Origin of the sequence: Derxia lacustris (assembly GCF_002105195.1) — a bacterium.
Classification (GTDB): domain Bacteria; phylum Pseudomonadota; class Gammaproteobacteria; order Burkholderiales; family Burkholderiaceae_E; genus Derxia; species Derxia lacustris.
Genome location: NZ_MUHU01000002.1, coordinates 626,138 through 683,808 on the forward strand (window position 1 = coordinate 626,138; position 57,671 = coordinate 683,808).

The following is a 57,671-nucleotide window of genomic DNA, read 5'->3' on the forward strand; positions in this document are numbered from 1 at the left end:
GACTGCTATTGAGAGTAAGGTAAGATTGGCTTAACGGGCAGTAGTCAGTATTTTCCAAGGTGTCTGAAAAGGATTGGTGTGATGAAGAGTCATTTGGTTTGCGATAGACGACTTCGGTTGCGTACAAAGGAAGGTGAGGAGTTGCAGGGTTTCTCGGTACGAATTCCGTCTCAGTCAGTTGTCGAGGCTTTCGAGGCTCGACATCTTGCAAAAATTGAGCACCCCGAGAATGATGGGTTTGTTACGGGGGAGTTGGAGTTAAGGCAGTTGCTCGAAAGCTACGAGGCCCAAATCCAGTCTTTGCCTGGTAATTCGCAGCCTGTGGGAGTATTAGAGTCGTACGAAGATTTGCCGATTCCTGTATTGCGAGGTATAGGTGCGGGAACGCTGACGTTGCTTGAAAATGCGTCGACTCTGGGAATTTTAAAATCGCTCAATTTGCCACGGGACGTCCGGGTTGGTGTGTTGAGGGTGCTTGTCGAGTAAACAATGCGCATCAGCCTAGTAATTGTCACTGGGCTGATTGCTTGCTAAATTGACTTTTCAGGCTGACTTTTCCAGGCGTCCAAAAAGGTCGTGTACGCCTTGCAAATTTCTAGCTTCTCTGGGTGGGTCTGAGCCCAAGCGAAAAATTCTTTTTCCCAACGTATTAGCCAATACGTTGGGTTTGTCATTGTTTGGTCAATGACCCAGAGCCTTACGGTTCCAAAGAGGTCTGCTAGCCCTCCGCTTTCCGTTCCAGCGTAGGGAGGCACAGTGCCATCAGGCTTGGTCCAGATACGGTCTTTGATAGGCGAGGTTTTGATAAAGCGATGGTAGTCGCTCGCCAAGTTATCAAACGCAGCTTGAGTTTCTTGAAGCATTGTCATGCAGGCAGTCTTTTAGGGGGAAAGTCTGTGTAGCTGCCAGTTTTATCTCATTGTATGAACCTGCAATCGAGTCGTGCTACATATGCGGTGCGTATTGGTTTGCAGCTTTCTATAAGTTATTCAGCAGAGGTTTTGAGGGTTATATAGCTAAAATTTGCCACTTGCAGATTTGTAACTTTCGCTCAGTGAAGGCGTTAGCTTGGGCGCCTTCGGCCGGTATCAACTGCTTGGTTGGGTCTGGTGATAGTGGGAAGTCCACTATCCTTGATGCGATAGACCTTTGCTTGGAGGGCGCGGAGCAACTCATTTTTTGGGGATGCCGATTTTCATAATCTAGATGTCACCAAGCCAATCGTTATATCCGTGACTCTCAGCGATTTGCCAGGCGCGTTATTGAATCTGGATAGTTATGGCGATTTTTTGCGTGGCCTTGACGTGGCGAGTGGCAAAGTTGAAGACGAGCCCAGACATGAAATCGCAACTGTCTTGACGTTTCAACTGGCCGTTGAAGGTGACCTTGAGCCGGTGTGGAGCCTTTTTCCGAGCGAGCTAAATGTGCTGGCATCAAACGTGGTTTGGCATGGAAAGACCGCACTGCTTTGGCACCAGCCCGCACTGGCAATTACGCAAATGGCAATTTGTCTGGGCGCTTTGGAAAGCTAAGAACGGTAAGACGTTGGACGAACTGAAACGTCAGGTACAGCCTTGGTTTTTCAAATGCATCCCTCAAAATTATTAAGGGACAAAGAAACGTGGCGAGCTTGGATAAACGCTTTGCACTGATTGCCAATAACGGCGACGTGCTATTTCCGTACGTCAAACACCAGAGAGAGACCGGAAGAACAGGGTTCGCCCTCACTATTGCTGGAAATCAAGACCGCAATGGTGGCGGGGACTATACCCATGACATAACGAAAGTCATCCGACAGGTCGTTTTTGACGGGTACGCGGTGCGGGCAAAAACCCAGGGAAAAGCAAACCGTGAGCGGGATGGCTCACTGGGATTGGGTAAGGACGCGGTGCACAAATTTTATGTCGCACCAGAGTTCGAGTATCTGGTAAAGGGCTCGAAGTATGAGCGCGTTAGTAAACTGCCAGTGCAAAGGAAGGAAAGTGCGTCCTTTGAGTCATCCAAAACGGGTCCCTCAAGTGCGCCAGCTTCACTTGACCCGCTTTCTGAAATCGTCAAACTGACACCTGACGACTATCGGGAGGGTTTGAAGGCAAATTCCGGAAAAATTTCGCAACGCCAGCGTCTGATGCTTGCGGCCCATTACGCCGCGCCAAACCGGTCGCTGTCGATGAGGCAACTCGCATTGACTGCTACGTTCGATGGCCTCGCCTCTGCCAGTATTGAATATAGCCAATTAGGGCGTTTCATTGCCGATGATATTGGGATAGGGAGTCCCGGTAGTTGGATTCAGTTTCTTGCGGAAATGGTGTCGGCAAGTGCCACAAATGCTGAGCTCAGATGGGTAATGCGTGAGCCTTTGGCTGAAGCGCTAGAACAACTTGGTTGGGTCGAACCTTCACCTTATGGATTCGAAGCTAATGCAGCCTTAGCCGAGCTCGGCGCGGAGCCTGGCTTTCAGGAATTGCCGGAGACCACACGGCTTGCTCTTGTTAACGCCCGCATCGGGCAAGGGGGTTTTCGCCGTCGCATGCTGGAAATTTGGGGTGGACGCTGTGCAGTTACCGGATGCGCCTTGCCAGAAGTCTTAGTCGCCTCACATGCGAAGTCTTGGAGGCACAGTTCCACCGAGGAACGTCTCGACGAATTCAATGGACTTCCACTTGTTGCGACACTTGACCGACTGTTTGACCGTGGCCTTATCGGTTTCGCAGATGACGGGGCTCTCGTGAAAATCGAAAAAGTCGAATGGGCAACTCTCGCAGAGTTGGGTATTACACCGTCCGCTAAGCTTCGAACGGTACATGCTCGCCACATTCCATACTTGCAGCATCATCGAGACGAACACGGGCTGCAGAGGGCTCTGGCCTAGATGAGCTGTCTATACCAAACCTACAAATTCCTGCAAATTTCAATCTCCGAGATATCTGCTGTCCATGCCAAGCGGGTTTTTTGACGACGAAGCCGGACTGACAGAATCAGTTTGAAAAAGCAAGGAAACGCTTGATGTCTAAGAAGCGAAAAAGAAAGTCGGGCAATTCCCCGGCAAGGGGCAACACGCCGGCGGCGAGTTCGGTGAAAGCTCAGGTTGCCGAGGTGGTTCTCTTGCGGCTGACAGAGCTGGAGGATGCGGTGGGCGAGCACTGCGACAGGAAGGAATGGACAGAAATCCTGGCGCTCAGTCGACTGCCGCTGACGGCCATTCACGAAGACGACAGGGAGGAAGCGCAAACCTTTCTATTGCAGCTGCGGATGTACGGACTATGGCCGTCCTCGGCCCCCTGGTTCAGCCTTGCGAAGGACGTGCAGGCGGAATGCCGAGAAGTTCTCCAGCAGCTGGCCGACCGAGTTGAGGTATTGCACACGCTGCCCTGCGAATTCGAGCGCTATCTGGATAGTCTGGGCTCGTCGGTCAAGGAGCGCGCCGAGGTGTTTCAGCGGCTTGTTCGCGCTTGTCAGGACACCCCCACCACCGCCTGGCTGCGACGTCTGCGCAGTACCGGGCTGGTGTTGCTAATGCGCTGTGAAGTTGACGACCCCGAACTGGCAGAACAAGCCACGCAGGCATTGGCGGGTCTTCCCAATGTGCTGGAAGTGCTAGGGCAGACGTATTCCATCGCCGAAAGCAAGGGGACGCTCGATGATGAGGGACGCATTCTCCTGCGGGTACTTCGTCTCGAGCTCGACATGAAAATGGCCGATGTCTGGGACTACGGAGAAATCACCCAGGCGGTTCGCAGCCTGCCGGCCCCAAGCGAAGACGCCGCAAAGGCCCTGATGCAGCAGCCGGACGACTGGGGGGACCCGCGCTTGACTCCGAACGCGTGGGCCTTCATGTGGGAAGTTGGGTATGTCTCCCGTGCCGCCTATCCTGACCTGTTGCAACGGTATCCGGACCGCTTTGCCTGCGATGCCTGTGAAGGTGTGCGGCAGCTGCTGAGTGCACTCGTCGCGGCGCCGAGCAAGGTGGACGGCCATTTCCTGTGCGCGATGCAGCACTTGACCCGGTTTGCCCGGGGCGCCTACCACCGGTTTGGTGAAAGCATGTGGGTGACACTGGGGCAAGGTCAGGCGGAGCTTTTCATCGACAGCCCGAGTCTTCCCGCGCTGGAGGTCTCCACTGTGCTGCTACGGCTGTACGAAGGGGCGCCAGCTGACTTTCCACGGCACGCCGAACTCGCCGAGTTTTACCGCGTCATGGCGTTGGTGCTGGCCTACGAGACGGGGGAGGATTCGGACAAGGAGGCCGTGTTGACGCCGGAGCTCGCCTGGCTTTGTGAGCACAGTCTGGCGTTCCAGTTTCTGGCAGCGTCTGTTCTTGGGGGCACCGGATTGCGACTGCGGTTGTTCGTCGAGGGGTTGCACCGGGTAGTTGAAGCCGGGGTATCGATGCCCCATGACGGTTTCTTCATCGACGAGCCCGCCAGCGTGAAACTGAGCGAGCCCTTGGCCCTGCAGATAGTGAAGGCGCTGGAGGGACTGGCCCAGGTTCGAGACCGGATGGACACCGAGTGCCGGGAAAGATGGCTAACGACCGTAAGCGCCATCTTTCAAGTCCTTTGCGCAGTCAACTCCAAGGTGTGTGCGGCGCTGCTGCCGATTGCGCGAGCCTTCAAGGAGGACCTGCTCGAGAAAGACGAGGCGTTCCGGATGGCCTATCTGGAGCAGGTTGCGGGTGACCCCACGGCGGCGCTACGTTTCTACCTCACCTATCTTGAGCAAGTCGAAAAGCCGACCGAAGGGACGACCAGGAACCTCAAGCTGCTCTGGGCCCCGCCCGTCGACCTGGCCCCGGTCAAGCAGTTCGTAGACATCCTGCAGGAGGCGGCGAGGACCTCCAAGCACTCTGCGATTGTCAAGCAGCTTCTTGCGGATGTGAAACGGCCGCTGGCTGAGCTGACGCAGCAGGACCAGTTCGAGAGGACGGCTGTCAATCGCTGGCCTTCGCTCTCGGCCCCCGCGCGCAAGCTTCTTGGCGTGTTGGCGACTGTTCAGGGCTACAGCAGCATGAAGGAGCTCGGCTCGTATGCGGGCATGGACGTTGAATGGGTTCAACGCCACCACGCCAAGCTGCTCGAGCTTGGCATGCTGTTCAAGGAAGGCGGGACGTACCGGCTCAACCCGCACATCCTTCCCTTGCTGGAGCGCGAGTCACAGCACGCAGTCATTGGCAGGATTGTTCGGGCCAACGGCACCAGTGCGGTCAAGCAGGTGTTCAACAGCCAACGCGAGTTTTGCATCTACCAGATACTGGTCCAGCTGTGCCCGAACCACTTGGTATTTCCGAACTGCTCGCTGCAAAGCGTGATGAGCTTCGACCGGATGAAGGAACTGGTGGCGGAGGACGACTTCGGCTACTACCTGAGGGCGAGCGTGGACATCGTCGTGGTGTCGTCGACCACCTATCTGCCGATGCTGGCCATCGAGGTGGATTCGGTCTGGCATGACACGGAACGCCAGCAACGCAAGGATGAACAGAAGGACCGGCTTTTCGCGACGGCGGGCATCCCGTTCCTGAGACTGAGGCCTGTGGGCAGTCCGTCCGAGAACACCATTCGCGCTCAGGTGGCCGAGCACGTCGACGAGCTGGTACGCAGCCTTCGGGAAGACATGCCTGGCTACGACCAGGCACGCGGCCTGCTCGAGGACTTGGCGAGTGTGCGGACTTGACCGCCTGAAACTCGGAGGTGAGGGCTGAATCCGAGGAAAATGGGGTCGCGTTTGTGCGGCCCTTTCCATCTCATGACTCAGTTTCGACCCAGGCTCGCGCCGTCCGCTTCTATTCGATGACGACGTAGAACGGGTCCGATTGCCCCACCAACTTGGTGTCCCGCTTGCGAATCAAGAATGCCTCCACAAAGTGCACGCCACGGTAGGACAGGGACTCCGACCGGCTGAAGTGGTCATCCGAGGGATAGAAGTCCCCTCGCAACGCATCAGCTTGCGCCGCCATTTTGTCGGTATTCGTCACTCGCCATCGCACCATGTAGTCATCCGTGAAGGTGGCCCCCACATTGTTCGTCGCCGAGAACCTGAGCCAGTAGTCGGCCATCAGCGGTTCTGCGGACCGCACCGAACGGATGGTTTGCCCGTATCGTCCCGTTCGAAGTTCTGCCGTCACCTTCACCGTGAATTGTTCCTGCGCCCTGCGCCAAACCGGGCGGTGCACATGGGGCAGCTTGCGTAATTTTGCGGGCACCGCTGAGGCGCCGAGGGCCTTCACCTTCTCGACCAAGTCGGGGAAATGGCCGCCGACCACCAAGGCGCCACTGCCCGCTGACTCGCTGACTGCTTCTGCGGCCCGCTTGGCTTCGCTGGACCCGAAGTTCTCGCCGAAAACGCGTTGCCACTTGCCAATGCTTTCGTCCCGGTCCTCTTCTGCAAACGCGTCATCAATCCAGCCCCGATACAGATTCACCTTGTCCCGGAAGTTGCCGTATTGGGGCTGGGTCCAGCCGCACGCCTGGTCTTCTCGGGGCAATTTTGGATTCGGAACTGTCGGCACGTAAGGCCATGCCTGAAGCCAGTCGTCCAGGCGACCCACCAGCGTCTTGAGCGTCGTGGGGAGGTCAGCAAACTGCACACTGCTTGTTCTTGACCCACTCGGTGTAGGCCAGCGGCGCCGAGCCTCGAACTGGTTCGTGACGCGGTTGCACACCTCGAACTGGCCCTCGTGCTGTCGGTTGACGACACAGGGAGCGATATCGATTTTTCGCTCGCCAGCGTATTCAATCGTGGCGCAGTGGGAGAAGTGGCAGACCTTGTCTTCGTAGACCGGAAGATTTCCCAGCTTGGTCGGCGGCAAATCTAGCTGACTCAGCCCCACTGCAAGTGGGGTCAACCTCACATGTTCGCAAGGCAAGCCACCGCCCGCAGCTGGTTCCAACGTCACCGGCCGAATTCCACCGTCTGGTGTTCCTAGTTTTGTTCGCGTTCGGCCAGGCCGCAGTCGACGGGCTTGCCGCGGGTGCCGGTTGAGGCTGGCCGACTGGTCCTGGAGCCGGCAGGCGAAACCTTGACGCACTGCTGGCCGCAATGACGCCAGAGAACCAGCATGGATTGGCGCCTAATGGGCCGGCAGCGGGGGCTGAAGTTTGGTGACGCAAGCTCATTGCCCCAACCGTGGGGATATTGTCTGGCTGCGCTTCACGCCCCAGGCGGGGCACGAGCAAGCGGGCCGGCGCCCTGCGTTCGTACGCTCACCGGCGGCATACAACGAGAAGAGTGGTTTGATGCTGTGCTGCCCGGTCACCGACCAAGTGAAGGGCTACCCCTTCGAAGTGCCGGTCACGCCCTCAAGCGGCACGGTCACCGGGGTGGCTCTCGCAGACCAGATGCGATGTCTCGACTGGCGCACTCGCAATGCCTCGAAATTCGCTTTGGTCCCGACGCAAGGTGTGCTTGCCGCGCGCGAAAATGAAGCTGCTTCTCCCCTGAGCGGTAGCGAAGAACGGGGGCAGCGGAGCAGCTTCGGAGCTGCCGCCCGGGTCCTAAAACTGCTCCGCTGGGGAACAACGCTACATGGAAGCATTGGCGCTTGGATTCATCTCGTCTGAAGAAAGTCAGTTCACGAGTATTTGTCAATATTGAATTTTCAGTTCACGAGTATTTGTCAAAAACGCCTTGAGACCCCCAATTTGGAGCTCCGCTGAGGGCTTTGGGTCATTTGGCTGCCGGAGAGTCTTTGAAAGTTCATCCTCTACGTCGTGACGTTTGCTGCAGCTACGTAATAAAAAAACCATTAAAAACAATGAATTAGCGTTTAGTTCACGACTTATTTGTCAATTTATTGGAGGTCGGCACACCTCTCAGTACACGAGTATTTGTCAAAAAATCTGCAGTTCACGAGTATTTGTCACAGTTCACGACTTATTTGGCTCTCTCCACGGCGACCGCGACTGGACGCTGTTCTCGCGCGTGGGCATTTCGCACCTGCTGGCGATCAGCGGGCTGCACATCACGATGCTGGCGGCGCTGGCCGGCTGGGTCGCCGCGCAGGGCTGGCGCCGGCTCGCGCCCCGGCTGCCCCGGCTGGCCGAGAACCTGGGCCGGCGCGGCTTTGCGGCCTGGGTCGGGCTGGCGGTGGCGGCCGGCTATGTGCTGATCGCCGGCTTTGCGGTGCCGGCCCAGCGCACGCTGTGGATGCTGGCGACGATCGCCGTCGGCCTGTCCTGCGGGCTGCGGCCCGATCCGTGGAAGGTGCTGGCGGCGGCGCTGGTGGCGGTGCTGGCCTGGGATCCGTGGGCGGTGCGCGCGGCCGGGTTCTGGCTCAGCTTCGTGGCGGTCGGCGTGCTGATGTTTGCCGGCATGGCCGAGGCGGCGGGCGGGCAGGGCGGCGCGGTGCCTGCGGCGGGCGATGTCGCCGACGATGCGCATGGCAAGCGCGCCGGCGGGCTGGCCGCGCTTGCGGTGCGCGCCTGGCCCGTGCTGCGCGGCGCCACCCGCGCCCAGCTCGCGGTCACGGTCGCGCTCACGCCGCTCACGCTCTATTTCTTCCAGGCGGCGCCGGTGGTCGGGCCGGTTGCCAATGCCATCGCGATTCCGGTCGTCAGCTATGCGGTTGCGCCGCTCGCGCTGCTCGGCGGGCTGACCGGGCTGGCGGCGCCGCTGCATCTGGCGCATGCGCTGTTTGCCTGGCTGGCCGGGCTGCTTGCGCTGCTGGCCGCGCCCGGCTGGGCCAGCGCCGAGCTGCCCGCGCCCGCCGCCTGGGCCGCCGCGCTGGCCACGCTGGGCCTGGGCTGGTGCGCCCTGCCGCGCGGCCTGCCGGCGCGCGCCGCCGGGCTGCTGCTGTGCGCGCCGCTGCTGCTCACGGCGCGCGCCGCGCCGGCGCCCGGCGGCCTGCGCCTGACCGCCATCGACATCGGCCAGGGCACGGCAGTGCTGGTGGAAACCGCGCAGCACCGCCTGCTCTACGACACCGGCCCACGCTTCACCGCCGACAGCGATGCCGGCGGCCGGGTCATCGCGCCCTTCCTGCGCGCCGCCGGCGTCGACCGGCTCGACGGCCTCGTGGTCTCGCATCGCGACGAGGACCATGCCGGCGGCGCGGCCAGCGTGCTGGCGCGGCTGCGCGCCGACTGGCTGCTCAGCTCGCTGCGGCCCGAGGATCCGCTGCTGCGCGAGCTGGGTGCCGCCATCGCGCCGCGCCGCTGCGAAGCCGGCCAGCACTGGCGCTGGGACGGCGTGGACTTTTCCGTCCTCCATCCCGACGCCGCCGATTACGCGCTCGACCGCAGCAGCAATGCGATGAGCTGTGTGCTGCGCATCGACAGCGCCGGCGGCTCGGCGCTGCTCACCGGCGACATCGATGCCGCCAGCGAGCGGGCGCTGCTGGCGCGTGGCGCGCCGCTCGCGGCCGGGCTGCTCTGGGTGCCGCATCACGGCAGCCGCACGTCTTCGTCGCCCGAATTCCTGGCCGCCGTCGATGCCCGGCTGGCAGTGGTGCAGGCCGGCTGGCTCAACCGCTTCGGCCATCCGCGCGCCGAGGTGCTGGCGCGGCTGGCTGCCGGCGGCGCCCGCGTGCTGCGCACCGACGAAAGCGGCGCAATCACGCTCGAAACCGGTGCGGACGGCTGGCAGGCGCGGACCGAAGCCGAGGCGCGCCGGCGCTACTGGGCCGGCCGCTAGCCGACCTTGCCGCTCGTCGGCGACGGCTTGCGCCCCTTCGATTGCAAGCGGGCCGTCGTGCGAGGGTCACAACTCGTTTCCCGTCGATGAAATCACGGGGATTCACGCAGTCGTGGCACAAAACTTGATACAAACTCCGCGCTCAAAGCGGAGACTCAACCTTGGCCATTCACGTCGCCCTCAGCCACATCACCGATTACCGTTACGACCGCCCAATCAACCTCGGGCCCCAAGTCATCCGGCTGCGCCCCGCGCCGCACTGCCGCACTCCCATCCTGTCGTACTCGCTGCGCATCGAGCCCGAGACGCACTTCCTCAACTGGCAGCAAGACCCGTTCGCCAACTATCTGGCGCGGCTGGTCTTCCCCGAGCCCACCACCAAGTTCCGCATCGCCATCGACCTCGTGGCCGAGATGGCGGTCTACAACCCGTTCGACTTCTTCCTCGAACCCGAGGCCGAGAACTACCCCTTCCCCTACGAAGACCAGGTCAAGGCCGAACTCGCGCCCTACCTCGAAACCAAGGAAAACGGCCCGCTGTTCAAGGCGCTGCTCGACAGCGTCGACCGCAATGTCGAAGGCACGGTCAACTTCCTGGTTGCCATCAACCAGAAGCTGCAAGCCGCCGTGCAATACCTGGTGCGGCTCGAACCCGGCATCCAGACGCCCGAGGAAACGCTCGAAAAGGCCTCCGGCTCCTGCCGCGATTCGGCTTGGCTCATGGTCCAGCTCTGCCGCCATCTGGGCATTGCCGCGCGTTTCGTGTCGGGCTATCTCATCCAGCTCAAGCCCGATGTGAAGTCGCTCGACGGCCCGAGCGGCGCCGAAGTCGACTTCACCGACCTGCACGCCTGGTGCGAGGTGTTTCTGCCGGGCGCCGGCTGGATCGGCTTCGATCCCACGTCGGGCCTGCTCGCCGGCGAAGGCCACATCCCGGTCGCCTGCACGCCCGAGCCGAGCGCCGCCGCGCCGGTCAGCGGCCTGATCGACGAATGCGAAGTCACGTTCGAGCACCACATGAGCGTGCAGCGCGTGTTCGAGTCGCCGCGCGTGACGCTGCCGTACACCGAAGACCAGTGGGCCGCCGTGCTCAAGCTGGGCCAGAAGGTCGATGCCAGCCTCGTCGCCAACGACGTGCGCCTGACGATGGGCGGCGAGCCGACCTTCGTCAGCGTCGACGACCGCGACGGCGCCGAATGGAATACCGAAGCGCTCGGGCCCACCAAGCGCGGCTTCTCGACCGAGCTGGTGCAGCGCCTGCGTGCCCACTATGCCGAGGGCGGCTTCCTGCACTTCGGCCAGGGCAAGTGGTATCCGGGCGAGCAGCTGCCGCGCTGGGCGCTCAGCTGCTACTGGCGCAAGGACGGCCAGCCCTGCTGGACCCGGCCCGAGCTGTTCGCCGACGAGCGCGAGCCGTCGAGCTATGACGACACCGATGCCAAGCGCTTCGCCGAAGCGCTCGCGCGCAAGCTCGGCCTCGTCACCGACTTCATCACCCCCGGCTACGAAGACACCTGGTACTACCTGTGGCGCGAACGCCGGCTGCCGGTCAACGTCGATCCGTTCGATTCGCGGCTCGACGACGAGATGGAGCGCGCGCGCCTGCGCCGGGTGTTCGATCAGGGCCTCGAAAAGACGGTCGGCTACGTCCTGCCGCTCAAGCGCGACTGGAACGTGCAGCTCGGCGGCCCGATCTGGACCACCGGCCCGTGGTTCTTCCGCGATGAGCGCATGTACCTCATCCCGGGCGATTCGCCGATGGGCTACCGCCTGCCGCTCGACTCGCTGCCCTGGGTGAAGAAGGGCGAATACCCGTTCCAGATCGAGCAGGACCCGTTCGCCGCGCGCGACACGCTGCCGAGCTACACGGCGCTGCGCTCGCAATTCCCGGGCGGGCTGTTCGGCTCGGATGAAAGCGCGCATGGCGGCTACGGCTCCGGTGCGGCGGGTTACGGCGCCGGCGCCTATGGCAGCGGCGTGGAAGGCCCGGACGGCACCGGCCGCCACGGTGCCGCCGACGGCGCGCTCGACGCGGACGGCCGTGCCATCGCTTCGGCGCTGGCCGGCGATGCCAGCGGCGACGGCAAGGGCCCGGGCGCCGACCGCGCCAGCGCCGCCAGCTTCCAGACCGTGTCCAGCACCACCGACACGCGCTATCCCAGCCGGTTCGAGTCGGCGCACTGGATCACCCGCACCGCGATGTGCATCGAGACGCGCGGCGGGCATCTCTACCTGTTCATGCCGCCGCTGCAACAGCTCGAGGACTACCTCGAGCTGCTGGTGGCGATCGAAGCCACGGCGGCCGACCTCGACATCAAGATCATCCTCGAGGGCTATCAGCCGCCGCGCGATCCGCGTCTGCAAATCCTGCAGGTCACGCCCGATCCGGGCGTCATCGAGGTCAACATTCACCCGGCCGCCAACTGGGACGAGGTGGTCGAGCACACCGAATTCCTCTACGAGGCGGCGCACTACACCCGCCTGTCGACCGAGAAATTCATGCTCGACGGCCGCCACACGGGCACCGGCGGCGGCAACCATTTCGTGATGGGCGCGGCCACGCCGGCCGACAGCCCCTTCCTGCGCCGGCCCGACCTGCTGGCCAGCCTGATCGCGTTCTGGAACAACCATCCGTCGCTGAGCTATCTGTTCTCGGGCCTGTTCATCGGCCCGACCAGCCAGGCGCCGCGCATCGACGAGGCGCGCAACGACCAGGTGCTCGAATTCGAGATCGCGCGCCAGGAAATCGACCGCCTGCTCAAGGCCAACGGCGGCCCCGGCACGGCCTACATGCCGCCGTGGCTCATCGACCGCACGCTGCGCAACATCCTCATCGACGTGACGGGCAACACCCATCGCAGCGAGTTCTGCATCGACAAGATGTACCCGCCCGATTTCGGCGGCACGCGGCTCGGCCTGCTGGAACTGCGCGCGTTCGAAATGCCGCCGCATGCGCGCATGAGCATCGTGCAGCAGCTGCTGCTGCGCGCCCTCATCGCCACGTTCTGGAACAAGGCCTACTCGCAGCCGCTGACGCGCTGGAATACCGAGCTGCACGACCGTTTCATGATGCGGACCTTCGTGCAGATGGATTTCGAGGACGTGCTGCACGACCTGCGCGACGGCGGCTTCGACTTCGATCCGGCCTGGTTCGCGCCGCACTTCGAGTTCCGCTTCCCGCTGGTGGGCAAGGTCGCCGCGCGCGGCATCGAACTCAATCTGCACAACGCGCTCGAACCCTGGCACGTCATGGGCGAGGAGGGCGCGGCGGCCGGCACGGTGCGCTATGTGGATTCGTCGCTGGAGCGCGTGGAAGTCAAGGTCACCGGCCTCAACGACCAGCGCCACATCGTCACCTGCAACGGCCGGCCGATTCCGCTCCAGCCGACCGGGCGCGTGGGCGAGTTCGTGGCTGGCGTGCGCTACCGCGCCTGGGCGCCGCCGTCGGCGCTCCATCCCACGATCGGCGTGCATGCGCCGCTCACCTTCGACATCGTCGATACCTGGATGGAGAAGTCGCTCGGCGGCTGCCGCTATCACGTCGCCCATCCGGGTGGCCGCAACTACGTGACCTTCCCGGTCAATGCCTATGAAGCCGAGAGCCGCCGGCTCGCGCGCTTCAGTACCATCGGTCACACCCCGGGCCGCATGGTGGTCGAGCCGGTCGGCCGAGGCCGCGACAAGGCGAGCCTCGAAATGCCGTTCACCCTCGACCTGCGGCGCTGAGGTTTTCAGTCCCCGGCCAGCGCGCGCGAGCGTGCCGGCCGGGCCGTCCTGACCGCCGTTGGCGGCGGGTCACGAACGGTAAAAGCATCACCGTGGAATCCCTCTTCTCTGGCGTCGAACCCGCCGTCTCCGCCTCCGATGCGGCGGCGCGCGCGGCCCGCATTGCCGTGCCGGCGCGTACCGGCCATTTCGACGAGTTGCGCGGCTGTTCCAGCTGCGACGCGCGCAAGGAAAAGCTCGCGCCCGGCTGGGAGCAGTTCTTCAACGTGCTCGGCCTGCCGGGCCTTGGCCAGCTCGACGACGCGGCTCAGACCGTCGAGCAGCAGATCCGCGAAAACGGCATCACCTACAACGTCTATGCCGATCCCAACGGCGCGTCGCGGCCGTGGTCGCTCGACCTGCTGCCGTGGGTCGTCAGCGCCAAGGAATGGGCCGGGCTCGAAGCCGGACTCGCACAGCGCGCCGAACTGCTCGAACGCATCCTGCACGACCTGTACGGCGAGCAGCGCCTGCTGCACGACAACCTGCTGCCGGCGGCCATCACCGTTGGCCATCCGAGCTATGTGCGGCCGATGCGCTGGGTCGTGCCGGCCGGCGGCGTGTTCCTGCACATCGCCGCGTTCGACCTGGCGCGCGGTCCGGAAGGCGAATGGCGCGTGGTGTCCGAGCGCACCCAGGCGCCGTCGGGCCTGGGCTATGCGCTCGAAAACCGGGTGACGATCAGCAAGCTGTTTCCGGGGCCGTTCCGTCAGCTCAAGGTGCAGCATCTGGCGTCGACGTATCGGGCGCTGCTCGATTCGCTGCTGGCGCATTGCCCGCGCGGCACTGCCGGCAAGGTGGTGCTGCTCACGCCGGGGCCGTTCAACGAAACCTATTTCGAGCAGGCCTATCTGGCGCGCTACCTCGGCATTCCGCTGGTCGAGGGCGGCGATCTGACGGTGCGCGACCAGCGCGTCTTCCTCAAGACGCTGCACGGACTGGAGCAGGTCGACGCGATCCTGCGCCGGCTCGACGACGATTTCTGCGATCCGCTCGAACTGCGCTCCGACTCGGCGCTCGGCGTGCCGGGCCTGATGCAGGCGGTGCGCGCCGGCCATGTGCTGCTGGCCAATTCGCTCGGCTCGGGCTTTCTGGAGTCGGCGGCGGTGCAGGGTTTTCTGCCGGCGGTCTGCCGCAACCTGATGGGCGAGGAACTCAAGCTCACCTCGCTGCCCACCTGGTGGTGCGGCGAGGAGGCGGCGCTCGAAGACGCGCTGCCGCATCTGTCGCAACTGGTGGTCAAGAGCACCTGGGGCAAGCGCTTCACGGCGCGCATCGGCGCGCATGCCACCGACAACGAGATCGCCGCGCTCGAAAAGCGCATCCGCGCCAATCCGGCCGACTACACGCTGCAAGAATTCCTGCCGCTGTCGCAGCTGCCGACCTGGAGCGACGGCCGCATCGTGCCGCGCGCCGCGATGCTGCGTGCCTTCGTCATCCGCGATGCCGAGGGCGGCTGGCGCGTGCTGCCCGGCGGTCTGGTGCGCACCGCGCATTCCGACCAGCTGGTGGTGTCGATGCAGAGCGGCGGCAGCAGTGCCGACGCCTGGGTGATGACCGACGGCACGGTCGACGAGTTTTCGCTCATGCCCGGCCGCATGCGGCCCGAGCAGATCGCCGGCCGGCGCCGCGTGGTGTCGAGCCGCTCGGCCGAGAACCTGTTCTGGCTCGGCCGCTATACCGAGCGCGCCGAATTCGGCGTGCGGCTGTCGCGCGCGGTGCTGGCCGCGATCAGCGCCGACGACGAGCCGCCGCGCGCCGTGCTCGACGTGCTCGGCCAGCTCAGCCGCAACTTCGGGCTGGTGCCGCCCGGCACGCCGGCCATCAGCGCCTCGCGCGCCGAATTCGAGCGCGCGCTGATCGCCAAGCTCGGCGATCCGGCGGCGCTCGGCAGCCTCGCGTTCAATCTGGCCTCGCTCGAACGCTCGGCCGGCCACATCCGCGACCGGCTCGCGCCCGATCACTGGCGACTCATCGTCGCGGCGCGCGTCGACCTCGACCGGCGGCTGGCGCGCGGCCGGCTGCACGGCGGCACCATCGCCCATGCCCAGCGCGTGCTCAGCGAGTTGGCCGACGACCTCTCCGCCATCACCGGCGCCCAGGCCGACCGCATGACGCGCGACGACGGCTGGCGGCTGCTGTCGGCCGGACGCCAGCTCGAACGGCTGTCGTCGCTCGCCGGCAGCATGCTCACGGTGCTCGAGTCGGGCGCCGGCAACTATTCGGCCGGGCTCGAACTGCTGCTCGCGCTCTACGACAGCACCATCACCTATCGCTCGATCTACCAGCGCAGCGTCGAACTGCCGGCGGTCGCCGATCTGCTGGTGCTCGACCGCAGCAATCCGCGCTCGCTGGCCTATGTGTATTCGCGCCTCATCCGCGACATCTCGCGGCTGCCGGGCGGCGGCCAGGGCACGGCGCTGAGCGTGCCCGAGCCCGATTCCTGGCAGCTCGCGGCACTCTGCCGCGCCGATGCCGCCGGCGTGCCGCGCGCGCTCACCGCGCTGGTGCGTGCGCTCTGCGCCGTGTCGCGCGTGCTGTCGGACGACCTCAGCCGGCGCTATTTCAGTCTGGCCGAAGGCTGGGTCCGCCCGGTCATGTCCTGATGAGCACCATGAACACAGCCGTCATTCCCGCGCCGCGCGCCATTGAAGTGCAGCGTCTCAAGGTCATTCACCAAACCACGTACCACTACGCGGCGCCGGTGGATGTCGCGCACCATCTTGCGGCGCTGCGGCTCGCGCGCCTGCCCTGCCAGCGCATCGAGCAGCAGGAGCTGATGATCGCGCCGCTGCCGGCCAGCCACGGCCGCTGGACCGACGGCTACGGCAATGCGCGCGACTTCTTTTCCATCACCGGCTCGCATGCGGTGCTGGGCGTGTGCTCGGCCGGCATCGTCGAGCGCGCCGTGCCCGGCGTGCCGACGCGCGGCCAGCCCTGGGAGCGGCTGCGCGACGGCCTGCATTTCCGCGTCGGCGTGCCCTATGACGCGGCGGCCGAATTCGCGCTGCCGTCGCCCTGGGTGGCGCTGCATCCCGAGCTGGCCGCCTTCGCCGCGCCGAGCTTTCCGCCCGGTCGCGACGTGATCGAGGGCGTGCTCGATCTGATGCGCCGCGTGCATGAGCACTTCACCTTCGATCCGGCCGGCACCGACGTGGAAACCTCGGCGCTCGATGCCTTCAAGCTGGCCCACGGCGTGTGCCAGGACTACGCCCACGTCATGATCGGCGCGTTGCGCGCCATCGGTCTCGCGGCGCGCTACGTGAGCGGCTATCTGCTCACCAATCCGCCGCCGGGCCAGCCGCGCCTGATCGGTGCGGATGCGTCCCATGCCTGGGTCAGCGTCTATTGCGGTGCGGATTCGGGCGGAGATGGCGGCTGGCTTGAGCTCGATCCCACCAACGACGTGATCGTCGGATCCAAGCATGTGACCGTCGCGTATGGTCGCGATTACGGTGATGTCACCCCGTTGCGAGGCGTGCTCCAGGGGGGCGGCGCGCACACGCTCGAGGTGGCGGTCACCGTGATGCCGATGGAGGAAGAGGTCTGACGCGCCGCTGCCGTGCAATGGCACGGAACTTGAAGGCGCTGTATTCAAGGTACGAAGCTCCCCCTGCAAACACCTGCCCATCGGAGACAACAAGACACCATGGCTGTCCAGCGCTTTTTCGACGAGATGTATTCCGACGCTGCGAACCGGCAGGTCCGCCCGCACTACGACCACTTCGACCAGTGGCTGAGAGAACAGCCCACCGATGTCATCGCCGCCAAGCGTGCCGAAGCCGATCTCATCTTCCGGCGCGTGGGCATCACCTTCGCCGTGTATGGCGATGAATCGGGCACCGAGCGCCTGATTCCGTTCGACATCATTCCCCGCATCATTCCGGCGGCCGAATGGAAGACGATGGAAGCCGGCCTGCGTCAGCGCGTGACCGCGCTGAACATGTTTCTGCACGACATCTATCACGACCAGAAGATCATCAAGGCCGGCGTCGTGCCGCCCGAGCAGATCCTGCGCAACGGCCAGTTCCGCGCCGAAATGCAGGGCATCGACGTGCCGCAGAACATCTATGCCCACATCGCGGGCGTCGATGTGGTGCGTGCCGGTGCCGGCGAGTACTACGTGCTCGAAGACAACCTGCGCGTGCCCTCGGGCGTGAGCTACATGCTCGAGGACCGCAAGATGATGATGCGGCTCTTCCCCGAGCTGTTCGCCAAGCATCGCGTGGCGCCGGTGGCCCACTATCCCGACATGCTGCTGGAGAACCTGCGCAGCTGTGCGCCGCAGGGCATCAGCGATCCGACGGTCGTGGTCATGACGCCGGGCATGTACAACTCGGCCTATTTCGAGCACGCCTTCCTGGCGCAGCAGATGGGCGTCGAGCTGGTCGAGGGGCAGGATCTGTTCGTCGACAAGGGCTATGTGTTCATGCGCACCACGCGCGGCCCGCAGCGGGTCGACGTGATCTACCGCCGCGTCGACGACGACTTCCTCGATCCGCTCGCGTTCCGGCCCGATTCGTCGCTCGGCGTGCCCGGGCTGCTGAGCGTGTACCGCGCCGGCAATGTGACGCTGGCCAATGCCATCGGCACCGGCGTCGCCGACGACAAGAGCACCTACTGCTTCGTGCCGGACATGATCAAGTTCTACCTCGACGAGGACCCGATCATCTCCAACGTGCCCACCTATCAGTGCCGCAAGGAGCTCGATCTGAGCTACGTGCTGGCCAACCTCAAGGATCTGGTGGTGAAGGAGATCCACAACGCCGGCGGCTACGGGATGCTGGTCGGTCCGGCCTCCACCACGGCCGAGATCGAGGACTTCCGCGTCAAGATCAAGGCCAAGCCCGAGAACTACATCGCCCAGCCCACGCTGGCGCTGTCGGCCTGTCCGACCTTCGTGGAAGCCGGCGTCGCGCCGCGCCACATCGACCTGCGGCCCTTCGTGCTGTCGGGCAAGAACGTGGCCATGTGCCCCGGTGGATTGACGCGGGTGGCCCTGCGGGAAGGGTCGCTCGTCGTCAATTCGTCGCAGGGCGGCGGCACCAAGGACACCTGGGTCCTCGAATCCTGAACAGCGCCATCCACCAAGCTAGAGAACACAAGATGCTGAGCCGCACCGCCGATCACCTTTTCTGGATGGCCCGTTACACCGAGCGTGCCGAGAACACCGCCCGCATGCTCGACGTGAACGTGCAGACCTCGCTGCTGCCGCTGTCGAATGTCGACGCCGACCGCGGCTGGCGCAGCATGCTCGGCATTTCCGAGCTGCTGAGCCGCTACGAGGCGCGCTTCGGCACCGTGCTGCATGCGCGTCAGGTGCTGGACTTCATGGTCCGCGACCCCGAAAACCCCAGCTCGATCCTATCCTGCCTGCAAGCCGCGCGCGAAAACGCGCGTGCCGTGCGCGGCACGCTCACGACCGAAGTGTGGGAAACGCAGAACGACACTTGGCTTGAGCTGCAACGCATCATCAAGAGCAAGGTGCTCGACACCGACCCGAGCAATTTCTTCGAGTGGGTGAAGTTCCGGTCGCACCTGTCGCGCGGCGTGACGCTGGGCACCATGCTCAAGGACGAGGCGTTCTACTTCATCCGCCTGGGCACCCACCTCGAGCGCGCCGACAACACCGCGCGGATTCTCGACGTCAAGTTTCACGGCGCCGAAGACCTGCTCCAGCTCGACTACGCCAACCCCAATCGCATGCGCGCGCTCGACCAGACCGACGCGCAGCGCGACTTCTATCACTGGGCGGCGGTGCTGCGCTCGGTGTCGGCGTTCGAGGTGTATCGCAAGGTCTATCGCGACGTGATCACGCCCGAGCGCGTGGCCGAGCTGCTCATCCTCAACGGCGCCATGCCGCGTTCGCTGGCCAACTGCATGAACGAGGTGCTGAGCAATCTGGGCAGCATCACCAATGCGCAGAGCGCCGAGACCGAACGCCGCGCCGGCCTGCTGGTGGCCGAGCTGCATTACGGCCGCATCGACGACGTGTTCCACACCGGTCTGCATGCCTACCTGACGAGCTTCCTCGAAAAGGTCGGCGATCTGGGCAACCGCATCTCGCGGGATTTCCTCGTGCCGCTGGTCGGCTGACGTTCATCACGGAGGGCCGGGAGAGATGCGCCTTTCGGTCCTCCATGAAACGACGTACAGCTACACCGCGCCGTTCCACTATTCCATCCAGCAGCTGCGGCTCACGCCGCGGCCCTGCGCCAACCGGTCGGTGGTCGAATGGCAGCTGACCGGCCCCGTGCCGCTCAGCGCCACGCCCGATCCCTTCGACAACCCGATGCACACGCTGTCGATCACGAACCACGGTTCGAAGATCCATGTGAGCGCACGCGGGCTGGTCGAGACCACGCCGCCGCATGACGGCCGCGTGGACGAGAAGCCCGGCCGCGGCGACTCGCCGCATCACTTCGTTTCCGCCACCCACTTCACCCAGCCCGACGAGCGCCTGCTCGACTTTGCCGCCGCCTTGCGCGACCGGCCCGGTCCGGCGGCGCTGCTCGATTTCGCCCAGCTGGTGCGCGATGCAGTGCAGTACGAGACCGGCTCCACGCATGTGGGCGTGACCGCCGCCCAGGCGCTGGCGCAGGGGCGCGGCGTGTGCCAGGACCATGCGCATGTGTTTGCCGCCGCCTGCCGCGCGCGCGGCGTGCCCTGCCGTTACGTGTCGGGCTATTTCTGCCCCGAAGGCGCGCCCGGCGAGGCCAGCCACGCCTGGGCCGAAGCCTGGGTCGAAGACCCGCTGCTGCCCGGCGGCGGCAGCTGGACCGGCATCGACGTGACCCATGCCGGTTTTGCCGGCGAGCGCCATGTGCGGCTCGCCATCGGCCGCGACTACGAATCGGCCGCGCCGATCCGCGGCATGCGCAGCGGCGGCGGCGCCGAGCGCATGCGCGTGCTGGTCCACATCACGCCGCGCTGACGGCGCGCCGGCTGCTTCTGCCAGCCGGCGATGCGCTCAGGGATAGAGCCCGCGCTCCTCGCGCGCCTGCAACACCCGCGTGCAAGCCACCACGAAGGCCGCCGTGCGCAGCGGAATGCGATGGTGCTCGGCCGTCTCCCAGATCTGCCGGAAGGCGCCGGCCAGGATCTTGTCGAGCCGCAGATTGATCTCGTCCTCGGTCCAGAAGAACGAGCTGAAGTCCTGCACCCACTCGAAGTAGGACACGGTCACGCCGCCCGCATTGGCGATCACGTCGGGCACCACGGTGATGCCGCGCTCGCCGAGGATGAGATCGGCCTCGGGCGTGGTCGGGCCGTTGGCGCCCTCGATCACCACCTTGGTCGGCAGCCGCTGGGCGCGTGCCGCCGTGAGCTGGCTTTCGAGCGCGGCCGGGATCAGCACATCGCTTTCCACCTCCCAGAAGGCGTCGTCGGCGATGCGCTCGCCGCCGGCAAAGCCGCCGATGCCGCCTTTCTCGCGCAGCTCCTGCATCAGCCCGGCGATGTCGAGCCCGCCCGGGTGATAGACGGTGCCGGTGTGGTCCTGCACCGCGACGATCCTGGCGCCGTTGCCGGCAAACATCTCCGCCGCCGCCGAGCCCACATTGCCGAAGCCCTGCACCGCCACCCGCACGCCGTTCAGCTCCATGCCGAGCCGGCGCAGCGCCTCGCGGCCCACCACGAACACGCCGCGCCCGGTCGCCTTCACGCGGCCGAGCGAGCCGCCGAGCGTGAGCGGCTTGCCGGTGACCACGCCGGTCACCGTGGCGCCGACGTTCATGGAATAGGTGTCCATCATCCAGGCCATGATCTGGGCATTGGTGTTCACGTCCGGCGCCGGAATGTCCTTGTCCGGCCCGATCACCAGGCCGATCTCGCTGGTGTAGCGGCGCGTCAGCCGCTCCAGCTCCTTGCGCGACAGCGTCTTGGGATCGACCCGCACGCCGCCCTTGGCGCCGCCATAGGGCAGGGCGACCGCCGCGTTCTTGATCGTCATCCAGCCGGCCAGCGCCATCACCTCGTCGAGGCAGACCTGCGGGTGATAGCGCACGCCGCCCTTGCCCGGTCCGCGCGACAGGTTGTGCTGCACGCGGTAGCCCTCGTAATGCGCAATGGTCCCGTCGTCGAGTTCGATCGCCACGTCGACGATCAGGCAGCGCTTGGGTCGGCGCAGGGTCTCGGACCAGCGCGCCAGCGGCCCCAGATAGGGCAGCACGCGGTCGACTTGCGCCAGATAGGTATGCCAGGCGCTGGTTTCGCCCGGCGGCACGAAGGACAGGTTGGACATGACTGACTCCTCTGGACCTGCAAGCTGCCGTCGTTCCGGCGACGGCAAAAAAAAAGCGCCCGGACGCAAAAGAGCGAACCGGGCGCGAACGATCCTTGGGCCTTGCGGCCGGGATCGCATCAGGAAGGCATCAAACTGGGATTCAGGATGCGCCGGCAGCGGCGCTGCGGTTGCACCGAAAAGGCACCGGATTCGGCCGTATTTGCGCTTGCGGCAATCCGCCGGCGCGTGACGCCCCGCAAGTACACCGATGCCGCGCCGTAGAGACCGGTGGTTAAACTCAAACCCTTTTCCGCCTTCGGGACCCACATGACTTATTGCGTCGCCATGCGCCTCGACGAAGGCATCGTTTTTCTGTCCGACTCCCGCACCAATGCGGGCGTGGACCACGTCTCCACCTTCCGCAAGATGACCGTGTTCGAGCGCCCCGGCGATCGCACCATGGTCGTGATGACGGCCGGCAATCTCGCCATCAGCCAGGCCGTGCGCCAGTGGCTGCAAGAGCGCAGCACCGAGGACGGCCTCACGGTCTGGACCGCCAGGACCATGTTCGACGCGGTGCGCGTGGTGGGCGATGCGGTGCGTGCCGTTCATGAGCGCGATGCCGATCAGCTGAAGAAGTTCGGCGTGGACTTCAATTGCGCCTTCATCTTCGGCGGCCAGATCAAGGGCGAGCCGCCGCGACTGTTCCAGATTTATGCCGCCGGCAACTTCATCGAGGCAACGCCCGAGAACCCGTATTTCCAGATCGGCGAGGCCAAGTACGGCAAGCCGATCATCGACCGCATCATCAATCCGTCCACGCCGCTCGACGAGGCCGCCAAGTGCGCACTGATCTCGATGGACTCGACGCTGCGCTCGAACATCTCGGTCGGCCTGCCGCTCGATCTGCTGGTCTACGAGGCCAACGCGCTGCGCGTGACCCGCTTCGTCCAGATCGACAACGACAACCACTACTTCCAGATGATCCACAACACCTGGGGCAAGCGGCTCCAGCAGGTGTTTGGCGAGATTCCGGATCCGACCTGGGGCGAGACCGGCTCGCGCTTCGCCCATCCCGACTACCGGCTCGGGCAGAAACATGCGGACGGCCATGCCGACCGCGAGCCCCAGCATCAGCCGCCGCGCGCGCCGCTGCCGGCCGCCCTCGCCGAAGAGGCGGCAGTGCTGGCCGAGGAGCGCATCCAGACCGTGGCGGCCGGCGGCCTGCCGCGTCAGGCGCAGTAGGCCGGCCGAGGCGGTGGGCGTCATGGTCTGCCTCGCCCAGCTGTCCGATCTGCATGTGGCCGCGCGGCCCTTGCAGGGCGTGGTCGACAGTGCGGCGCTGGCGCGTGCCGCCGTCGCCGCCGTGCTGCGCGCCGAGGCTCAGCCCACCGCCTGCGTGCTCACCGGCGATCTGGTCGATGCCGGCGATGTCGCGAGCTATCGGCTGCTGGCCGAGCTGATCGCGCCGCTGGAGGCGCGCATGGCGGTCTATCTGCTGCCCGGCAACCACGATGCGCGGGCACCGTTGCGCGCGGTGTTCGGCCGGCACGGCTATCTGCCGGCGACCGGGCGCCTCGACTATTGCGTGGACCTGGGCGGCGTGGCGCTGATTGCGCTCGACAGTCTGGTGGAGGGCAGCGGCCACGGCGCGCTCGATGCCGCCACGCTCGACTGGCTCGATGCCACGCTGGCCGCCACGCCGGCGCGACCGGCCATCGTCGCGCTGCACCATCCGCCGTTTGCCACCGGCATCGGCTTCATGGACCGGCTCGGGCTCCGCGACGGCGCGGCGGCGCTCCAGGCCATCGTGGCGCGCCATCCGCAGGTGCTGCGCGTGATCTGCGGCCATGTGCATCGCGCCATCGCCGTGGGCTGGGCCGGGCGCATCGGCATGACGGCGCCGTCCACCGCCCAGCAGATTCCCTTCGATCCGGCCGCCGGTGCGCGCGAAGCCTTTGTGCTTGAGCCGCCCGGCTGGCTGCTGCATCGCTGGGATGGCGCCACGCTCCAGACGGCAGTGCTGCCGGTGGAGCGCAGCGCCGGGCCGATCGATTACGCCTGACCGGCCCCGTCGCGCGGCTTACTGCGCGACCCAGCCGCCATCGACGTTGTAGGCCACGCCGCGAATCTGCGCCGCCGCATCGCTGCACAGGAACACCGCCAGCCCGCCGAGCTGCTCCGGCGTCACGAATTCGAGCGACGGCTGCTTCTCGCCGAGCAGATCGCGCTTGGCCTGCTCGATCGTCTTGCCTTCGGCGGCGGCGCGCGCATCGATCTGCTTTTGCACCAGCGGCGTCAGCACCCAGCCCGGGCAGATCGCGTTGCAGGTGATCGGCAGCTGGGCGGTTTCGAGCGCCACCACCTTGGTCAGGCCGATCACGCCATGCTTGGCCGCCACATAGGCCGACTTCTGCGCGCTGCCCACCAGCCCGTGCGCCGACGCGATGTTGATGATGCGGCCCCAGCCGCGCGCCTTCATGCCCGGCAGCGCCGCCTTGATGGCGTGGAAGTTGGACGACAGGTTGATCGCGATGATCGCGTCCCACTTCTCGTCCGGAAACTCGTCGACCGGCGCCACATGCTGGATGCCGGCGTTGTTCACCACGATGTCGAGGCTGCCGAGCTTGTCCTGCGCATGCTTGACCAGCGCCGCGATCTCGGCCGGCTTGCTGATGTCGGCGCCGTGGAACTCGGTGCGCACGCCGAACTTCTCGGCGGTTTCGCGGCGCAGCGCCTCGATCGCGGCCGGATCGCCGAAGCCGTTGAAGACGATGTCCGCGCCCTCGGCCGCCAGCGAATGCGCAATGCCCAGGCCGATGCCCGACGTGGAACCCGTGACCAGTGCAACCTTGCCCTTGAGGCTAGTGTTCAAAGCCATTGCCGCCTTCTCCTGAAGTCTTACAGTGGATCGATCTCGCGCAAGCGAAGCTCGCCTGCGAAGTCAACCATCCGATTCTAGGCAGACCCATGACCGCCATCGAACAACCGCGTTTCAATTCGGTTCAATGTCTTTCCCCAGTGGGCCTGCATCGCATGGCCTGGACCGAATGGGGCGACGCGGCCAATCCGCGCGTGGCGCTGTGCGTGCACGGTCTCACCCGCGTCGGGCGCGACTTCGACCGGCTGGCCCGGGCGCTGGCGGCCGACTACCGCGTGGTCTGCCCCGACATCGTCGGGCGCGGCGCCAGCGGCTGGCTGGCCGAGGCGCCCGGCGCGGCCCAGCACTACGCCGTGCCGCAATACGTCGCCGACTGCATCTCGCTGCTGGCGCGCCTCGATGCGCAGACCGTGCATTGGGTCGGCACCAGCATGGGCGGGCTGATCGGCATGGCGCTCGCGGCGCTGCCCGGCAATCCCATCGCGCGCCTGGTGCTCAACGACGTCGGCGCGGTGCTGCCGCTCGATGCGCTGCGCCGCATCGGCAACTACGTGGGCCTGCCGCTGCGCTTTGCCAGCTTCGACGAGGGCGTGGCCTATGTGCGCAGCGTGGCCGCGCCCTTCGGCCCGCACAGCGACGACGAATGGCGCGAGCTGGGCGGCAATGTGCTGGCGCGCGACGGCGAGCAATGGCGCCTGCACTACGACCCGCGCATCGGCGAGGCCTTCCGCCAGATCGCGTCCGAGGGCGAGGCGACCGAGCTGCCGCTCTGGGCCGTGTACGACGCCATCCGCTGCCCGACGCTCGTGCTGCGCGGCGCCGACTCCGACCTGCTCTCGGCCGCCACCTGCGCCGCCATGGCCGAGCGCGGCCCGCGCGCCCGCACCGTGGAATTTGCCGGCATCGGCCATGCGCCGACCTTGATGCACGCCGACCAGATCGCGGCGGTGCGCGGCTTTCTGCTGGCTGACTGATGCGACAATCCCGCCCCTTTTCACTCCCCGGGGGGAACACAGCATGAGCGAACTCAAGCGCTTTCACGTCGGCGCACGCCTGTCGGAAATGACCGTCTACAACGGCGTCGCCTATCTGGCCGGCCAGGTCGCCGCCGATGGCAGCCAGGACATCACCGGTCAGGCCACGCAGGTGCTGGCCGCCATCGACGCGCTGCTGGCCGAAGCCGGCACCGACAAGTCGCGGCTGCTGCAAGTCGTCATCTACCTCAAGGATCTGGCCGACTTCCCGGCGCTGAATGCGGTGTGGGACGGCTGGATCGTGCCGGGCAGCACGCCGCCGCGCGCCACCGTCAAGGCCGAACTGGCCAAGCCCGAATGGCGGGTGGAAATCGTCTGCACCGCCGCCGTCAACTGAGCGGCGGCCGTCAGCTGGCTGCGCAGCCGGGCCTGAAATAGGCGTCGAACAGCGCGGCCAGATGCGGGAAGGCGTCGCGCAGCCGCGCCGGCGTCACGAAGTAGGCCTCGGTGGCCACGGCAAAGAATTCGGCCGGGCTGTCGGCGGCATAGGCGTCGAGCGGCAGTTCGCGCTCGTAGATCGCGCGGCCGGCGTCGCTTTCGGGGTCGATGTCGCGCGGAAAGCGCTGTTCCAGATCGTCGAGCGCCCAGCAGAAGGCTTCATGCGCGGCGTCGAGTTCGCCGATCCAGTCGTCGGGATCGATGCCGGCATGCAGCGCCGGATCGAAGGCCGGCACGCCGTCGGCGATGCCGCCGTTGCGCAGGTCGAGCTTGTGCGCGAATTCATGGATGACCGGCGCGTAGGCTGGGCCGTCGCTGCGGCCGGCGCCGCGTTCCACCTCGGCCCAGCCGAGCACGACCGGACCGCCGGCCATGGTTTCGCCGGCGCGCGCGCCGCTGTCGTCATGCACCAGGCCGAATTCGTCGGCCACTTCGCGCCGCACCAGGAATTCGCCCGGATAGACGACGATTTCGCTGAACTCGTCATAGGCCTGCGGTCCCAGATGCAGCACCGGCAGCGCGGCCTGCATGGCGATGGCCGCGCGCGCGAAGTCGTCGAGCGCCAGGTCGTGTACCGGGGTGATGGCCTTGTCTTCGAGGAAGTCGGCCGCAAGTCGCGCCAGCTGGTCGGCGTCGGCGCGGTCGGGCAGGGCCAGGAAGGGAAAGGCCGCGACGACCGCATCGCGCAGGCCGGCGGGCAGGGTGGTCGGTTCGCGGCGGGCTCGGGGCCACCAGTTGAACATGTCGGTTCGAGGCGAGTGCTGGGACGTCCGAGTATCGCCGTGACCGCGGGCCGCGCATCGGCGTCGGTCACGGACTGCGGCTGGACGGTGGCTGGCGCGGGCCGATACGGATCGCGCGCCCGGTCAAAGGCACGTAAACAGCCCGGGAATTGCGGACCTTGGTCCGTGTTTCGCTTGCAGCAAGCGCAGTGGCGCCCCGGTCGTGGGGCGTGGCGGTCGGCAGTCGCCCCAGGGTGACGCGGCCGGGAGATGAAGATGGTGTATGTGGCGCAAAGCCGGCCGGCCGCACTCAGCGGCGAGGCGGCGAACGATGCGGCCGATCAGGCATTGATCGCCGAGGCGCTGGCCTGCGCCGAGCGCGCCTACGGCGAGCGTCATGCGCCGACCGGCGAGCGCGTGGCCGACCATGCGCGCGAGCTGTCGAGCATCCTCGCCGGGCTGCGCACCGACCGCGCCACCCAGCTTGCGGCGGTGCTCTACGGCACCACCGACGCCGACCGTGCCGAGCATCCGCTGCCCGAGGACAGCATCGCGGCGCGTTTCGGCAGCGATGTGCTGGGCATGGTGCGCGGAATCGTGCAGCTCATGCGCGTGACCGAGCTGGCGCGCGACATGACCGCGCTGCGCGAAGGCGCCGAGGCCAACAAGCGCGACCGCGAGCTGGAGCACAACCGCCAGGCCGAGGCGCTGCGCAAGATGCTGCTGGCGATGGTCGGCGACCTGCGCGTGGTGCTGGTGCGGCTGGCGTCGCGGCTGCGCACGCTGCGCTTCTTCGCCGACAACAAGGATCGCGCCGATTGCGGCACGCCCGAGCAGCGCCGCCTGTATGCCGAGGAGACGATGGAGCTGTATGCGCCGCTCGCCAACCGGCTCGGCATCTGGCAGCTCAAGTGGGAGATGGAAGACCTCGCGTTCCGCTTCATCGAGCCCGAGATCTACAAGCGCATCGCCAAGGAACTGGAGGAAAAGCGCGTCGAGCGCGAGGCCTTCATCACCAGCGCCATCGCGCGGCTGCGCAGCGAGATGAAGGCGTCGGGCATCGTCGCCGAGGTGAGCGGCCGGCCGAAACACATCTACAGCATCTGGAACAAGATGCGTGGCAAGGGGCTCGACTTCGGCGGGCTCTACGACGTGCGCGCGTTTCGCGTCATCACCGACGACATCAAGGATTGCTACACGGTGCTCGGCATCGTGCACAACCTGTGGCAGCCGATTCCCAAGGAGTTCGACGACTACATCTCGCGGCCCAAGGCCAACGGCTACCAGTCGCTGCACACCGTGGTGGTGGCCGACGACGGCAAGCCCTTCGAGGTGCAGATCCGCACGCGCGAGATGCATCAGTTCGCCGAGTACGGTGTCGCCGCGCACTGGCGCTACAAGGAAGCCGGCAACCGCAGCGAGACCGCCGGCAGCGCCTACGACCAGAAGATCGCCTGGATCCGCCAACTGTTCGCGTGGAAGAACGAGGTTGCGCGCGAGGGCGGTGAGGAGGCGGTCGAGAAGCGCTTCGACGCCGAGGAATGGGCTGATCGGCTCAAGTCGGGCGCGGTCGACGACCGCATCTACGTGCTCACGCCGCAGGCGCGCGTGATCGATCTACCGGCCGGTTCCACGCCGATCGACTTCGCCTACCACCTGCATTCCGACCTGGGCCATCGCTGCCGTGGCGCGCGCGTGGACGGCGCGATGGTGCCGCTCAACACCGCGCTGCGCACCGGGCAGACGGTCGAGATCATCGCCGGCAAGAACATCGGCGCCGGGCCGTCGCGCGACTGGCTCAATCCCAATCTGGGCTATCTGGCCAGCAGCCGCGCGCGCACCAAGGTGCGGGCATGGTTCAACTCGGTCGAGCAGGAAACGACGATGCTGGCCGGTCGCGCCCGCATCGAGCGCGAGTTGCAGCGGCTCGGGCGCACGGCGGTGTCGCTCGACGAAGTGGCGAGCGGTCTGGGCTACGGCAAGCCGGACGATCTGTTCACTGCCGCCGCGCGCGACGATTTCAATCTGCGCCAGATCGAGGCGCTGTTCGAGGAGCCGCAGGACGAGCCCGAGCTGCATCCGGCGCGCATCGGTCGCGGCAAGGCCGATGTGACCAAGAGCGGCGTGCTCGTCGTCGGCATCGACAAGCTGCTCACGCAGCTGGCCAAGTGCTGCAAGCCGGCGCCGCCCGACGCGATCATGGGCTTCGTCACGCGCGGCAAGGGCGTGTCGATCCACCGCGACGACTGCCTCAACTTCCTCGCGATGGCCGAGCGTCATCCCGAGCGCGTGATCGAGACGCAATGGGGGACGGGGCCGAGCAACACCGTGTTCCCGGTCGATGTGTTCGTGCTGGCCAACGACCGCCAGGGCCTGCTGCGCGACATTTCGGATGTGTTCGCGCGCGAGCGCATCAACGTGATCGGCGTGAACACGCAGAGCGCGCGCGAGCATGCGCGCATGCAATTCACCGCAGAAATCGCCGATTCAGCCGCGCTCACCAAGGCGCTGAATCTGATTCGCGATGTGCCGGGTGTGATGGAAGCGCGACGGAAATGACACAGCGCTTGGCAAATCTGAAAAACACGCTATGATGCACGGCTTCGGGCGCTTAGCTCAGTTGGTTAGAGTACTACCTTGACATGGTAGGGGTCACTGGTTCGAATCCAGTAGCGCCCACCACCCGAACAAGCATCAAACGGCCCAAGGCCGGCGAGCAATCAAGGACGAGAAAGGCAGCACGGGTTATGACACCGCGAACTTTCAGCTCCAAGATTTCCCGTCAGGTCTGAAGCTTTCACTGCATCAAAGATAAAGCGCGGCCTGGTCCGCGCTTTTTTCTTGTCTGCTCGCAGCAGAACATCGTCGGCGCGGCCAGGTCCTCACCCAGAGGTCTGCACATGGTCGCAATCACGCTCCCCGACGGTTCCCGTCGCGAATTCGAAGGTCCGGTCACGGTCGCGCAGGTTGCGCAGTCGATCGGCACCGGGCTCGCCAAGGCGGCGCTCGCCGGTCGTGTCGATGGCAAGCTCGTCGACACCAGCCATCTGATCGACGCCGATGCGCAGCTCGCGATCGTCACCGACAAGGACGCCGACGGTCTCGAAGTCATCCGTCACAGCACGGCCCACCTGCTGGCCTATGCCGTGAAGGAGCTGTATCCCGACGCCCAGGTCACGATCGGCCCGGTGATCGACAACGGCTTCTATTACGACTTCTCGTACAAGCGCCCCTTTACGCCCGAAGACCTCGCCGCCATCGAGGCGCGCATGGCCGAACTCGTGCGCAAGGACGAGCCGGTCACGCGCCGCGTGCTGCCGCGGGATGAGGCTGTTGCGTACTTCAAGGGCATCGGCGAGGCCTACAAGGCCGAGATCATCGAGAGCATTCCGGCCGATCAGGACGTGTCGCTTTACACCGAAGGCGGTTTCACCGACCTGTGTCGCGGCCCGCATGTGCCGAGCACCGGCAAGCTCAAGGTCTTCAAGCTGATGAAGGTGGCCGGCGCCTACTGGCGTGGCGACAGCAAGAACGAGATGCTCCAGCGCATCTACGGCACGGCCTGGGCCAAGAAGGAAGATCAGGCCGCCTACCTGCACATGCTCGAAGAGGCCGAGAAGCGCGATCACCGTCGCCTCGGCCGCGAGCTCGATCTCTTCCACATGCAGGAAGAGGCGCCGGGCCTCGTGTTCTGGCATCCCAAGGGCTGGACGCTGTGGCAGCAGGTCGAGCAGTACATGCGCGCGGTCTATCGCGACAATGGCTACCAGGAAGTCAAGGCGCCGCAAATCCTCGACAAGTCGCTCTGGGAAAAGACCGGTCACTGGGACAAGTACCGCGAGAACATGTTCACGACCGAGAGCGAGAGCCGCGACTACGCGCTCAAGCCGATGAACTGCCCGGGTCACATCCAGATCTACAAGAGCAGCCTGCATTCCTACCGCGACCTGCCGCTGCGCTACGGCGAGTTCGGCCAGTGCCATCGCAACGAGCCCAGCGGCGGCCTGCACGGGATCATGCGGGTGCGCGGCTTCACGCAGGACGATGGCCACATTTTCTGCACCGAGGACCAGATCCTCGACGAATGCGTGGCCTTCACGACGCTGCTGCAGAAGGTGTATGCCGACTTCGGCTTCAGCGACATCATCTTCAAGATCGCGACCCGCCCCGAGAAGCGCATCGGCGCCGACGAGCTGTGGGACAAGGCTGAGGCGGCGCTGATGGAATCGCTGCGGCGCTCGGGCCACGCGTTTGAAGTCGCGCCGGGCGAGGGCGCCTTCTACGGCCCGAAGATCGAGTTCACGCTCAAGGATGCGATCGGTCGGCACTGGCAGTGCGGGACGATCCAGGTCGACTTCTTCATGCCCGAGCGGCTTGGCGCCGAGTACGTCGCCGAGGACAACACGCGCAAGCTGCCGGTGATGCTGCACCGCGCCATCGTCGGTTCACTGGAGCGTTTCATCGGCATCCTCATCGAAAACCACGCCGGTGCGATGCCCGTCTGGCTGGCTCCGGTGCAGGTCTGCGTGATGAATATTTCCGAGGCTCAGGCCGATTACGCCAAGGCCGTGGCACAAACACTGCAAAAACAAGGCTTTAGAGTCGAGGCCGATTTGCGTGGCGAAAAGATCAACTATAAAATCCGCGATCGCTCTTTGCAGAAGATTCCCTATCTGCTCGTCGTTGGTGACAAAGAGAAGGAATCGGACGCCGTAGCCGTGCGTGCGCGCGGTGGCAAGGATCTCGGTGTAATGCCGGTTTCCGCGATTGCGGAGCGTCTTGCGGCTGAAATTGCCGCCAAGGCCTGATTCTTCGACCACATGCGCATCCCGCGCGGTTTTTTGCTTTTCTGAAAGGAAGTACCCATCGCTACTTCGTTTGGCTCCCGCTACTCGCGTGAACTGCCGCAACGCGACAACAAGAACTCTCACCGCCTGAATCGCGAGATCACGGCGCCTGAGGTCCGTCTGGTCGGTGTCGATAGTGAACCGCTGGGCATTGTTCGCTTGCCCGACGCGTTGGCGAAGGCAGAGGAACTGGACGTCGATCTCGTCGAGATCGCCCCCACCGCGCAGCCGCCGGTGTGCCGCCTCATGGACTACGGCAAGTTCAAGTACCAGGAGCAGAAGAAGGCGCATGAGGCCAAGCTCAAGCAGCACATCATCCAGGTCAAGGAAGTCAAGTTCCGGCCGGGTACCGATGACGGCGACTATGGCGTCAAGCTGCGCAACCTTCAGCGCTTCCTTGAAGAAGGCGACAAGGCCAAGGTCACGTTGCGTTTCCGTGGTCGTGAAATGGCCCACCAAGACATCGGCATGCGCATGCTCGAAAAGCTGCGCAACGACCTCGAGGCAGTCGCTCAGGTCGAACAGATGCCCAAGCTCGAAGGACGCCAGATGATCATGATTCTGGGTCCCAAGAAGAAGAAGTAAGCCCGCAAGGGTCGGCGGCTGGTCCGCCCCATGTTTTTCGTGACTGGCGATTTGGCAATCGCCGTCCGCAACAAGCTGCGAATGGGTATCAAGCGCTTCGTCAGAAGCCACCGATCGCAGCAATCCAGGAGCTGTAAATGCCGAAGATGAAGACCAAGAAAAGCGCTGCGAAGCGCTTTGTGGTGCGCCCGGGCGGCACGGTCAAGCGTGGCCAAGCCTTCAAGCGCCACATCCTGACCAAGAAGACCACCAAGAACAAACGCCATCTGCGTGGGACCGAGGCCGTGCACGACACGAACCTCAAGTCGGTCCACGCAATGATGCCGTTCGCTTGATCGTCCCGGAATTCGAAGTCAGGAGTTAAACAATGCCTCGCGTCAAACGTGGTGTGACCGCTCGTGCGCGTCACAAGAAGGTTATCGATGCAGCCAAGGGTTACCGTGGCCGTCGCAAGAATGTCTATCGCATCGCCAAGCAGGCGGTCATGCGCGCCGGGCAATACGCCTATCGCGATCGCCGCAACAAGAAGCGCGTGTTCCGCGCGCTGTGGATCGCGCGTATCAACGCTGCGGTTCGTGAGCATGGCGTGACCTATAGCGTGTTCATCAACGGTCTGAACAAGACCGGCATCGCACTCGACCGCAAGGTCCTGTCCGACATGGCCATCACCGACAAGCCCGGCTTCGCCGCGCTGGTGGGCCAGGTGAAGGCCGTTCTGGCCTGATCGCCGTCCGGCCTTTCGGGCGTCATCGACGGGGCACAGGCTGACGCCTGCTGTCCCGTTTGCTTTTGTGCTCGCGCATGGCGCGGCGCGCATCCCGATTCCCCCAATTCGAAGACCGCGCATTGCGACGCGGACGACCCTGCACATGGACAATCTGGACAGCCTCGTGGCGGGCGCGACGGCGGATTTCGCCGCTGCCGCCGATCCGGCGTCGCTCGAAGACGCGAAGGCGCGATACCTCGGCAAGAGCGGTCGCATCACCGAACTGATGAAGTCGCTGGCCGCGCTGCCGCCGGAGCAGAAGCGCGAGGCGGGCGCGAAGATCAACGCGGCCAAGCAGGGCATCGAGGCGGCGCTGAATGCGCGACGCCAGGCGCTGGCCGATGCCCAGCTCGCGGCGCGACTCGCGTCGGAAGCCATCGACGTGACGCTGCCGGGCCGGGCGCGCGGCGCGGGCGTGATCCATCCGGTGATGCGCAGCTGGATGCGCATCGAGGAGATCTTTGCGTCGATCGGCTTCGACGTGGGCGACGGCCCGGAGATCGAGACCGACTGGTACAACTTCAGCGCGCTCAACAATCCCGAGAATCATCCGGCGCGGTCGATGCAGGACACCTTCTATGTCGACATGAAAGATGCCGACGGAAGGCTGCTTTGCCTGCGCACGCACACCTCGCCGATGCAGGTGCGCTATGCCCGCGCCCATGTGGCAAAGCACGCAGCCCAGGTGGCGTCGGGCGACATGCCCGAGATTCGCGTGATCGTGCCGGGCCGCACCTACCGCGTGGACAGCGACGCGACCCACTCGCCGATGTTTCACCAGTTCGAGGGCCTGTGGATCGGTCGCGACGTGAGCTTTGCCGACCTGAAGAGCGTCTACACCGCCTTCCTGCACGCCTTCTTCGAGCGCGACGACATCGTCGTGCGCTTCAGGCCCAGCTATTTCCCGTTCACCGAGCCCTCGGCCGAAGTGGACATGATGTTCGAGGACGGGCCGCTCAAGGGCCGCTGGCTGGAGATCGCCGGCTCGGGCCAGGTGCATCCGACGGTGGTGCGCAACTACGGGCTCGACCCCGAGCAGTACGTCGGCTTCGCCTTCGGCAGCGGCCTGGAGCGGCTGACGATGCTGCGCTATGGCGTCGAGGATCTGCGGCTGTTCTTCGAGGGCGATCTGCGCTTCCTCGAACAGTTCCGCTGACCCGCGGCCGTCCATCAGAACAATTCAGCGAGGCAAGACATGCAGTTTTCCGAATCCTGGTTGCGCAGTTTCGTGAACCCGTCGGTGACGACGGCCGAGCTGTCGCACCTGCTCACGATGGCCGGCCTCGAGGTCGAGGAAGAGCGCCGCGCGGCGCCGCCGTTCAGCAAGATCGTCGTGGGCGAAATCAAGACCATCGAGAAGCATCCCGATGCCGACAAGCTGCGCATCTGCCAGGTGGACGCCGGCACCGGCGCGCTGTTGCAGATCGTGTGCGGCGCGCCGAATGCGGCCGCCGGCCTGCGCGTGCCGGTCGCGCTCGTGGGCGCCGAACTGCCGCCCGGCGAGGACGGCAAGCCGTTCCGCATCAAGCTCGGCAAGCTGCGCGGCGTCGAGTCGCACGGCATGTTGTGCTCGGCGCGCGAGCTGGGGCTGTCGCAGGACCACGCGGGCTTGCTTGAGCTGGCCGGCGATGCGCCGGTGGGCGAGGACATCCGCGCCTACCTCGATCTCGACGACACGGTGTTCGTCATCAAGCTCACGCCCGACAAGGGCCATTGCCTGTCGGTGCTGGGCGTGGCGCGCGAAGTGGCCGCCATCACCGGCGCGCCGCTGACGCTGCCGGCCATCGCTGCGGTGCCGGCCAGCTTCGACGAGAAGCTGCATGTGCGCGTCGAGGCGGGCGATCTGTGCGGGCGCTTCTCGGGTCGCGTGATCCGCGGGCTCGATGCCAGGGCGCCGACGCCGGCCTGGATGAAGTCGCGGCTGGAGCGCGCCGGTCAGCGCAGCATTTCGGCGCTGGTCGACATCTCCAACTACGTGATGCTGGAGCTGGGGCGGCCGTCGCATGTGTTCGACCTCGGCAAGATTTCCGGCGGTCTGGTGGTGCGCTGGGCCCATGCCGGCGAGGAGCTGAAGCTGCTCAACGGGAACACCGTGTCGCTCGACGAGAGCGTGGGCGTGATCGCCGACGCGCATGCGGTCGAATCGCTCGCCGGCATCATGGGCGGCGACGCCACGGCGGTCTCGCTCGACACCGCCGACGTGTATGTGGAATGCGCGTTCTGGTGGCCCGACAGCATTCGCGGCCGCGCGCGCCGCTACAACTTCTCGACCGACGCCGGCCATCGCTTCGAGCGCGGCGTCGATGCGACGACCACCGTCGAGCACCTTGAGCGGCTGACGCAATTGCTGCTCGACATCTGCGGCACCGACGCCACCCGCATCGGCCCGGTCGACGATCACCAGATCGCGCTGCCCGAGCGCAAGCCGGTGCGCATGCGCGTCGCGCGCGCCGCCCGCATCCTCGGCGTGGCAGTGCCGGCCGAGCGTTGCGCCCAGGTGTTCGCGCAGCTCGGCTTCACCTTCACCGAGAGCGACGGCGTGTTCGAAGTCACGCCGCCCGGCGCGCGCTTCGACATCGAGATCGAGGAAGACCTGATCGAGGAAGTGGCGCGCATCGTCGGCTACGAGAGCATTCCGGTGCGGCCGCCGGTCGCGGCCCAGCGCATGCGTGCCCAGCCCGAGGCGCTGCGTCCGGCGCATGCGCTGCGCCGTGCGCTGGCCGGGCTCGGCTATGTCGAGACGGTGAACTACGCCTTCGTCGAGGAAGCCTGGGAGCGCGATTTCGCCGGCAATGCCGAGCCGATCCGGCTGCTCAATCCCATCGCCAGCCAGATGTCGGTGATGCGCTCGACGCTGCTCGGCAGCCTCGTGGGTGTGCTGCGCTACAACCTCAACCGGCGCGCCGAGCGGGTGGCGGTGTTCGAACTGGGCCGGGTGTTTGCGCGCGATGCGGGCGTGGCCGACAGCCTCACGTCGGTGGCGGGCATCGCCCAGCCGCTGCGCATCGGCGGGCTGGTGTACGGCGCGTCGGCGCCCGAGCAATGGGGTGTCGCGCAACGGCCGGTCGACTTCTTCGACATCAAGGCCGATGTCGAGGCGCTATGCGCCGGCGCCGGCGCGGTGGCTTTCGAGCGCGCCGAGCATGTGGCGCTGCATCCGGGGCGCGGCGCGCGCGTGCTGCTCGATGGCGTCGTCATCGGCTGGATCGGCGAGCTGCATCCCAGGCTTCAGCAGGCCTACGAACTGCCGGCCGCGCCCGTGGTCTTCGAGCTGGACGTGGCCGCGCTGCGCAGCCAGCCGCTGCCGAAGGCTGCGCTGCCGCCGCGTTTCCCGCCGGTCCGGCGCGACATCGCGGTGGTCGTCGATCAGGCGGTAAGTGCGTCCGCCGCGCTCGATTGCATGCGCAAAACCGTCGCGTCCGAGGGCTTCTCTGAGGTCGTCCGAGAGCTGGCGCTGTTCGACGAATATCGCGGTAAGGGCTTGTTATTAAACGAGAAAAGTCTTGCCTTCAAGGTGGTGTTGCAAGACAATTCCGAAACTTTGCGCGATGAGCGAATCGAGTCGGTGGTGGCTCGCATCGTGGCTGGCCTCGAAGCCGGCATCGGCGCCCGGCGACGGGCCTGACAGCGCAAGCAGCCCTGGCGCCACTCCCTTCCGCAGCCCCCGACTCCAGCAGATTCCCACGCCATGAAAGATGATCAGGACGCCATGAACGACGAGGTCATCCCCTTCGGTCGTCTTGCGGCGCTCGATGGCCGGACCAAGCCGCAGTCGGGGCTGGCAACGGGCGGGCGGCTGCCGCCGGCGTCGGCCGGCTTCAAGCTGGCGCCGCCCGCGCCGGTCGAGCCCGAGTCGATCACGCTGACCAAGGCCGAGCTCGCCGAGTTGCTGTTCGAGCGCGTCGGCCTCAACAAGCGCGAAGCCAAGGACATGGTCGAGATCTTCTTCGAGGAAATCGCCCGTGCGCTCGAAGCGGGCGAGGTCGTCAAGCTGTCGGGCTTCGGCAATTTCCAGCTGCGCGACAAGCCGCAGCGGCCCGGACGCAATCCCAAGACCGGCGAGGAAATCCCCATCACGGCGCGGCGGGTCGTCACCTTCCACGCCAGCCAGAAGCTCAAGCAACTCGTCGACAACGGATGACGGCCGACGCCGGTGCGCGCGATGCACACCGGCCGCCGTCGCAGCGGGAGGGTGTCTTGGATCGCCGTCCGAAATCGATCGAACAGACGCTGCTGCCGTCCATTCCGGCCAAGCGCTATTTCACGATCGGCGAAGTGAGCGAGCTGTGCGGCGTCAAGCCGCATGTGCTGCGCTACTGGGAGCAGGAGTTCACCCAGCTCAAGCCGGTCAAGCGACGCGGCAACCGGCGCTACTACCAGCATCACGAGGTGATGCTCATCCGGCGCATCCGCGAATTGCTGTACGAACAGGGCTTCACCATCGTCGGCGCGCGCAACCAGCTCGATGCGCAGCATGCCAACGACAGCGTTCCGGCCGATGAAGAATCGGCTGCCATCGCCGAGGTGCTGGATGTGGCGGCGTTGCGCGCGGAACTGTCGGCAATCCGCGACTTGCTCGAAATTGGCAAGAAGTGAGTGACAAGACGGATTTCGCTGCTAATATAGCGGGCTGTTCGGGGTGTAGCGCAGCCTGGTAGCGCACTTGCATGGGGTGCAAGGGGTCGCGAGTTCGAATCCCGCCACCCCGACCAGAAATATTCGATGAAGTCCGGCTCGCCGACATTCATCAAGACCGGGCAAGATGGCCGGGTTGCGAAAGCAGCCCGGCCGTTTTTGTTTGTGCGGCTCGCAGCTCTGCGAGCCGATCGGCGGCCTGATTGCGCCGCGCCGTCGTTAGTCCCAACCAAGAGCGGCTTGGCCGCATGCCATCGGATCTGCCTCATGCGCATCCTCGTCAGCAACGATGACGGTTACTCGGCGCCGGGTATCGAGGCGCTCGCGGCGGCGCTCGGGGCGTTTGCCGATGTCATCGTCGTGGCGCCTGATCGCAATCGCAGTGGCGCGTCGCATTCGCTCACGCTTGATCGGCCGCTGCGGCTGACCGAAACCTCGGCGCGCGTGCATCACGTCGACGGCACGCCGACCGACTGCGTGCATGTGGCGCTGACCGGCGGACTGCTCGATGCGCCGCCCGATCTGGTGGTTTCGGGCATCAACAACGGCGCCAATCTGGGCGACGACACGATGTATTCCGGCACGGTAGCGGCGGCGATGGAGGCTTATCTGTTCGGTCTGCCGGCGATCGCCTTCTCGCTCTGCACCCGGGATTGGGCCGGGCTCGACCGCGCGGCCGAGGTGGCGGCCCAGCTCGTTCGGCGCCAGTTGCGCCAGCCGCTGGCCGCACCGTTTCTGCTCAGCGTGAATTTCCCGCTCGCGGCCGATCTGGCCCGTTGCGAGGTGACCCGGCTTGGCAAGCGCCATTCATCCGAGCCGGTGCTGCGCGAGCGCGATGTGGACGGCCGGATCATGTTTCGCATCGGCGCGGTGGGCGGTGAGCGCGAGGCCGGGCCGGGCACCGACTTTCATGCGGTGGCGCAGGGCAGCGTGTCGATCACGCCGCTGCATCACGACCTTACGCACACGGCCCGGCTCGACGGCCTGCGCGACTGGCTGGGCGCATGAGCGATCGCAAGCCGCCCAAGTGGATTGCGCCGCTGCCGCCCGGTCATCACCTCGACGGTGTGGCGCCGCGCTACGGCATCGCGCAAAAGCTGATCGACAAGAGCGAGAAGCCGTCGACCCGCGCAGCGGCCGAGCCGGCGAGCCGGGCTCCCGCGCCGGCGCCGGTGCGTCCCGGCATCGCGCCGCCCGCGCGTCCGGCGCCGCCCACGCGGCCGGCCGGCCATCCGATCGCCCAGGCGTCTGCCGTGGGCATGGCGCCGCCGTTGGCGGCCCAGCGCCCGACCGGGCCGCGCGGCACCGGCGATTCGATGCAGGCGCGCCGCGAACGACTGGTGCGCGATCTGGCCGCGCGTGGCCTGCAGGACGCCGCCGTGCTCGGCGCGCTGCGCAGCATTCCGCGCGATGCCTTCGTCGATGCCGCGCTGGCCAGCCGTGCCTATGACGACAGCGCGTTGCCGATCGGCCATGAGCAGACCATCTCCCAACCCTTCACTGTCGGCCGCATGCTGGAGCTGATGCGCAACGGCCGCGCGCCGGCGCAGCGGCTGGAGCGGGTGCTGGAGGTGGGTACCGGCTGCGGCTATCAGGCGGCGGTGCTCGGGCAGCTGGCCGAGATGGTGTTTTCCATCGAGCGCATCCGTGCGCTGCACGAACTGGCGCGCACCCGGCTGCGGCCGCTGCGGCTGGCCAATGTGCGGCTGCATTTCGGCGATGGCCGTGTCGGTCTGCCGCATGAGGGGCCGTTCGACGGCATCGTCATCGCGGCGGCCGGTTTTGAACTCCCGCAGGCCCTGCTCGACCAGCTGCGCCTGGGCGGTCGACTGGTGGCGCCGGTGGCGCGCGGCGACGGTCGCCAGCGCCTCGTCGTCATCGACCGGACCGCCCGGAACGAGTGGCAGAGGGCCGAAGCCGATGACGTACACTTCGTGCCGCTTCGATCCGGCACGACCTAGAACGATGCCCAAATCCCTCCTCAGCCTGCCCCCGAAGTCCCGTCTCCGCCTGTCGTTCACGGCACTCCTGCTCGGCCTGCTGGCCGCCTGTTCCAGCCCGCAGCGCCAGGCGCCCATCGTCGATCGCTCGTCCGCTTCCGCATCTGCCGGCGCTGCCGCGACCGCCAGTTCGGGTTCGGCGCCGATCGTCAGCGCCGGTGGCGCAGCCGGCTATACCGGCGCGCCGCGCAGCTATGTGGTGCGCAAGGGCGACACGCTCTACAAGATCGCGGTCGAGCACGGCAAGGACTACCGCGACATCGCCGCGCTCAACCAGCTCGAAAGCCCGGATCGCATCATCGTCGGCCAGACGCTGCGCATCGATCCGGCCGAGGGCGCGAGCCCGGCCGCAGGCGTGCCGGCCGTGGCGACGCCGGTCGTCATTGGCGCGCCGCTCGAAAACCGGCCGCTCGGCGACGCCGCCAAGCCCGCGACCAGGCCGCCTGCCGACGCCGCGCCAGCCAAGCCGGCCGACACCGCCAAGCCGCCCGAAGCCGCCAAGCCCGCGCCCGCCACCGACGCACCCAAGCCCGCCGCCAGCGACGACGGCCCGATCACCTGGGCCTGGCCGACCGGCGGCCGCGTCATCGAAGGCTTCGACGAGGCGCGCAACAAGGGGCTCGACCTCGGCGGCGCCATCGGCGATCCGGTGCTCGCGGCCAGCGACGGCAAGGTCGTCTATGCCGGCAACGGTCTGCGCGGCTATGGCCAGCTGCTCATCGTCAAGCACAACGACAACTACCTCTCGGCCTACGCGCACAACAGCAAGCTCATCGCCCAGTACGGCGACAGCGTGAAGCGCGGCCAGAAGATCGCCGAGCTGGGCAACTCCGACAGCGACCGCCCCAAGCTGCATTTCGAAATCCGCCGTCAGGGCAAGCCGGTCGATCCGACCAGGTTCCTGCCCGCGCGCTGAGCGCGGGATTCACGGCCAAGGCAGGGGAGAGGGCATGACGCCGATACTCGTCTTCGACATCGAGACCATCCCCGACTGCGAAGGCCTGCGCCGCCTGCATGCCGGCGAGGAAGGCTGGGACGGCGACGATGCCGCCATCGCCGAACGCGCCTTCGCCGAGCAGCGCGAGAAGAACGGCAGCGACTTTCTGCGCCATCACCTGCACCGCATCTGCGCCATCAGCTGCGTGCTGCGCACCGACAAGAGCCTGCGCGTGCGTTCGCTCGGCAGCGTCGACAGCGACGAAGCCAGCCTCGTCGCAGAGTTCTTCGACATCATCGAGCGCTCCACGCCCCAACTCGTGAGCTGGAATGGCGGCGGCTTCGACCTGCCGGTACTGCATTACCGCGCGCTGGTGCACGGCATCGCCGCGCCGCGCTACTGGGACTGGGGCGACGACGACCGCGAGTTCAAGTGGAACAACTACCTGAGCCGCTATCACACGCGCCATCTCGACCTGATGGATGTGCTCGCGATGTTCGGCGGCCGCGCCAATGCGCCGCTCGACGATCTGGCCAAGCTCTGCGGCTTCCCCGGCAAGCTCGGCATGGACGGCGGCAAGGTCTGGGACAGCTACAGCGCCGGCGGCCTGCCCGGCATCCGCGCCTATTGCGAAACCGATGTGATGAACACCTGGCTCGTGTACTGCCGCTTCCGCCTGATGCGCGGCGAGCTGAACCGCGACGCCTATGACGCCGAAATCGCGCTGGCCCGCGACACCCTCGCCGCGCTGGCGCCGAAGGACGGCAACGAGCACTGGAAGGAATATCTGGAAGCATGGAAGTGACTGATTTCTCGACCGACGGCGCGCCGCAGGGCCACGTTGAATCCGGTCCCGAGGGCAGCGGCGCCGAGCCGACCGATGCGCTGAGCGCGCCGCTCGCCACCAGCCCGGCACCGAGCCTGCCGCCCGGCATCCTCGACATCGAATCGATCGACATCGACGCGCGCGGCGTGGGCCGGCTGCCGAGCGAGAACGGCACGTCGGGCGGCAAGGTCATCTTCGTCGACGGCGCCTTGCCCGGCGAGCGCGTGCGCTATCACAGCTACCGGCGCCGGCGCAGCTATGAATTCGCCAACACCACCGAGGTGCTGCGCGCCAGCGCGTCGCGGGTCAAGCCGCGCTGCCCGCATTTCGGCGATTGCGGTGGCTGCTCGATGCAGCATCTCGATCCGGCGGCCCAGCTCGCCATCAAGCAGCGGGTGCTCGAAGACAACTTCGCGCACATCGGCAAGCTGCGGCCCGAGCTGGTGCTGCGGCCGATCCAGGGGCCGGACTGGGGCTATCGCTTCCGCGCGCGGCTGTCGGTGCGCCATGTGGCCAAGAAGGGCGGCGTGCTGGTGGGTTTCCGCGAGCGCAAGTCGAGCTTCGTGGTCGACATGGGCGAATGCCATGTGCTGCCGCCGCATGTGTCGGCGCTGCTGCTGCCGCTGCGCGCGCTGGTCGACGGCCTGTCGCGGCCAGACCGCATGCCGCAGATCGAGTACGCCCAGGGCGCCGATGTGACCGTGCTGGTGTTCCGCGTCCTGGAGCAGCTCACGCCGGCCGACGAACAGCTGCTGCGCGCCTTCGCCGACGAGCACGGCGTGCAGATCTGGCTTCAGCCCAAGGGGCCGGACACGGTCCAGCCCTTCCATCCGCCGCAGGACGTGGCGCCGGCGCTCACCTATGCGCTGCCCGAGTTCGGCGTGGTCATGCCGTTCCGCCCGACCGATTTCACCCAGGTGAACCACCGCATCAACCGCGTGCTGGTGAGCCAGGCGCTGGCGCTGCTGGCGCCGCAACCGGGCGAGCGGCTGCTCGATCTGTTCTGCGGCATCGGCAATTTCACGCTGCCGCTGGCGCGGCGCGGTGGCGCGGTGCATGGCATCGAGGGTAGCGAGACGCTGGTGGCGCGAGCCGGCCAGAACGCCGTCTTCAACGGCATCGGCAATGCCACGTTCGCGGCGCGCAACCTGTTTGAAGTGACGCCCGACGAAGTGGCGAGCTGGGGCCATTTCGACCGCTGGCTCATCGACCCGCCGCGCGAAGGCGCATTGGCCGTGTCGCAGGCGCTCGCGGCGCTGGCCCAGCGTGGCGACCATGCCCTGCTGCCGAAGCGGATCGTCTATGTGAGCTGCAACCCGTCCACGCTCGCGCGCGACGCGGCGGTGCTGGTGCACGAAGGCGGGTTCAAGCTGGAGGCGGCGGGCGTGGTCAACATGTTCCCGCACACCTCGCATGTGGAGTCGATGGCGGTGTTCATCCCGCCATCGGCTTGAAGCGGCTTACTCGTCGCGCTGACCGGTGAAGGCCATCACCAGCTGAAGCAGGCTGGTGAACATGTTGTACAGGTCGAGGTAGACGGCGAGGGTGGCGGTGACGTAGTTGGTCTCGCCGCCGCTCACGATGCGGTTCAGGTCGAACACCAGAAAGCCGGCAAAGATCGCGAACGAGATGGTGACGAGCGCGAGTTGCAGCGCCGGCAGCTGGAAGAACAGGTTGGCCAGCATCGCCACGATCAGCATCACCAGCCCCACGAACAGGAACTTGCCCATGTTCGACAGGTCGCGCTTGGTGGTGGTGGCATAGCCCGCAAGCAGGAAGAACAGGATCGCGGTGCCGCCGGCCGTCATGCCGATCATCTGCGGGCCGTTGGAAAACCGCAGCGCCACCGACAGCAGGCCGCTCAGCATCACGCCCATGAAGCCGGTGAAGCCGAGCAGCAGCGCCACGCCGATGCCCGAGTTCTTGAACTTCTCGATGGCGAAAAAGAAGCCGAAGGCGACCGCCATGAACACCAGCGCGCCGGCCCAGCCGCGGAACAGCCCGCCCAGATTGAACTGAAGGCCGATGAAGGCGCCGGCGATCGTCGGCAGCATCGACAGCGCGAGCAGGGCATAGGTATTGCGCAGCACGCGCTGGCGCTGGTCGGCGCTGGGGGCGGCCCAGCGCGCATCGATGGCGTCGTCGCCGAAGATGGGTCGGTCGGAACCACGGATCATGGTCGAACTCCTGAAAGTGAAAGCGGCAAGACAGGAACCGCGTTACACGGATTTTGCATCAGTGGCTGCGCGGCCAGCGTGACGTGCATGTGCGCACCGGTATCGGCCGGTGACGGTTGAAACCCCCGCGCCTCGAAACTGTCTTGCCGGACGGAAAATCCTTTCAAAATCCGCATGTTAGAATCGCGGACTTCGCGTTGCGGTCGCGCAATGCATTCAAAATCATTCAACCACCGTACTCCCGTACGTCCCCGGAGCCCTGCAAATGGCGATTGAACGCACCCTCTCGATCATCAAACCCGACGCCGTTGCCAAGAACGTGATCGGCAAGATCGTCTCCCGCTTCGAAGAAGCCGGCCTGAAGGTCGTCGCTGCCCGCCTCACGCAACTGTCGCGCGCCGAAGCCGAAGGCTTCTACGCCGTGCACAAGGAACGTCCCTTCTTCAAGGACCTGGTCGATTTCATGATCTCGGGCCCGGTGTTCGTGCAAGTGCTCGAAGGCGAAGGCGCCATCCTCAAGAACCGCGACCTGATGGGCGCGACCGATCCGAAGAAGGCTGCCCCTGGCACCATCCGCGCCGACTTCGCCGAAAGCATCGACGCGAACGCCGTGCACGGCTCGGACGCGCCCGAAACGGCTGCCGTCGAGATCGCCTACTACTTCCCGGCGCTCAACGTCTACTCGCGCTGAACCGCAACCAGAGCGCACACGGAATGAGCCGCATCAATCTGCTCGATCTCGATCGGGCTGGGCTTGAAAGCTTCGTCGCCAGCCTCGGCGAGAAGCCTTTCCGTGCGCGCCAGTTGCAGCGCTGGATCCATCGCAGCGGTGCCGCCGATTTCGACGCGATGACCGATCTGGCCAAGAGCTTCCGGGCCAAGCTGCCCGAGCTCGCCGAAATCCGCGCGCCGCAGCCGATCCGCGATCACGAATCGGCCGACGGCACGCGCAAGTGGCTGTTCGACGTGGGCAACGGCGATGCGGTCGAATCGGTGTTCATCCCCGAGGACGATCGCGGCACGCTCTGCGTCAGCACCCAGGCCGGTTGCGCGGTCAACTGCCGCTTTTGTTCCACCGGCAAGCAGGGCTTCAGCCGCAACCTGAGCACGGGCGAGATCATCGGCCAGCTCTGGTTTGCCGAGCGCGAGCTGCGCCGGTCGCTCGGCCGGCCCGAAGGCGAGCGCGTCATCAGCAATGTGGTGCTGATGGGCATGGGCGAGCCGCTGCTCAATTACGAGGCCTCGGTCGCCGCGATGCGGCTGATGCTCGACGACGACGCCTACGGCCTCAGCCGGCGCCGCGTCACGCTGTCCACGTCGGGCGTCGTGCCCTTCATCGACCGGCTCGGCACCGATCTGCCGGTGGCGCTGGCCGTCTCGCTGCACGCCAGCAACGACAAGCTGCGCGACGTGCTGGTGCCGCTCAATGTCAAGTACCCGCTGGCCGAACTGATGGCCGCCTGCCATCGCTATCTGGCGCATGCGCCGCGCGACTTCATCACCTTCGAGTACGTGATGCTCGACGGCGTGAACGACCGCGTGGAGCACGCCCGCGAGCTGCTGGCGCTGGTGCGCGCGCATGACGTGTCGTGCAAGTTCAACCTGATCCCGTTCAATCCGTTTCCCGAATCCGGCCTCGGCCGCACGCCGATGGAGCGCATCAAGGCGTTTGCCGGCGTGCTCATCGAGGCCGGCATCGTCACCACCATCCGCAAGACGCGCGGCGACGACATCGATGCCGCCTGTGGCCAGCTGGCCGGCGACGTGCGCGACCGCACCCGGCTCGCCGAGCGCGGCGCCTTCGTGCCGATCGACGTGGTCCGGTCGGCGGCGCGGTCCGCGCCGGCACGGCCGGGTCGCTCCTGACAGGAATCGTCCATGCGCTATGCCGGCGCTGCGCTAGCCCTGCTGTTCCTGCTTTCCGCCTGCGTGACCCAGCGGTCCGCGCCCACCGATGTGACCTCGGACAGCGACAGCACCGAAATCGTCGGTGCCGGCAAGCCGGCCGATGCCCGCAAGCGCGCGCAAATCCGCGTGGAGCTGGCCGCCAACTACTACGCCGAAGGCAAGCTCGAAGTGGCGCTGGCCGAGCTGAAGAACGCCGCCGCCGCCGATCCGACCTATGCCGAGACCTACAGCCTGTACGGCCTGGTCTACATGAACATCGGCGAGCGCGAAAAGGCCGAGGAAAACTTCGCGCGCGCGCTGCGCATCGCGCCCAACGACTCGGCGATCAACAACAACTACGGCTGGTTCCTGTGCCGCGGCGGGCGCGAGAAGCAGTCCTTCGCCTATTTCGACGCGGCGCTCAAGAACCCGCTCTACCCGACGCCGTCGGTGCCGGCCCGCAGTGCCGGCATCTGCGCCTACCGTCTGGCCGACTACCCGCTCGCGCGCAGCTACCTGCAACGCTCGTTCGACGCCGAGCCGGGCAATGCCACGACCATGTTCCATCTGTCGCGTACCTATTTGCGGCTTGGCGATCTTGATCGCGCCCGCTTCTATGCCCAGCGGCTGAACCGGCAGATCACGCCGACCGCCGAATCGCTGTGGCTCGAAGTGCGCATCGAGCATGCGCGCCACGACCGCGATTCCGAGGCGCTGGTGCTGTCGCAATTGCGCCGCCAGTTCCCCGATTCGCCCGAGTACGCGGCCTTTCAGCGAGGCGATTTCAATGAATGAGCCATCCGGAGCCCTGCCCGCCGACGAGCGTGCGCTCGATGTGGCGACCCGCCCCGGCACGACCGATCCGGCACCTGCCGAAGCGGACGCGGCAACGGCCGCCAGCGCCACGCCGACCGCGAGCCATGCCGGCACCGTGCTGGCGCGGGCACGGGCGGCGCGCCAGCTCACGGTCGAGCAGCTGGCGCAGCGCATCAAGGTGTCGGCGCGCCAGGTCGAGGCGATCGAGGCCGGGAACTGGGCCAGCTTTCACACGCCGGCCATCCTGCGCGGCTTTGTGCGGGCCTATGCCAAGGCGGTCGACATCGACAGCGCGCCGCTGCTGGCCGAACTGCCGCGCATCGAGGTGTCGCCGGGCCAGCTCACGGGCGTGGCGAGCGTCGGGCGGCCGGTCGGCCTGGGTCGGCGCGGGCTCAACGGCCTGGGCTGGTGGCTGACCTGGGGACTGGTGGCGGCGCTGCTGGTGGCGCTGGCCATTGCCTTGCCCAAGACCAATCTCGCTGGCTGGATTTCGGCGCGCGAGGCGGCCAACGGGCTGGCGGCGCAGCCGGCGGCCGATCCGCCGTCGGGCGCCACTCCGTCTGCGGCGGAGCCGGCGCCGGAAGCGGCGCCGGCCACCGCCGACGCGGATGCTGCGCCGGCAACGGGCGCGGCTTCCGTGCCGACGGCGCCGGTCGTGCCGGGTCAGCTGACGGCGCCGGTGCCGCTGCAATCGGTGCCGGTCGCGCCGGCGGCTTCGTCTGCAACTGCGCCGGGCGCGACGCCTTCGGGTGCGTCGACCGGCGTGGCGCCGCAGTCTGTGGCCGGCCCGGCGCCCGCTGCGGCGGCGCCTGTCGTCGCGGCGCCGGCCACGCCGCCGGCCGTTTCGCCGGCACCGACCGTTTCGCCCGCGCCGGCCAGCGCACCGCCGTCCGCTGCGCCGCAAGCCACGCCTGTCGCAGCTGCGTCCGCTGCCGCCGGCGCCTCCCGCCTCAAGCTCGACTTCGAGCGCGAGACCTGGATCGAAATCCGCGACGCCAGCGGCAAGATCGTCTCCACCGGCGTGAGCGCGGCTGGCGCCAGCGTCAACGCCGAAGGCAGGCCGCCGTTCAAGATCATCATCGGCAACGTGCCGGGCACGCGCTTCGCGGTCGATGGCCGCAATGTCGATCTCGCACCGTTCAGCAGCGGCAATGTCGCCCGCTTCACCTATCCTCCGGAGGCAAGGCAATGAACCAGCGCGATCCCGCTTTCGGCTCCGTTCCCTTGCATCACGGCCCGGCCGCGCGGCGTGCCTCGCGGCGCGTGGAAGTGCGCTGGGGCGAGCGCGTGGTGGCGGTGGGCGGCGGTGCGCCGGTGATGGTGCAGTCGATGACCAACACCGACACCGCCGACGCCATCGGCACCGCGATCCAGATCAAGGCGCTGGCCCAGGCCGGCTCCGAGGTAGTGCGCATCACGGTCAACTCGCCCGAGGCCGCCGCCGCCGTGCCGGCGATCCGCGAGCAGCTCGACCGCATGGGCATCGATGTGCCGCTGGTGGGCGATTTCCACTTCAACGGCCACAAGCTGCTCACCGACTACCCGGCCTGCGCCGAGGCGCTGTCCAAGTACCGCATCAACCCCGGCAACGTCGGCCGCGGCGAGCGCCGCGACGAGCGCTTCGTGGCGATGATCGAAGCCGCCTGCCGGCACGACAAGCCGGTGCGCATCGGCGTCAACTGGGGCTCGCTCGACCAGGAAGTGATGGCGCGGCTGATGGACGAGAACTCGCGCCGCGCCGAGCCGTGGAGCGCGCAATCGGTGATGCATGAGGCGCTGGTCACCTCGGCCATCGAGAATGCCGAGCGCGCCGAGGAAATCGGGCTCGGTCGCGACCGCATCGTGCTGAGCGCCAAGGTCTCGGGCGTGCAGGACCTCATCACCGTGTACCGCATGCTTGCGGCGCGCTGCGACTATCCGCTGCACCTGGGCCTGACCGAGGCCGGCATGGGCAGCAAGGGCATCGTCGCGTCGAGCGCGGCGATCGGCGTGCTGCTGCAGGAAGGCATCGGCGACACGATCCGCATCTCGCTCACGCCCGAGCCGGGCGGCGACCGCACGAAGGAAGTGGTGGTCGCGCAGGAGCTGCTCCAGACGATGGGCCTGCGCGCTTTCGCGCCGCTGGTCATCGCCTGCCCGGGCTGTGGCCGCACCACCAGCACCTTTTTCCAGGAGCTGGCCGACAAGATCCAGCGCTATCTGCGCGACCAGATGCCGGTGTGGAAGCTGCGCCATCCGGGCGTGGAAAACATGCATGTGGCCGTGATGGGCTGCGTCGTCAACGGGCCGGGCGAAAGCAAGCACGCCGACATCGGCATCTCGCTGCCGGGCTCGGGCGAGGACCCGGTCGCGCCGGTGTTCATCGACGGCCAGCGCGATGTCACGCTCAAGGGCGAGCGCATCGCCGAAGACTTCCAGGCCCTGGTCGAAACCTATGTGGCGCGGCGCTATGCGGCGCCCGGCCACCACGCCTGACGCTCCGTGCCTGCGGCCGTGAACGGCGCGCGGGCCGTTCACGAAAGAATGCTCATGTCAAAAATCGAAAAGCTCGGCGCGGTCAAGGGGATGAACGACATCCTCCCGAAGGATGCGCCGCTGTGGGACTACTTCGAGGACACGGTGCGCGGCCTGATGCGCGCCTACGGCTACCGCCAGCTGCGCACGCCCATCGTCGAGTACACGCCGCTGTTCAAGCGTGGCGTCGGTGAGCACACCGACATCGTCGAGAAGGAGATGTACAGCTTCACCGACTCGCTCAACGGCGAACCGCTGTCGCTGCGCCCCGAAGGCACGGCTTCGGCCTGCCGCGCCGCCATCGAGCACAACCTGACGTATGACGGCGGCAAGCGGCTCTGGTACACCGGCCCGATGTTCCGCCACGAGCGGCCGCAGCGCGGGCGCTACCGCCAGTTCCACCAAGTGGGCGCCGAGGCGCTCGGCTTTGGCGGCCCCGACGTGGACGCCGAACTCATCTACATGTGCGCGCGGCTGTGGGAAGAGCTCGACATCCGCGACGTGCAATTGCAGATCAATTCGCTCGGCAATGCCGAGGAGCGCGCGCGGCACCGCGCCGATCTCATCGCCTACCTTGAGGCGCATGCCGAGGTGCTGGACGAGGAAAGCAAGCGCCGCCTGCACAGCAATCCGCTGCGCGTGCTCGACTCCAAGAACCCGGCGGTGCAGGAAGTGGCCAATGCCGCGCCCAAGCTGCTCGACTACCTTGGCGCCGAATCCAGGCTGCATTTCGACCAGCTCAAGCGGCTGCTCAAGATGCGCGGCATCCAGTTCGAGGTGAATCCCAAGCTGGTGCGCGGGCTCGACTACTACAACCTCACCGTGTTCGAGTGGGTGACCACGCGGCTTGGCGCCCAGGGCACGATCTGCGGCGGCGGCCGCTATGACGGCCTGATCGAGCTGCTCGGCGGCAAGCCGACGCCGGCCTGCGGCTTCGCGATGGGCGTCGAGCGCATCCTCGAATTGCTGCGCGACGGCAATGTCGAGGCGAAGGAAGGCGTCGACGTCTATGTGGTGCATTCGGGCGAGGGCGCCCAGCAGCTCGGCGTGCAGGTGGCCGAACTGCTGCGCGACCAGGGCATCGAGGTGCTGGTGCATGCCGGCGAAGGCAGCTTCAAGTCGCAGATGAAGAAGGCCGATGCTGCCGGCGCGGCCTTCGCCGTCATCCTCGGCGAGGACGAGGTGGCCAAGAACGAGGTCACGCTCAAGCACATGCGCGACGAGACCGGCGAGGGCGCCGGCAGCCAGGAGCGCATGCCGGTATCGCACCTGCCGCTGCGCATGCTGGAGGTGTTCGGCTTCGGCAACGCGGGCGACCGCGACGACTGAGCGCAGACTCGCGCTCCGCGCGGCGGGCCCGGCGCCCGCCTTCTTCCAATCCATCCCACGAATTCGAATGGCATACGACCACCAAGAACAGGAACAGCTCGACGCGCTGAAGGCCTGGTTTCAAACCTGGGGCAAGTCGATTGCCGCAGGCATCCTGCTGGCGGCGGTCGCCTTCGGCGGCTGGATCGGCTGGCAGCGCTGGCAGCATCAGCAGGCGCTCGCCGCTTCGCTGGTCTATGACGAGCTGCTGCAAGCCAGCGAAGCCGGCAAGCTCGACGACGTCAAGCGCCTGTCGGGCAGCCTGACGGCCGACTTCAAGCGCTCGCCCTATGCCTCGATGGGCGCGCTGGTGGCCGGCAAGGCCGAAGCCACGGCCAAGGATTTCAAGGCCGCGCAGGCGCATTACGAATGGGTCGTGGCCAATGCCAAGGTCGAGGAATTCGCGGCGATGGCGCGCTTGCGGCTCGCGGCCGTGCTGACCGATCAGCAGGACTACGACGGCGCGCTCAAGGCCATCGCGAGCGGAATTCCGGCGTCGTTCGAGGCGCTGGCGGCCGACCGGCGCGGCGACATCTATCAGGCCCAGGGCAACAAGGCCGAGGCGCGCAAGGCCTATGTCGAGGCGCTCGAAAAGCTCGCGCTCAAGCGCGAGAACCAGGGCCTGCGCCAGATCATCGAAATCAAGCGCGACGCGCTCGGGGAGGCTTGAGATGACGCGCTTCTCCCGTCTTTGCGCAATCGCCCTCGTTGCCGGTCTGGCCGCCTGCGGCTCCACGCCGCAACGCGTGCCGGCCGAGCTGACCGCGATTCAATCGAGCGTGCCGGCGCGCACGCTCTGGACCGACAAGCTCGGCTCGGACGGCAACTGGCCGCTGGTGCCGGCGGTGGTCGACGGCACGGTCGTGGCCGCGTCCACCGGCGGCCGGCTGGTGCGCATCGATGCGGTCGGCGGTCGTGAGCGCTGGCGCGTCGATGCGGGCTTCCGCATCTCGGCCGGCGTGGGCGTGGCCGACGGCACGGTGGTCGTCGGCGGCCCCGACGGGCAGGTCGCCGCTTTCGCGCTCGATACCGGCAAGCAGCGCTGGCGCGCGACGGTGCCGGCCGAGCTGCTTGGCACGCCGGTGCTCGGCGGCGGCATCGCCGTCGTGCGCTCGTCCGATTCACGGCTTTACGGCCTCGACCTCGCCACCGGCGAGCGCAAGTGGGTGCTGATCCGCCCGGTGCCGGCGCTGACGCTGCGCGTGCCGTCGGGCATCACGCTGGCCGGCGACACGCTGCTCGCCGCCTTCCCGGGTGGCCGGCTGCTCGGCGTCAAGATCGCCAGCGGCCAGGTGGTGTTCGACGTGGCCATCGCGCAGGCCAAGGGCACGACCGAGCTGGAGCGCGTGGTCGACGTGGTCGGCGCGCCGGTGGTCGAGGGCAGTGAAGTCTGCGGCGCCACCTATCAGGGCCGCATCGGCTGCCTCAACGGCGCCAACGGCCAGACCATCTGGGCGCGCGATTTCTCGGCCGGTGCCGGCCCGGCCGCCGATGTGCGCCGCGTGTACGGCGTGAGCGAGCAGTCGGTCGTGCAAGCCTTTGCGCGCGACAACGGCACGCTGCTGTGGACCAACGACAAGCTCAAGTTCCGCGACCTTGCGGCACCGCTGTCCTGGGGCCGCAGCCTGGTGGCCGGCGACTATCGCGGCTATCTGCATTTCTTCGACCGCGAGCAGGGCACGCTCATCGGCCGCCTTTCCACCGACGGCAGCGCGATCCGCAGCGCGCCCGTGTCGCTCGAACCGGCCGCGCGCGGCTTCGTCGTGCAGACCGCCGACGGCGCCGTGGTGGCCGTCGCGACCGAATGAACCGAGCTGAATGAAACCTGTAATCGCCATCGTCGGCCGACCCAATGTCGGCAAGTCAACGCTGTTCAACCGGCTCACGCGCAGCCGCGACGCCCTCGTCGCCGATCTGCCGGGCCTCACCCGCGACCGCCATTACGGTGAAGGTCGCACCGGTGAGCGGCCCTATCTCGTCATCGACACCGGCGGCTTCGAGCCGGTCGCCAAGGACGGCATCCTCCACGCCATGGCCCAGCAGACGCTGCAAGCCATCGCCGAGGCCGATGCGGTCGTGTTCGTCGTCGACGGCCGCGCCGGCCTCGCGCCGCAGGACCAGCTGATCGCCGAGCGGCTGCGCAAGAGCGGCGTGCGCTGCACCGTCGCGGTCAACAAGGCCGAAGGCATGACCGGCGACAACCGCTCGGCCATGCTGTCGGCCGATTTCCATCAGCTCGGCCTCGGCGACCCCTGCGTGATCTCGTCGGCGCATGGCGATGGCGTGAACGAGCTGATCGAGCTGGTGCTCGAAGCCTTCCCCGAAGACGAGGAAGTCGACGAGTCCGAGCGGCCGCGTCGCACCAAGATCGCCATCGTCGGCCGGCCCAACGTCGGCAAGAGCACGCTCATCAACACGCTGGTCGGCGAGGAGCGCGTGATCGCCTTCGACATGCCGGGCACCACGCGCGACGCGATCGAGGTTGAGTTCGACCATGCCGACCGGCCCTACACGCTGATCGACACCGCCGGCCTGCGCCGGCGCGGCAAGGTGTTCGAGGCGGTCGAGAAGTTCTCGGTCGTCAAGACGCTGCAAGCCATCGCCGACACCAACGTGGTCGTGCTCATGCTCGACGCGCAGCAGGAAATCTCGGACCAGGATGCGCACATCGCCGGCTTCGTCATCGAGCAGGGCCGGGCGGTGGTGCTGGCGGTCAACAAGTGGGACGGCCTCGACGAAGACAAGCGCGAGTGGGTCAAGCGCGAGCTGGCCCGCAAGATGCAGTTCATGGGCTTCGCCAAGCTGCATTTCATCTCGGCGCTGCACAACCGCGGCGTCGGCGCACTGATGAAGTCGGTCGCCGGCGCCTGCGATGCGGCGTTCCGCAAGCTGTCGACGCCCAAGCTCACGCGCGCCTTGCAGGATGCGGTCGCGCATCAGGCGCCGCCGCGGCACGGGCTGTCGCGGCCCAAGCCGCGCTATGCGCACCAGGGCGGCATGAATCCGCCCATCGTGGTGGTGCACGGCACCGGGCTCGGCAACATTCCGGCGCACTACACGCGTTACCTCGAAGGGCGCTTCCGCAAGCAGTTTTCGCTCGAGGGAACGCCGCTGCGCATCGAGTACCGCAGCACCGCCAACCCCTTCGATTCGCGCGAGCGCGACTGAGCATCAGGGGCTTCCCGCCATCGTGACGACTTGTCACTGAATGCCCGGGAGCCCAAGTTGCCCCGAAGCTTTCGCTTGGGGTAAGGTGCGCCGGGCGCCCTGACGCGAGGGCGAACATCACAACAACATTTCCTCGATCGGAGCTCACATGAGCAACAAGGGCCAGCTGCTACAAGATCCTTTCCTCAACACCCTGCGCAAGGAGCACGTTCCGGTCGCCATCTACCTGGTGAACGGCATCAAGCTCCAGGGTCAGATCGAGTCCTTCGACCAGTACGTCGTGCTGCTCCGCAACACGGTGACCCAGATGGTCTACAAGCACGCAATCTCCACGGTCGTTCCCGCCCGCGCGGTGCACTTCCAGGTCGAGCCGCAAGCCGAGTGACGGCACACGCGTTGTCACGCATCACTCCCGCAGAAGGTCTCGCCGGCGGCATCGGCGAGTTTGGGGTCCGCAGCGCGCGCTCCGGCAAGTCGACGCAGGATGACCGGGCCCGCGCCCTGATCGTCGGCGTCGATTTCGGCGACAGCGACTTCGCCGACTCCTTCGATGAACTCGAACTGCTGGCCGGTTCGGCTGGTGCTCAGGTGGTCGGCCGCGTCAGCGGCAAGCGTTCCACGCCCGACCCCAAGCATTTCGTGGGTTCGGGCAAGGCTGACGAGATCCGTCTCGCGGCCAGCGCCGACGACTGCGATCTGGTCATGTTCAACCATGCGCTTTCGCCGGCGCAGCAGCGCAACCTGGAACAGGTGATCGGCCTGCGCGTCATCGACCGCACCAGCCTCATCCTCGACATCTTTGCCCAGCGCGCCCAGTCGCACGAAGGCAAGATCCAGGTCGAGCTGGCCCAGCTCCAGCATCTGGCCACGCGTCTCGTGCGCGGCTGGACTCACCTGGAACGGCAAAAGGGCGGCATCGGCTTGCGCGGCCCGGGCGAAACCCAGCTAGAAACCGACCGCCGACTCATCGGCGAGCGCGTCAAGCAGCTGCGCATCAAGCTCGGCAAGCTCCAGGCCCAGCGCGACACGCAACGCCGTGCGCGTGAACGTCGCGGCACCTTTAGTGTCTCGCTCATCGGTTACACCAATGCCGGCAAGTCGACGCTGTTCAACACGCTGACGCGCGCCAAGGCCTACGCCGCCGACCAGCTGTTTGCCACGCTCGACACGACCACGCGCCGCATCTGGATCGATGGCGTGGGGCAGGTGGTGTTGTCCGACACGGTCGGCTTCATCCGCGAGCTGCCGCACCAGCTGGTCGAAGCCTTCAAGGCCACGCTCGAAGAAACCGTGCATGCCGATCTGCTGCTGCATGTGGTCGATGCGTCGAGTCCGTCGCGCCATGCGCAGATCGCGGCGGTGAACGCGGTGCTCGGCGAGATCGGCGCGGCCGACATCCCGCAGATGATCGTGTTCAACAAGGCCGATGCGGCCGGGCTTGATCCCGAAGCCTCGCGCAACGAGGCCGGCAGCGTTGATCGCATCGTGCTCAGCGCGCGCACCGGTGCCGGCATCGATCTGCTGCGCGCCGCCATCGCCGAGCGCGCGAATGCCAGCCGTCCCTCCGGGCTCGTCGATCCGGCCCTGCCCGACGATGCCGATTCCTCACCTCTTCCCGACGACTCACTATGACCGGCGCTTCGCGCAAGCCCTCGCTGGCCCTCCAGGACAACTCCGATCCGGGCGGCCGCCGCCCCGATGACGGTCCGCCCGACCTGGAAGAGCTCTGGCGCAATGTCAATCGCCGCATCTCGGCGCTGTTCGGCAAGCCGGGCGCGGAACCGCCGTCGGCGCAGCCGGGCCCGTCGGGTGTCGGCGGCAATGTCGGCATCGGGCTGGCGGTGGGCGCTGCGGCGCTGATCTGGCTGGCGAGCGGTTTCTACATCGTTCCCGAAGGTCAGCAGTCGGTCACGACCACCTTCGGCGAGTACTCGTCGACGTCGAGCCGGGCCGGTCTGCAATGGCGGCTGCCGTATCCGATCCAGGCGCATGAGCTGGTGAACGTGGCCGAGCTGCGCACGGTCGAGGTCGGCTATCGCGGCGGCGCGCGCACCAAGATCCTGCCCGAGGCACTGATGCTGACCGATGACGAGAACATCATCGACATCCAGTTCGCCGTTCAGTACCGCATCCGCGAGGATGGCGCGGCCGACTTCGTGTTCCAGAACCGCGGCCCCGAAGACGCGGTGAAGCAGGCCGCCGAAACCTCGATGCGCGCCGTGGTCGGCCGCCAGAAGATGGACTCGGTGCTGTACGAGGGCCGTGCCGACGTGGCCGAGGAAGTGCGCTCGGTGATGCAGGGCATCCTCGACCGCTACAAGACCGGCATCCTTGTGCAGAGCGTGGCGATCCAGCAGGCCCAGCCGCCCGAACAGGTGCAGTCGGCCTTCGACGACGCAGTGAAGGCGGGCCAGGACCGCGAGCGCCAGATCAATGAAGGTCAGGCCTATGCCAACGACGTGATCCCGAAGGCGCGCGGTGCGGCGTCGCGGCTCACGCAGGAGGCCGAGGGCTATCGCCAGCGCGTCGTCGAGACGGCCACCGGCGATGCGGCGCGCTTCAAGTCCATCCTGGCCGAGTACAACCGCGCGCCCACCGTCATGCGCGACCGCATGTACATCGACGCGATGCAGCAGATCTACCAGAACACCTCCAAGCTGCTGGTCGACACGCGTGGCAGCAGCCCGCTGCTCTACCTGCCGCTCGAGCAGCTGATGCGCCAGACCCAGTCCGATCCGGCGCGTGCCGCAGCCTCGGGCAGCTCGCCTGCCGGTGCGTCAGCGCCGCAGCACGACTCCACCTCGGGCGATTCGCGTTCGCGCGATCTCCTGCGCGCGCGCGAGCGCGACTCACGCTGACCGGCCCACACGCGTCCCCATGGCAATGAACAAGCGTTTCCTCTCGATTGCAGTGCTGATCGCCGGCCTGCTGCTGTTTGGCAGCAGCGTCTTCGTCGTCGACCAGCGCCAGTACGCGATCGTCTTCACGCTCGGCGAATTCAAGCGCGACATCCGCGAGCCGGGCCTGTACTTCAAGCTGCCGCCGCCGTTCCAGAACGTGGCCTACTTCGACCGCCGCATCCTCACCATCGACACGCCTGACGCCGACCGCGTGCAGACGTCCGAGAAGAAGAATCTGCTCGTCGACACCTACGTGAAGTGGCGCATCGCCGATCCGCGGCTGTTCTTCGTGAGCTTCCAGGGCAGCGAGCGCGGCGCGCAGGACCGCATGAGCATCATCGTGCGCGAGGCGCTGCAAAACGCCGTCACGCGCCGCACCGTCAACGATGTGAGCTCGTCGCAGCGCGACGCGATCATGGCGGAGGTGACGCAGGCGGTCGCCGAGCGGGTGCGCGGCCTGGGCGTCGAGATCATCGACGTGCGCCTCAAGCGCGTCGACTTCGTGCCCGAGATTTCCGAATCGGTGTTCCGCCGCATGGAGGCCGAGCGCAAGCGCGTGGCCAACGAGCAGCGCTCCATCGGCTCGGCCGAGGGCGAGAAGATCCGCGCCGATGCCGATCGCCAGCGCGAAATCATCCTGGCGCAGGCCTACAGCGAAGCGCAGACGGTGAAGGGCGAGGGCGATGCCAAGGCCGGCGCCATCTACGCCGAAGCCTTTGGCCAGAATCCGGAATTCGCGGCCTTCTATCGCAGCCTCGAAGCCTACAAATCCAGTTTTGGCAAGGGCGGCAATGTGATGGTCGTCGATCCTTCGTCGGATTTTTTCCGCTATTTCAGGCAGTCCGGGAGCTCGTCCGCACCGCGTCGCTGAGGCGGGTGCGGCCTGGGGCTACAATCGACGTTTTGCTTTTTCGCGCCGCGAGGCGCGCACGGCCATGCCCAAGTGGCTGCTCCCCGAACATATCTCTGATCTTCTGCCGGCCGACGCGCGCATTCTCGAAGAGTTGCGCCGTTCGCTGCTGGACCTTTTCCGCGGATACGGCTACGAGCTCGTGATGCCGCCGATGCTGGAGTACATCGAGTCACTCCTCACCGGCACCGGCAGCGATCTCGACCTGCGCACGCTCAAGCTCGTCGACCAGCTTTCGGGTCGGACAATGGGCTTGCGTGCCGACATCACGCCTCAGGTCACACGCATCGACGCCCACCTGCTCAACCGCAGCGGCATCGCCCGACTTTGCTACTGCGGCAGCGTGCTGCATGCGCGCCCGCGCGGCCTGCATGCGTCGCGCGAGCCCATCCTCATCGGTGCCGAGATCTACGGTCATGCCGGCATCGAGGCCGATATCGAGATCTGCGAGATGGCGCTTGGCGCCCTGGCGCAGGCCGGTGCCGGTTCGGTGCGCATCGATCTGTCGCATGTCGGCATCGTGCGGGCCTTGCTGGCAAGCGCCGGCATTGCCGGCGATGCGGCTGCCGAGGTGGTCGCGGCAGTGCGACGCAAGGACGTGGCCGCGATCCGCGCGAGCAGCGCGCTCGACGTAGATGCGCGCTC

At 66.5% G+C, this 57,671-nt stretch carries 50 protein-coding genes and 2 tRNA genes (1 of these 52 cut by a window edge); 46 read left to right on the forward strand and 6 right to left on the reverse strand.

The features are described from left to right. Positions 1 to 530: 530 nt before the first annotated feature. On the reverse strand, positions 531 to 869 hold the full coding sequence (locus B9P64_RS23550; protein ID WP_139826136.1) for a hypothetical protein: 339 nt from the start codon (positions 867 to 869) through the stop codon (positions 531 to 533). 161 nt (positions 870 to 1,030) lie between these two features. Here B9P64_RS23550 and B9P64_RS25985 point away from each other — a divergent pair, with 161 nt between their 5' ends. The 4 genes from B9P64_RS25985 (at position 1,031) to B9P64_RS04555 (ending at position 5,670) form a co-directional block, all read left to right on the forward strand. Then, positions 1,031 to 1,201, forward strand: a complete 171-nt coding sequence (locus tag B9P64_RS25985) for an ATP-binding protein (protein ID WP_268877133.1) — start codon at positions 1,031 to 1,033, stop codon at positions 1,199 to 1,201. Between the two features lie 31 nt (positions 1,202 to 1,232). Then, complete coding sequence (locus B9P64_RS25990; protein WP_217808642.1) at positions 1,233 to 1,532, forward strand: hypothetical protein; 300 nt, start codon at positions 1,233 to 1,235, stop codon at positions 1,530 to 1,532. 89 nt (positions 1,533 to 1,621) lie between these two features. After that, on the forward strand, positions 1,622 to 2,872 hold the full coding sequence (locus B9P64_RS23555) for an HNH endonuclease (RefSeq protein WP_139826137.1): 1,251 nt from the start codon (positions 1,622 to 1,624) through the stop codon (positions 2,870 to 2,872). A 134-nt stretch (positions 2,873 to 3,006) separates the two neighbouring features. Next, a complete protein-coding gene (locus tag B9P64_RS04555) occupies positions 3,007 to 5,670 on the forward strand; it encodes a DUF2726 domain-containing protein (protein WP_085315017.1) in 2,664 nt (887 codons plus the stop codon). 109 nt (positions 5,671 to 5,779) lie between these two features. Here the strand turns inward: B9P64_RS04555 and B9P64_RS04560 are convergent, their stop codons facing one another. Next, complete coding sequence (locus B9P64_RS04560; RefSeq protein ID WP_139826138.1) at positions 5,780 to 6,805, reverse strand: nucleotide-binding domain-containing protein; 1,026 nt, start codon at positions 6,803 to 6,805, stop codon at positions 5,780 to 5,782. 292 nt (positions 6,806 to 7,097) lie between these two features. Between B9P64_RS04560 and mazF the strand changes: the two genes are divergently transcribed. The 8 genes from mazF to B9P64_RS04600 all read left to right on the forward strand — a co-directional run bounded on the left by mazF (position 7,098) and on the right by B9P64_RS04600 (position 20,325). Beyond that, positions 7,098 to 7,556, forward strand: a complete 459-nt coding sequence (gene mazF, locus B9P64_RS04565) for an endoribonuclease MazF (protein ID WP_085315097.1) — start codon at positions 7,098 to 7,100, stop codon at positions 7,554 to 7,556. A gap of 157 nt (positions 7,557 to 7,713) precedes the next feature. After that, positions 7,714 to 9,627 (forward strand): DNA internalization-related competence protein ComEC/Rec2, encoded by a 1,914-nt coding sequence (locus B9P64_RS04570; RefSeq protein ID WP_085315019.1) that lies wholly within the window; start codon positions 7,714 to 7,716, stop codon positions 9,625 to 9,627. 161 nt (positions 9,628 to 9,788) lie between these two features. After that, positions 9,789 to 13,352, forward strand: a complete 3,564-nt coding sequence (locus B9P64_RS04575) for a transglutaminase family protein (RefSeq protein WP_085315020.1) — start codon at positions 9,789 to 9,791, stop codon at positions 13,350 to 13,352. A 92-nt stretch (positions 13,353 to 13,444) separates the two neighbouring features. Further along, a complete protein-coding gene (locus B9P64_RS04580; protein WP_085315021.1) occupies positions 13,445 to 15,997 on the forward strand; it encodes a circularly permuted type 2 ATP-grasp protein in 2,553 nt (850 codons plus the stop codon). 8 nt (positions 15,998 to 16,005) lie between these two features. Beyond that, positions 16,006 to 16,941 (forward strand): transglutaminase family protein, encoded by a 936-nt coding sequence (locus B9P64_RS04585; protein WP_085315098.1) that lies wholly within the window; start codon positions 16,006 to 16,008, stop codon positions 16,939 to 16,941. Between the two features lie 99 nt (positions 16,942 to 17,040). Next, the gene (locus B9P64_RS04590; protein WP_085315022.1) at positions 17,041 to 18,465 is read left to right on the forward strand and encodes a circularly permuted type 2 ATP-grasp protein; all 1,425 of its coding nucleotides are present in this window, start codon (positions 17,041 to 17,043) and stop codon (positions 18,463 to 18,465) included. Between the two features lie 32 nt (positions 18,466 to 18,497). Then, positions 18,498 to 19,487, forward strand: coding sequence for an alpha-E domain-containing protein (locus B9P64_RS04595; RefSeq protein WP_085315023.1), 990 nt, complete (start codon positions 18,498 to 18,500; stop codon positions 19,485 to 19,487). A 25-nt stretch (positions 19,488 to 19,512) separates the two neighbouring features. Continuing rightward, on the forward strand, positions 19,513 to 20,325 hold the full coding sequence (locus tag B9P64_RS04600; RefSeq protein WP_085315024.1) for a transglutaminase family protein: 813 nt from the start codon (positions 19,513 to 19,515) through the stop codon (positions 20,323 to 20,325). Positions 20,326 to 20,361: 36 nt separating this feature from the next. Here B9P64_RS04600 and B9P64_RS04605 read toward each other — a convergent pair whose 3' ends face one another. Next, the gene (locus B9P64_RS04605; protein WP_085315025.1) at positions 20,362 to 21,633 is read right to left on the reverse strand and encodes a Glu/Leu/Phe/Val family dehydrogenase; all 1,272 of its coding nucleotides are present in this window, start codon (positions 21,631 to 21,633) and stop codon (positions 20,362 to 20,364) included. A 309-nt stretch (positions 21,634 to 21,942) separates the two neighbouring features. On the opposite strand from B9P64_RS04605, the gene B9P64_RS04610 reads away from it, so the two are divergent. Continuing rightward, positions 21,943 to 22,860, forward strand: coding sequence for a proteasome-type protease (locus tag B9P64_RS04610; protein ID WP_139826141.1), 918 nt, complete (start codon positions 21,943 to 21,945; stop codon positions 22,858 to 22,860). A 22-nt stretch (positions 22,861 to 22,882) separates the two neighbouring features. Continuing rightward, a complete protein-coding gene (locus B9P64_RS04615) occupies positions 22,883 to 23,680 on the forward strand; it encodes a phosphodiesterase (protein WP_085315026.1) in 798 nt (265 codons plus the stop codon). A gap of 18 nt (positions 23,681 to 23,698) precedes the next feature. Here the strand turns inward: B9P64_RS04615 and B9P64_RS04620 are convergent, their stop codons facing one another. Further along, complete coding sequence (locus tag B9P64_RS04620) at positions 23,699 to 24,496, reverse strand: 3-hydroxybutyrate dehydrogenase (protein ID WP_085315027.1); 798 nt, start codon at positions 24,494 to 24,496, stop codon at positions 23,699 to 23,701. An 89-nt stretch (positions 24,497 to 24,585) separates the two neighbouring features. On the opposite strand from B9P64_RS04620, the gene B9P64_RS04625 reads away from it, so the two are divergent. Continuing rightward, a complete protein-coding gene (locus B9P64_RS04625; protein WP_085315028.1) occupies positions 24,586 to 25,470 on the forward strand; it encodes an alpha/beta fold hydrolase in 885 nt (294 codons plus the stop codon). Positions 25,471 to 25,513: 43 nt separating this feature from the next. Then, positions 25,514 to 25,867, forward strand: a complete 354-nt coding sequence (locus B9P64_RS04630) for a RidA family protein (RefSeq protein WP_085315029.1) — start codon at positions 25,514 to 25,516, stop codon at positions 25,865 to 25,867. 10 nt (positions 25,868 to 25,877) lie between these two features. Here the strand turns inward: B9P64_RS04630 and B9P64_RS04635 are convergent, their stop codons facing one another. Beyond that, the gene (locus B9P64_RS04635; RefSeq protein ID WP_085315030.1) at positions 25,878 to 26,711 is read right to left on the reverse strand and encodes a M90 family metallopeptidase; all 834 of its coding nucleotides are present in this window, start codon (positions 26,709 to 26,711) and stop codon (positions 25,878 to 25,880) included. Between the two features lie 255 nt (positions 26,712 to 26,966). Here B9P64_RS04635 and B9P64_RS04640 point away from each other — a divergent pair, with 255 nt between their 5' ends. The 16 genes from B9P64_RS04640 (at position 26,967) to rlmD (ending at position 42,740) form a co-directional block, all read left to right on the forward strand. Further along, positions 26,967 to 29,249 (forward strand): RelA/SpoT family protein, encoded by a 2,283-nt coding sequence (locus tag B9P64_RS04640; RefSeq protein ID WP_085315099.1) that lies wholly within the window; start codon positions 26,967 to 26,969, stop codon positions 29,247 to 29,249. 46 nt (positions 29,250 to 29,295) lie between these two features. Then, a tRNA-Val gene (locus tag B9P64_RS04645) sits at positions 29,296 to 29,372 on the forward strand. A 218-nt stretch (positions 29,373 to 29,590) separates the two neighbouring features. Beyond that, complete coding sequence (thrS, locus tag B9P64_RS04650; protein ID WP_085315031.1) at positions 29,591 to 31,498, forward strand: threonine--tRNA ligase; 1,908 nt, start codon at positions 29,591 to 29,593, stop codon at positions 31,496 to 31,498. A 93-nt stretch (positions 31,499 to 31,591) separates the two neighbouring features. Beyond that, positions 31,592 to 32,122 carry a translation initiation factor IF-3 gene (infC, locus tag B9P64_RS04655; protein WP_085315032.1) on the forward strand — a complete coding sequence of 177 codons (531 nt, stop codon included), beginning with the start codon at positions 31,592 to 31,594 and terminating at the stop codon, positions 32,120 to 32,122. 137 nt (positions 32,123 to 32,259) lie between these two features. Continuing rightward, the gene (gene rpmI, locus B9P64_RS04660) at positions 32,260 to 32,457 is read left to right on the forward strand and encodes a 50S ribosomal protein L35 (protein ID WP_085315033.1); all 198 of its coding nucleotides are present in this window, start codon (positions 32,260 to 32,262) and stop codon (positions 32,455 to 32,457) included. 32 nt (positions 32,458 to 32,489) lie between these two features. Further along, complete coding sequence (gene rplT, locus B9P64_RS04665) at positions 32,490 to 32,846, forward strand: 50S ribosomal protein L20 (protein WP_085315034.1); 357 nt, start codon at positions 32,490 to 32,492, stop codon at positions 32,844 to 32,846. Between the two features lie 145 nt (positions 32,847 to 32,991). Continuing rightward, entirely contained in the window at positions 32,992 to 34,044 is a 1,053-nt protein-coding gene (gene pheS / locus B9P64_RS04670) for a phenylalanine--tRNA ligase subunit alpha (protein WP_085315035.1), read from the forward strand. Positions 34,045 to 34,083: 39 nt separating this feature from the next. Next, positions 34,084 to 36,513 carry a phenylalanine--tRNA ligase subunit beta gene (gene pheT / locus B9P64_RS04675; RefSeq protein ID WP_085315036.1) on the forward strand — a complete coding sequence of 810 codons (2,430 nt, stop codon included), beginning with the start codon at positions 34,084 to 34,086 and terminating at the stop codon, positions 36,511 to 36,513. 63 nt (positions 36,514 to 36,576) lie between these two features. Further along, positions 36,577 to 37,029 carry an integration host factor subunit alpha gene (locus B9P64_RS27205; RefSeq protein ID WP_235839887.1) on the forward strand — a complete coding sequence of 151 codons (453 nt, stop codon included), beginning with the start codon at positions 36,577 to 36,579 and terminating at the stop codon, positions 37,027 to 37,029. Between the two features lie 56 nt (positions 37,030 to 37,085). Then, the gene (locus tag B9P64_RS04685) at positions 37,086 to 37,484 is read left to right on the forward strand and encodes a MerR family transcriptional regulator (protein WP_235839888.1); all 399 of its coding nucleotides are present in this window, start codon (positions 37,086 to 37,088) and stop codon (positions 37,482 to 37,484) included. Positions 37,485 to 37,523: 39 nt separating this feature from the next. Continuing rightward, a tRNA-Pro gene (locus tag B9P64_RS04690) sits at positions 37,524 to 37,600 on the forward strand. A gap of 190 nt (positions 37,601 to 37,790) precedes the next feature. Then, entirely contained in the window at positions 37,791 to 38,531 is a 741-nt protein-coding gene (gene surE, locus B9P64_RS04695) for a 5'/3'-nucleotidase SurE (protein ID WP_176256717.1), read from the forward strand. Beyond that, the gene (locus tag B9P64_RS04700; RefSeq protein WP_085315040.1) at positions 38,528 to 39,484 is read left to right on the forward strand and encodes a protein-L-isoaspartate(D-aspartate) O-methyltransferase; all 957 of its coding nucleotides are present in this window, start codon (positions 38,528 to 38,530) and stop codon (positions 39,482 to 39,484) included. The genes surE and B9P64_RS04700 overlap by 4 nt, the downstream gene beginning before the upstream one ends. A 4-nt stretch (positions 39,485 to 39,488) precedes the next feature. Then, the gene (locus B9P64_RS04705; protein ID WP_085315041.1) at positions 39,489 to 40,439 is read left to right on the forward strand and encodes a peptidoglycan DD-metalloendopeptidase family protein; all 951 of its coding nucleotides are present in this window, start codon (positions 39,489 to 39,491) and stop codon (positions 40,437 to 40,439) included. Between the two features lie 34 nt (positions 40,440 to 40,473). Further along, positions 40,474 to 41,265, forward strand: coding sequence for a 3'-5' exonuclease (locus tag B9P64_RS04710; protein ID WP_085315042.1), 792 nt, complete (start codon positions 40,474 to 40,476; stop codon positions 41,263 to 41,265). Next, positions 41,256 to 42,740, forward strand: coding sequence for a 23S rRNA (uracil(1939)-C(5))-methyltransferase RlmD (rlmD, locus tag B9P64_RS04715; RefSeq protein WP_085315043.1), 1,485 nt, complete (start codon positions 41,256 to 41,258; stop codon positions 42,738 to 42,740). Before B9P64_RS04710 ends, rlmD begins: the two co-directional genes overlap by 10 nt. 6 nt (positions 42,741 to 42,746) lie before the next feature. On the opposite strand, the gene B9P64_RS04720 is transcribed toward rlmD, so the two are convergent. Continuing rightward, complete coding sequence (locus B9P64_RS04720) at positions 42,747 to 43,463, reverse strand: Bax inhibitor-1/YccA family protein (RefSeq protein WP_085315044.1); 717 nt, start codon at positions 43,461 to 43,463, stop codon at positions 42,747 to 42,749. Between the two features lie 265 nt (positions 43,464 to 43,728). On the opposite strand from B9P64_RS04720, the gene ndk reads away from it, so the two are divergent. The 14 genes from ndk to B9P64_RS04800 form a co-directional block, all read left to right on the forward strand. Continuing rightward, positions 43,729 to 44,154, forward strand: coding sequence for a nucleoside-diphosphate kinase (gene ndk / locus B9P64_RS04725; RefSeq protein ID WP_085315045.1), 426 nt, complete (start codon positions 43,729 to 43,731; stop codon positions 44,152 to 44,154). 23 nt (positions 44,155 to 44,177) lie between these two features. After that, complete coding sequence (gene rlmN / locus B9P64_RS04730; protein ID WP_085315046.1) at positions 44,178 to 45,329, forward strand: 23S rRNA (adenine(2503)-C(2))-methyltransferase RlmN; 1,152 nt, start codon at positions 44,178 to 44,180, stop codon at positions 45,327 to 45,329. 12 nt (positions 45,330 to 45,341) lie between these two features. Further along, positions 45,342 to 46,145 (forward strand): type IV pilus biogenesis/stability protein PilW, encoded by an 804-nt coding sequence (pilW, locus tag B9P64_RS04735; RefSeq protein WP_085315047.1) that lies wholly within the window; start codon positions 45,342 to 45,344, stop codon positions 46,143 to 46,145. Next, positions 46,138 to 47,358 (forward strand): RodZ domain-containing protein, encoded by a 1,221-nt coding sequence (locus B9P64_RS23565; RefSeq protein WP_176256718.1) that lies wholly within the window; start codon positions 46,138 to 46,140, stop codon positions 47,356 to 47,358. The genes pilW and B9P64_RS23565 overlap by 8 nt, the downstream gene beginning before the upstream one ends. Beyond that, positions 47,355 to 48,641, forward strand: coding sequence for a flavodoxin-dependent (E)-4-hydroxy-3-methylbut-2-enyl-diphosphate synthase (ispG, locus tag B9P64_RS04755; RefSeq protein ID WP_085315050.1), 1,287 nt, complete (start codon positions 47,355 to 47,357; stop codon positions 48,639 to 48,641). Before B9P64_RS23565 ends, ispG begins: the two co-directional genes overlap by 4 nt. A 48-nt stretch (positions 48,642 to 48,689) precedes the next feature. Continuing rightward, entirely contained in the window at positions 48,690 to 50,009 is a 1,320-nt protein-coding gene (hisS, locus tag B9P64_RS04760; protein ID WP_407919675.1) for a histidine--tRNA ligase, read from the forward strand. Between the two features lie 67 nt (positions 50,010 to 50,076). After that, the gene (locus tag B9P64_RS04765; protein WP_085315051.1) at positions 50,077 to 50,718 is read left to right on the forward strand and encodes a YfgM family protein; all 642 of its coding nucleotides are present in this window, start codon (positions 50,077 to 50,079) and stop codon (positions 50,716 to 50,718) included. A gap of 1 nt (position 50,719) precedes the next feature. After that, entirely contained in the window at positions 50,720 to 51,856 is a 1,137-nt protein-coding gene (gene bamB, locus B9P64_RS04770; protein ID WP_176256719.1) for an outer membrane protein assembly factor BamB, read from the forward strand. Positions 51,857 to 51,866: 10 nt separating this feature from the next. Continuing rightward, positions 51,867 to 53,216, forward strand: coding sequence for a ribosome biogenesis GTPase Der (gene der, locus B9P64_RS04775; RefSeq protein WP_085315053.1), 1,350 nt, complete (start codon positions 51,867 to 51,869; stop codon positions 53,214 to 53,216). Positions 53,217 to 53,364: 148 nt separating this feature from the next. Beyond that, positions 53,365 to 53,601 carry an RNA chaperone Hfq gene (gene hfq, locus B9P64_RS04780; protein ID WP_085315054.1) on the forward strand — a complete coding sequence of 79 codons (237 nt, stop codon included), beginning with the start codon at positions 53,365 to 53,367 and terminating at the stop codon, positions 53,599 to 53,601. A 116-nt stretch (positions 53,602 to 53,717) separates the two neighbouring features. Beyond that, positions 53,718 to 54,848 carry a GTPase HflX gene (hflX, locus tag B9P64_RS04785; RefSeq protein ID WP_235839891.1) on the forward strand — a complete coding sequence of 377 codons (1,131 nt, stop codon included), beginning with the start codon at positions 53,718 to 53,720 and terminating at the stop codon, positions 54,846 to 54,848. Beyond that, on the forward strand, positions 54,845 to 56,074 hold the full coding sequence (gene hflK / locus B9P64_RS04790; RefSeq protein WP_085315055.1) for an FtsH protease activity modulator HflK: 1,230 nt from the start codon (positions 54,845 to 54,847) through the stop codon (positions 56,072 to 56,074). The genes hflX and hflK overlap by 4 nt, the downstream gene beginning before the upstream one ends. 25 nt (positions 56,075 to 56,099) lie before the next feature. Beyond that, positions 56,100 to 56,987, forward strand: coding sequence for a protease modulator HflC (gene hflC, locus B9P64_RS04795; protein ID WP_085315056.1), 888 nt, complete (start codon positions 56,100 to 56,102; stop codon positions 56,985 to 56,987). 64 nt (positions 56,988 to 57,051) lie between these two features. Continuing rightward, positions 57,052 to 57,671: the 5' portion of an ATP phosphoribosyltransferase regulatory subunit gene (locus B9P64_RS04800; RefSeq protein ID WP_085315057.1), read on the forward strand. 544 nt of this gene lie beyond the right edge of the window; only the first 620 of its 1,164 coding nucleotides appear in the window; it begins with the start codon at positions 57,052 to 57,054; its stop codon lies off the right edge, out of view.

Bases quoted from the DNA above. Each gene is read 5' to 3' on its own strand.
- pilW (WP_085315047.1), top strand. From the start codon at position 45,342: ATGCGCTATGCCGGCGCTGCGCTAGCCCTGCTGTTCCTGCTTTCCGCC.
- B9P64_RS04610 (WP_139826141.1), top strand. From the start codon at position 21,943: ATGACTTATTGCGTCGCCATGCGCCTCGACGAAGGCATCGTTTTTCTG.
- B9P64_RS27205 (WP_235839887.1), top strand. From the start codon at position 36,577: ATGAAAGATGATCAGGACGCCATGAACGACGAGGTCATCCCCTTCGGT.
- ndk (WP_085315045.1), top strand. From the start codon at position 43,729: ATGGCGATTGAACGCACCCTCTCGATCATCAAACCCGACGCCGTTGCC.
- hflC (WP_085315056.1), top strand. From the start codon at position 56,100: ATGAACAAGCGTTTCCTCTCGATTGCAGTGCTGATCGCCGGCCTGCTG.
- B9P64_RS04705 (WP_085315041.1), top strand. From the start codon at position 39,489: ATGCCCAAATCCCTCCTCAGCCTGCCCCCGAAGTCCCGTCTCCGCCTG.
- B9P64_RS04615 (WP_085315026.1), top strand. From the start codon at position 22,883: ATGGTCTGCCTCGCCCAGCTGTCCGATCTGCATGTGGCCGCGCGGCCC.
- surE (WP_176256717.1), top strand. From the start codon at position 37,791: ATGCGCATCCTCGTCAGCAACGATGACGGTTACTCGGCGCCGGGTATC.
- pheS (WP_085315035.1), top strand. From the start codon at position 32,992: ATGGACAATCTGGACAGCCTCGTGGCGGGCGCGACGGCGGATTTCGCC.
- hfq (WP_085315054.1), top strand. From the start codon at position 53,365: ATGAGCAACAAGGGCCAGCTGCTACAAGATCCTTTCCTCAACACCCTG.
- B9P64_RS23565 (WP_176256718.1), top strand. From the start codon at position 46,138: ATGAATGAGCCATCCGGAGCCCTGCCCGCCGACGAGCGTGCGCTCGAT.
- B9P64_RS23550 (WP_139826136.1), bottom strand. From the start codon at position 869: ATGACAATGCTTCAAGAAACTCAAGCTGCGTTTGATAACTTGGCGAGC.
- B9P64_RS04600 (WP_085315024.1), top strand. From the start codon at position 19,513: ATGCGCCTTTCGGTCCTCCATGAAACGACGTACAGCTACACCGCGCCG.
- B9P64_RS04710 (WP_085315042.1), top strand. From the start codon at position 40,474: ATGACGCCGATACTCGTCTTCGACATCGAGACCATCCCCGACTGCGAA.
- B9P64_RS04620 (WP_085315027.1), bottom strand. From the start codon at position 24,496: ATGGCTTTGAACACTAGCCTCAAGGGCAAGGTTGCACTGGTCACGGGT.
- B9P64_RS04625 (WP_085315028.1), top strand. From the start codon at position 24,586: ATGACCGCCATCGAACAACCGCGTTTCAATTCGGTTCAATGTCTTTCC.
- rplT (WP_085315034.1), top strand. From the start codon at position 32,490: ATGCCTCGCGTCAAACGTGGTGTGACCGCTCGTGCGCGTCACAAGAAG.
- ispG (WP_085315050.1), top strand. From the start codon at position 47,355: ATGAACCAGCGCGATCCCGCTTTCGGCTCCGTTCCCTTGCATCACGGC.
- pheT (WP_085315036.1), top strand. From the start codon at position 34,084: ATGCAGTTTTCCGAATCCTGGTTGCGCAGTTTCGTGAACCCGTCGGTG.
- rlmN (WP_085315046.1), top strand. From the start codon at position 44,178: ATGAGCCGCATCAATCTGCTCGATCTCGATCGGGCTGGGCTTGAAAGC.
- der (WP_085315053.1), top strand. From the start codon at position 51,867: ATGAAACCTGTAATCGCCATCGTCGGCCGACCCAATGTCGGCAAGTCA.
- B9P64_RS04630 (WP_085315029.1), top strand. From the start codon at position 25,514: ATGAGCGAACTCAAGCGCTTTCACGTCGGCGCACGCCTGTCGGAAATG.
- B9P64_RS04720 (WP_085315044.1), bottom strand. From the start codon at position 43,463: ATGATCCGTGGTTCCGACCGACCCATCTTCGGCGACGACGCCATCGAT.
- B9P64_RS04585 (WP_085315098.1), top strand. From the start codon at position 16,006: ATGAACACAGCCGTCATTCCCGCGCCGCGCGCCATTGAAGTGCAGCGT.
- B9P64_RS04640 (WP_085315099.1), top strand. From the start codon at position 26,967: ATGGTGTATGTGGCGCAAAGCCGGCCGGCCGCACTCAGCGGCGAGGCG.
- bamB (WP_176256719.1), top strand. From the start codon at position 50,720: ATGACGCGCTTCTCCCGTCTTTGCGCAATCGCCCTCGTTGCCGGTCTG.
- hflK (WP_085315055.1), top strand. From the start codon at position 54,845: ATGACCGGCGCTTCGCGCAAGCCCTCGCTGGCCCTCCAGGACAACTCC.
- B9P64_RS04595 (WP_085315023.1), top strand. From the start codon at position 18,498: ATGCTGAGCCGCACCGCCGATCACCTTTTCTGGATGGCCCGTTACACC.
- B9P64_RS04555 (WP_085315017.1), top strand. From the start codon at position 3,007: ATGTCTAAGAAGCGAAAAAGAAAGTCGGGCAATTCCCCGGCAAGGGGC.
- B9P64_RS04765 (WP_085315051.1), top strand. From the start codon at position 50,077: ATGGCATACGACCACCAAGAACAGGAACAGCTCGACGCGCTGAAGGCC.
- thrS (WP_085315031.1), top strand. From the start codon at position 29,591: ATGGTCGCAATCACGCTCCCCGACGGTTCCCGTCGCGAATTCGAAGGT.
- B9P64_RS04635 (WP_085315030.1), bottom strand. From the start codon at position 26,711: ATGTTCAACTGGTGGCCCCGAGCCCGCCGCGAACCGACCACCCTGCCC.
- B9P64_RS04590 (WP_085315022.1), top strand. From the start codon at position 17,041: ATGGCTGTCCAGCGCTTTTTCGACGAGATGTATTCCGACGCTGCGAAC.
- rpmI (WP_085315033.1), top strand. From the start codon at position 32,260: ATGCCGAAGATGAAGACCAAGAAAAGCGCTGCGAAGCGCTTTGTGGTG.
- B9P64_RS04700 (WP_085315040.1), top strand. From the start codon at position 38,528: ATGAGCGATCGCAAGCCGCCCAAGTGGATTGCGCCGCTGCCGCCCGGT.
- B9P64_RS04605 (WP_085315025.1), bottom strand. From the start codon at position 21,633: ATGTCCAACCTGTCCTTCGTGCCGCCGGGCGAAACCAGCGCCTGGCAT.
- rlmD (WP_085315043.1), top strand. From the start codon at position 41,256: ATGGAAGTGACTGATTTCTCGACCGACGGCGCGCCGCAGGGCCACGTT.
- hisS (WP_407919675.1), top strand. From the start codon at position 48,690: ATGCTCATGTCAAAAATCGAAAAGCTCGGCGCGGTCAAGGGGATGAAC.